Genomic DNA, 55,861 nt, shown 5'->3' on the forward strand with positions numbered 1-55,861 from the left:
TGAAAATATCGACTTCGGGAAGCTCACGCATAAGCTCGTCTTTATAACGCTCCATCAAACAGCCAGTTACAACCAAAACGCCGTTTTTTTTCTTAAATTCTGCGAGTTCTAGGATTGTGCGGATACTTTCTTGCTTCGCCGAAGCGATAAATCCACAGGTATTTACTATCATGACATCGGCGTTTTGGGGCTCGGAGACGATTTCGTAGTTTTGCAACCTACCTAGCATAATCTCGCTATCGACGAGATTTTTATTGCACCCAAGTGAGACTAAATAAAGTTTTGGCATCTTTACAACCAAATATTATCGATTAGGCGAGTTTTGCCGACCTTTGCGGCGACAAGGATAATGGTGTTTTTAGGCTCGATTTGGTCTAAAATTTCGAAATTTCTATTTACAAACGCGATATAATCGACCTCTAATGGCTCTAAAATCGAAAGCATTTTATCCTTTAAAATGCTCGTGCTAATCTCGCCTTTGGCGATTAGATTGCTAGCGTTTAAGAGAGAGCGCGAAATTTTAAGCGCTAGCATTTTTTCCTCTTCGTCCAAATACGCATTGCGCGAGCTCAGAGCCAGCCCGTCGCTCTCTCTGACGATTTCGCACGGCACGATATTAATATCCATTAAAAAGCTTTTTACCATATTTTGCACGATAAAGAGCTGTTGGGCGTCCTTTTTGCCCATATAGACATTGTTTGGGCGAACGATATTGAAAAATTTATTCAGCACCATACACACGCCGTCGAAGTGCCCTGGGCGGGTTTTGCCCTCCAAAATTTCAGATGTCGGGCGCACCGCTATGATTGTTGGTTCATTATCTGTGTAAATTTCGCTAACTTCTGGGATAAACATAGCGTTGATATCTAAATTTTCGCAAATTTTAATATCTGCTTCTTCGTTTTTTGGATATTTTTCGTAATCCTCGCCCGGTAAAAACTGCGTAGGATTTACGAAGGTCGATACGATTACGATGTCGTTTTCGTTTCTGGCTTGTTTGATTAGGCTTATGTGTCCAGCGTGTAAAGCCCCCATTGTAGGGACAAATCCCACATTACCACAGGCATTGGCACGAAATGCTCGTAACTCTTCTACTGTTCTTATGATTTGCATATTTACTTCCAAATTTTGAAATTTAAAGGGCGATTATAACTCAAAAAAATTAAAATTTAACTCTGGGTTAAAAGGGTTAAAAGCTTTAAGCTGTTATAATCTCGCAAAAAATTTAAAGGCAAAACTTGGATAATTACGAATATAGCGAACTTTTGAAAAACCTTGACATAAAAATCAATAATATTAGCTCGATTATCAAACCAGATGAAATTAGCGCGCGCTTAGAGGAAATTTCAAAAATCGAAGCGGACGAGAAATTTTGGAGCGATGTGAAGCTAGCAACTCAAATCGGACGCGAAAAGACCAAAATCAGCTCGGTTTTGGCGAAATTTAAAAAGGCAAATTCTGCGCTTGATGATGCGCGTGAAATTTACGAATTAGCCCTTAGCGAAAATGATGATGATACGATAAACGACCTTTTCGAGGGCGCAAGCGAGCTGGAAGAGGAAATTTCAAATTTAGAGTTAGCGATGATGCTCGGTGGCGATGACGATGACAAAAACGCGATTATCACTATCCACCCAGGAGCTGGTGGGACAGAGAGTTGCGACTGGGCGGGCATGCTGTATCGTATGTATAGCAGGTTTTGCGAGAGAGAGGGCTTTAAGGTAGAGGTTTTGGACTTCCAAGAGGGCGATGAAGCGGGGATTAAAGATGTAAGCTTTATCGTGCGTGGCGAAAACGCCTATGGGTATTTAAAGGCCGAAAACGGAATCCACCGCCTAGTGCGAACCAGTCCATTTGATAGTGCAGGGCGTAGGCACACGAGCTTTTCAAGCGTCATGGTAAGCCCTGAGCTAAACGATGATATTGAGATAAATATCGAGGATAAGGACATTAAAATCGATGTTTTTCGCGCTAGTGGGGCAGGTGGGCAGCACATCAACAAAACAGAAAGTGCTGTTCGCATAACTCACTTAGCCACTGGGATTGTGGTGAATTGTCAAAACGATAGAAGCCAACACAAAAATAAAGAAACGGCAATGAAGGTGCTAAAATCGCGACTTTACGAGCTTGAACTTATGAAAAAACGAGAAGCAAGCGATAGTATCGAAAAAAGCGATATTGGCTGGGGACATCAGATTCGCTCTTATGTGCTTTTCCCGTATCAGCAGGTCAAGGACAACCGCTCAGGCGAGGCGTTTAGCCAAACCGATGCGATACTTGACGGCGATATAAAAAAGCTAATCGAGGGCGTTTTAATTTCGCAAGCAAACAAACAATAAATTTCATTAGAAAGGATTAATATGAGTGAAGAGGGAATTCTTCTAGCATTAGGTTATACTTCAAGCGAGGCGGTGATAGCGCAACTTCGCGGTATTTTGTCAAAATGTGATTTCACAGACACAGAGTTGGAGCACATCGTTACACTAAACGATAAGCTTAAAATTTATGATGCTTACATCGCTATGTCAAATACAAATCCGTATTTTAAAATCAAAAATGAGGCCGCTACAAAAGAGCGCAAAGAGGCTGTTGTAGATATGATCAAGGCTTGGTCGGATAAATTTAATATAGCCTTAGAAAAAGTGCCGAACAAAGACACTTACTATATCTTAGGCAGATAAGGATAGCTTATGAAAAATTTAATCGCTGTGATGATTGCAGGATTATTTTTAGCAGGTTGTGTCAGCAATGCACCAAAAAGCGCAGTAAGCGCGCCAAAGGCTGGAAAATACAGCTATAATGAGGTGCAAGATGGAATCCGTCAGGTAAAAATCGAGGGTAATATTGTCCAAAGTGACGCTTGCAAAAATGGCAATGAACAATTATGTTTTAGTTTTGCCGAGCAAATGTATGCCAAGGGTGATTATGCATCTTCTGCGTTCGCTTACAACGCATTGTGCGCATACGCCCAAAACTATCCAGCTTGCATGAAATTAGCTGAGATGTTTGAAAAAGGTCAAGGTGTGCAACAAAACACATTTAATGCGATTGACATTTATACAAAAACTTGCTACCACGGATACAAAAACGCTTGCGCAAATATGAGACGCTTGGGTTATAACGGCTAAATTTAGCCAAATTTTGGGCGAAATTTTAAAATTTATCAAATTTCGCCCTAGCTTTCAAATTTAAATTTCATAAACAAAAAATTTAATCACGCAAATGTAAAATTCGCTCCGATTTCATAAAGGAGATACAAAATGAAAATTTTAAAATTTGCAATTCTTGGCGCGATTGTCGGTTTGTTTTTCACAGGCTGTGCGCACACGAGAGCCTCAGGTAGCGTGGTGTATGATAGCGGAAGTCCGTATTATAGGGGGTATTACGAGAGCGATTATTACTATGACAGAGGATATCGCCGTCGCCCTGTGATTTATGATAGACGCCCAGTGATCGTGGATAGGCGTCCTGTCGTGGTAGATAGACGCCCAGTCGTGGTTCGGGACAATCGCCACAGCCATATAAATACTCGCCCGCACACTCGCCCAGCCATCTCTTCACGCCCGCATAATCACCGCCTAGGCGATAAATCAATCCGCCACGAGCGCGAAATCCGCAAAATTCATGCTAACAACGGCGAGCGCGAAATGAATTTGCGCCGTGCTAAAAGAGAGACGCAGTTTAGCAGAGCAAATTCGAGTGGCAGAGAAATCAAAAGGCGCGAACGCGAGGCTAGAGGGTTTGATAATGACAACGGCGAACGCCACAGAAGCGCACACAGAGATATAAAACGCAGAACAAGATAGATGAAATTTGGCTAAATTCATTGAAATTTAGCCAAATTTGGCTGTTAAATTTAGCCAAATTCTTACGAAATTTTAAATTTTAAAATTCCCTATTTGCATTTGAAAGCATTAATTTTATGCGGTTTTCTTGATTTACCGCACTTGCGCCCGGGTCGTAGTCGATTGCGGCGATGTTGGCGTCTGGGTAGTTTTGCTTGATTTTGCGTATCATACCGCGCGCGATGATATGATTTGGCAGACAGCCAAATGGCTGGGCGCAGACGACATTTTGCACGCCTTGCTTCATAAATTCGACCATTTCAGCTGTGAGTAGCCACCCTTCGCCCATTTTCACGCCGTGGCTGATATATCCCTCAGCGGCTGCACGCACCTCTTTAAATGGCGTTGGCGGACGAAATCCGTGTTTTTTCATAGCGCGAATTAATTTTTTTTGGCAAAATTCTAAAATTTTAGCAACCCCAAGACTACCCCAATACGCCGCACCGCCCTTGCCATAGAGCTTTTTGTCATACACAGCATCATAAATGCAAGTCAGCACGAAATCCATTAGCCCGGTATTTACGGGTTCTGCGTTTTCTTTGATGAGGTAGGCGTTTAGGCCGTTGTTGCCGATAGGGGAGTATTTCAGATAGATTTCGCCCACGATACCAACCCTGATTTTTGGCTCGCCCAAACGCTCTATTTTGGCGAAATTTTGCAGGATATGGCCAAAATTTTTATTTAGTTTGAAAAATGATTTTTGATTTGTCAAATTTGCGATAAATTCGACCATTTTTTCGTAAATTTCGTTTGTTTGGTTAGGAATTTTTTCGTATGGTTTGCACTGATTGTATAAATTCATCATCAAATCGCCGTAAAAAATCGCCACAAACAGCTTGATTAGCGCCATTTTGCTCAGCGCAAATCCATTTTCATCTAGCGAGCCAAAATTTAGCGAGATCACCGGCACATAGCCAAAACCGCTCTCATTTAGGGCTTTGCGAAGCAAATTTATATAGTTGCTCGCCCTGCATCCGCCACCCGTTTGGCTTATCAGAAGTGCGACCTTGTGCGTGTCAAATTCGCCACTTTTTAGCGCGTCGATAAACTGCCCGATTACGAGCAGGGCAGGGTAGCACATATCGTTATGGACATTTCGCAAGCCCTCCTCGACGATGTTTGCGCGATTGTCCCGTAAAAGCACGCTTTTATACCCCTCATCAGCCAAAACGCTTTTCATAAAGCGAAAATGCGGATCGATCATCGTAGGGATTAAAATCGTGTGAGTGCTTTTCATATCTTTTGTAAATTTCGCAAACATCATTAGCCTTTTTGTATAAATTGAGCTTTTTCGCGCTCTAACATTGTCGCTTTTAGCGAGCGTAGGCGGATTTTGACTGCGCCCAGATTTGTAACTTCGTCGATTTTAAGCTGAGTGTAAATTTTGCCATTTGCGCGTAGCAGATCGCGCACTTCATCGCCTGTAATCGCGTCTATCCCGCACCCAAAGCTTACGAGTTGCACGAGTTGCATTTTAGGGTATTTGCAGATAAATCTAGCCGCGCTATACAGCCTGGCGTGGTATGTCCATTGATTTAGTGATTTGGTTTGAACCTGCATTAGTGGCAGGCTATCCTCGCTTAGCACGATAAATCCGAGAGAATTTAAGTAGCGATCAATCCCGTGATTTACGCTTTTGTCGATATGATATGGTCTGCCAGCAAGCACGATTGCGCTCAAATTTTGCTCGCGGATTAAATTTAGGGTTTCTTCGCCTTTGATTAGAATAGTGTTTTTGTAGTTTTCTAGCTCTTTTTTGCCCTGAAATACGGCATTTTTGATGACATCAAGCTTAAATTTAAACCCTAAATTTGCTAACTCTTTTCGCATAGTTTTGGCAAAAAAATCAGGCGAATTTAAATCTAGGTGAGGATATGAAAACGCTACTTCATCTAGCGCGCTGACATTTGCCTTGATTAGTTCTGGATAATACGCTACCACAGGGCAGTTGTAGCAGTTTTCGCTGATATTTTCGTCTAGGTTGTAGCTCATGCACGGATAAAATATAAAATCGACATTTTGCGCTAGCAAGTCGTAGATATGCCCATGCACGCTTTTGGCTGGGTAGCAGACTGTGTCGCTTGGTATGCTTTGATTGGCTAAAAACAGCGTCTCTTTGCGCGGTTTGCGAGATAGAGCGACGCTCATACCTAAATTTTCAAAAAACGCACTCCAAAACGGAATCATCTCATACATATTCAAAACAAGCGGAATTCCGACCTTTGGCGCGCCCTCTTTTGGGAGCTTTTTGTATTTTTTCAAAAGCTCGTTTTTAAACTCGAACAAATTCGTAATATCGTTTCTGATAGCCTTACCTGCGCCTCTTTCGCATTTATTTCCGGTGATAAATTTCGAATTTTCAAAATGCGTGATTGTAAGCGGGCATTTGTTCGTGCAAAGCTTGCAGGTATCAAATTCGCTTTTGTGCGTAAATATTGCTAGTTTTTCGCTCGTGATTAAATTTGAGCTAATTGGCGCGTTATCTCGCGCAAAAAGCGCAGCCCCATACGCGCCCATAAGCTCGCTAATATCGAGCCTGATGACATTTTTGCCAAGCTCTTTTTCAAAGGCTCTTAGCACGGCATTGTTTAAAAATGTCCCGCCCTGAACCACGATATTTTGCCCCAAATCGTCAGAATTTCGCACACGAATTACCTTGTAAATCGCGTTTTTAATCACGCTAATTGCAAGTCCTGCGCTGATATCTTCCACGCTCGCGCCGTCTTTTTGGGCCTGTTTGACAGATGAGTTCATAAAGACCGTGCAACGACTGCCAAGCTTGGCTGGGTGCGAGGCGAAAAGCCCCATTTTGGCGAAATTTTTGATTTCATGGCCTAGCGAATTCGAAAATGTTTGCAAAAACGACCCGCACCCTGAACTGCACGCCTCATTTAGCACGATAGAATCGATATTACCGTCTTTTATCGAAAAGCATTTGATATCTTGTCCGCCGATATCGATGATAAAATCGACCTTTGGGTTGAAGTGGCGCGCCGCGCTGTAATGCGCGATAGTCTCGACTATGCCGTAATCAAAGCCAAATGCGGTTTTGATTAGCTCCTCGCCATATCCTGTAACGCCTGAGCTTTTGATTTTTATGCGCGAGCCACAAAGGGCGTAAATTTCGGCTAGTTTTTCTTGCAAGATATTTATCGGATCGCCCTTGTTTGATGAGTAAAATTTGTATAAAAGCTCGTAATTTTCGCCGATTAAAACGACCTTAATCGTCGTGCTGCCGCAATCCACGCCCAAATACGCGCTCCCAGAGTATGAGGCGATGTCGGCTTTGGGGACACTCGCTTTTTCGTGGCGAGCGATAAATTCGTCAAATTCAGCCTGCGAGCTAAACAGAGGCTCCTCTGATTCTAAAAGCTCTTTGTTTGGGCTTTTTTGCAAAAGTTCTATGATTTTGTCCAAATTTAGCGCGGTGCCTGTTTTTTTGGCATAAATCGCTGAACCATACGCCACGAAAAATGGCCCGATATCAGGGAAGGTGGCGTTTTCGTCGCTTAAATTTAGCGCCTCTTTGAAGCGTTTTTGCAAACCTTTTAAGAAAAATAGCGGTCCGCCTAGAAACAAAATATTGCCCTTAACCTCGCGTCCTTGCGCAAGTCCGGCGATTGTCTGCTCGACTACGGCTGCGTAAATGCTCGCACTTATGTCTTCTTTGCGCACGCCTTGATTTAGAAGTGGCTGAATATCGCTTTTGGCAAAAACCCCGCACCGAGAGGCGATAGGGTAAATTTTGCTCGCGTTAAAGCTTAGTTTGTCAAGTTCAGCGATATCTAAATTTAGCAAATTTGTCATTTGATCGATAAACGCGCCAGTTCCGCCCGCGCACGAGCCGTTCATACGCTCCTCGACCCCGCCTGTGAGAAATATAATTTTCGCGTCCTCGCCACCTAGTTCGATGACGATATCGGTTTTAGGAAACATCTGCCTAACTCCTAGCGAAGTGGCATAAACCTCTTGGACAAAGGGAATTTCGCAGTTTTTGGCGATACCCATACCGGCTGAACCTGCTATGGAGAGGCTGAAATTTTCGTTTGGATATCTTTTTTGGATTTCTAAAATTCTCTGTAAAACTAGCTCTTTTGGTTTGGCTAAGTGTCTTTGGTAGGTTTTTTCTAAAATTTCATTATTTTCATTTAAAATTACTGTTTTTACAGTCGTGGAACCAACATCAATGCCTAGATATATCATAATTCATCACTTTTGAAAATTTTATTGAAATTTTACAAAATTTATTAAAAAAATAAGCTATGTAAAATTTAAATTTCGTGATTTTATACATTGTTTTTAAACGAAAATAAAATAATGATAGATTTTATCTCATTAGCGAGATAAAATCCTATTTTGCGCAAATTTGCGCTGAATTTTGGGCTAAAATTATTTTCTAAGCTCTTTAATTTTAGCAGCTTTACCTTGTCTGTTGCGTAGATAAAATAGTTTTGATCTGCGGACACGACCACGGCGTAATACTTCGATATTTTCGATACTTTCGCTGTAAATTGGGAAAATTCTCTCTACGCCAACGCTGTTAGCACCGATTTTGCGGATGATAAATGTCTCGCTTACGCCTTCGCCGCGTCTAGCGATACATACGCCCTCGAAATTTTGAACACGGCTTTTGTCGCCTTCTTTGATTCTGATAGCGACTTTTAGTGTATCGCCAGCACGAAAATCAGGCACAACTTTGTTTGCAATTTGAGCATCTTCAAATGCTTGAATATACTTGTTTTTCATAAAATGTCCTTTATTTTTTGGCGATTTTTCGGTACATATCCACCCGAAAGTACCTAGTTTTCATTAGCGCCATTTGATTTTTTAAACTGTGCATTTTAGCGTGATTACCCTTTAAAAACTCTGAAATTATAGATAAATTTTTAAAAATATCAGGTTTTGTGAAAGAGGGTGCCTCTAAAAGCCCATCTTCGAAGCTCTCTTCATCAAGCGAGGCAGTATTTCCCAAAACACCGGCTAAATTTCGGCTTATAGCGTCGCTCATGCACAGCGCGCCAAGCTCGCCACCAGTTAAGACAAAATCCCCTATGCAAAAAACTTCGCTGACATACTCTTCGATTATGCGCTCGTCGATTCCTTCGTATCTGCCACAAATAAAGCAAATTTCGCTCTGCCTGGCTAGGCGTTTTGCGTCGTTTTGGGTAAATTTTTTGCCAACTGGGGTTAGGTAGATGATTTTTGCGTTTGGGGAAGTTTTTTTAAACTCATCAAGCGTCCTAGCTAGGGGTTCGGTGCCGATTAAAAGACCTGCGCCTCCGCCTATCATATAATCATCGACCTTTTTGTATTTGTTGGCAGTAAATTCTCTGGGATTTAAAAAATTTAGCTCGATAATGCCCTTATCAACGGCTCGTTTTAAAATCGAGTCCTCAAAATATGGTTGGATTAAATTTGGAAAAAGGCTTACGAAGGTAAATTTCATGAATTTTCTAAAATCGCCTTAGCGTTTTTGGTTAAAATTTTGCGCTCATCAAGCGAAATTTGAACTACAAAATTATCTAGGTATGGCACAAAAAATGTGCTAGCAAGCCCCAAATTTACAAGCTCGCTCGCTGTTTTTACCTCAAAAAGATACGCACTGCCACTCTCCATTATGTTGCTTACCTCGCCCAAAATTTCGCCATCTTCGCAAACGCTAAGCCCCAAAATATCAAAATAGAAAAATTCGCTTTTTTTTAGCGGGCAGTTTTTTCTAGTGTTTTCGATAGTTTGATAAAGGGTTTTATTTACTAAATTTTGGGCTAGTTCAATGCTCTCAAAACCTACGAATTTCACAGTGGAATTTGATTGTAAAAATGCAGAAATTTCCAAAACGGTGCCATCTTGTAAGTAAAATTTGGCACCTTTTTTAAATTGTTTTGGGAAATCGCTTTTATCGTGAAGTCGCAATGCGCCTTTTAGGCCGACTGTTTTGCCGAGCTTAGCGACTTCGAGCAGGTTTTCAGGCATCTTTGGCTTTAACCGTGATTTTGTAGTTACTCGGATCCTTGGCCTTATAGCCCATGATGACCGTTTTTATGGCGTTAATCATTTTGCCGTCTTTGCCGATAAGTTTGCCAGTATCGGCCTTATCAGCGTAGATGATAATCTCTGTGAAATTATCGCCAGATTTTAGCTCGGTAGAAATCGAGTCTGGGTGATCTACGATGAGTTTTGCGTATTCTTTTATAAAGTTTTCAACCATGATTATTTGCTTGTGATTTGAGCAACTCTATCGCTTAGTTTAGCGCCTACGCTTTTCCAGTAAGCTAGTCTTTCGCTATCTACTTTGACATTGTTTTCGTCTTTTAGAGGGTTATAATAACCGATAGTCTCGATAAAACCGCCGTCGCGTCTTTTTCTGCTATCTGTTACAACTATACGATAAAAAGGTTTTTTCTTTCTACCTAATCTTGTTAGTCTAACAACTGTTGCCATTTTTTCTCCTTGAAATTTTTAAAGTTTTAGAACTTGTAAATACCCAAAATTTGGGCATTGATAAGCTCTAAAACCGAGAATTATCTCGGTTTTTGCACAATCGAGGCTAGCCCTTGCATACCGCCTTTTGACGAGAATTTTTTAGCAAGTTTTGCTGCGTTTGTGAATTGTTTCAAAAATCTATTGACCTCGACTTGCGATAAACCTGCGCCTTGGGCAAGTCTGCGTTTGCGAGAATTGTTCAATAAATCTGGATTTTCGCGCTCTTTTGGCGTCATAGAATCAATCATTGCTTTAATATGTCTAATCTCTTTTGAATTTTCCAAGTCGATATCTTGGATTTTGTTTGCCATGCCAGAAAGTCCAGGAATCATGCCGATTAAATTTTTCATATTTCCTAGCTTTTTGACGCTTTCAAGTTGAGAAATAAAGTCGTTGAAATTAAATTCGCCTTTTTTGATTTTTTTGTTTAATTTTTTTGCCTCTTTTTCATCGAAAACAGCCGCTGTTTTCTCGACCAATGTCGCTAAATCGCCCTCTCCCATGATACGGCTAGTGATACGATCTGGTATGAAGCCCTCTAAATCAGCGACCTTCTCGCCTGTTCCGATAAATCTAAGTGGAATTCCTAACTGATGTGCGATTCCAAGGGCGATTCCGCCTTTTGTATCGGCGTCAAATTTGCTCAAAATCACACCGCTGATTTCAAGCACTTCGTTAAATTTAGCCGCTGTTTTCACGCCGTCTTGACCGCTCATCGCATCAGCGACATAGAAAATTTCATGCGGGTTAATCTCTTTTTTGATATTTGAAATTTGCTCCATTAGCGCTTCGTCGATTGCGAGGCGTCCAGCAGTATCGACTAAAAGCACATCATATAATCCAGCTTTTGCCTTTGCAAGGGCCTCTTTTGCGACTTTGATAGGGTTTGTTTCGTTATCTAGGGCAAATAAATCAATTTCGTTTGCTTCGCAAAGTTGTTTTAGTTGCTCGACGGCTGCGAGGCGTTGCAAGTCGCAAGCCGCGATTAGCACTTTCTTTTTTCTAAGTTTTAAGAAATTTGCGAGTTTTACTGTCGTGGTTGATTTACCACTACCTTGAAGACCTGCCATAAGCACGATTGTAGGGTTTGTATCAGCAAAAACAAAGCCTTGATTGCTACCTTTTGGCGCTGTTAAAATCATGGTTAGGTTGTTTTTGATTGAATCTAAAAATTGCTTTTGACCGATTCCGTTGATTTTGACATCGGCTTCTACTAATGCTATGAAATCTTTGGTTACTTTGTGATGAACATCTGCCTTCAAAAGTGCCTTTTTGAGGGTGTCAAGCGCGTTTTTGAGCGCTTTTTCATCATCGATTGTTTTTAGCTTATTAACTGCGTTTTTAAATGATTCACTGATTATCTCAAACACTATCGTTCCCTTATAAAATTATTAAACTTACGATATTACCAAAATTTAACTTAAATAGCTGTTAATATTGCATATTTTTTGGTATATCAAAGCCAAATTCGTTAAATTCGCCCTTTAATGGGGCACTAAATTTAAGCCCTAAAATTTCGGTTTGGTATGAGTGCAAAAACATACGCTTTGATTTGCTTTTGGCGTATTTTTCATCGCCGATTATGCCGTGAGCGAGGCTAGCTAAATGCACCCTGATTTGGTGCGTGCGACCAGTTTCGATTGTGATTTTGACAAAGGATTTTTTACCGCTTACCATGAGCGGAAAAACATTTGTAATAGCCTCTTTGCCGTTTGGCGAAATTTTCGAAATCGCGCCGGATTTACCCTTGATTGTGAGGATTGGGTCGGTGATTTTGATCTCTTCGCTGACTATGCCATTTACGAGCGCGAGATATGTTTTTTTTACGCGCATGGCTTTGAATTCGTTTATCGCTTTTTGGCGGAATTCTTCGTTCTTCGCTAGCATTATCACGCCACTTGTGCCCTTATCTAGGCGATTTAAGAGAGTTGCGCGATAAATTTTTTCTAAATTTTCGCACTCCAAAAACGCTGGTTTATCCACGGCGATGATGTTTTCGTCCTCGTAAATCAGCTTTGGTTTTTCCATTTTTGCGACGCTAAAAATGGTTTTTTCGCTCATCATTTCGCGCGCGACGCTAAGCTTTTTGCCGTGCGCGCTCACAAGCCCAGCGTCTATTAGCGCCTTGGCTTCGTTGTTTGAAATTTTTTCTTGGATTGCTAGAAGTTTATAGGCTTTTTCTTGCATTGATTTCGTCCTTTATGATTTTTATAATGCGCCCTAAATCGCAAATTTGCAAAATTTCGCTCTTTTGGGGCGGGTTTTTTAGCGCGTCACCAAGCTCGCTAGCTTCGCAAATTTTGATATTTTTTACTAGATTATACAGCGCGTTTTGGTTGTGAAAATACCTGCCGCTGATGATTTTAGCGCCAAAGCTTGCAGGCTCGATTGGATTGTGTCCGCCGATATTTGGCACGAAACTGCCACCAAGGATTACAATATCGCTAATGGCGTAGAAATTTATCAATTCGCCGATTGTATCAAGCAAAATAAAATCGCTTTTGAAATTTTTGTTTTCGCTAAATTTCTCAAAACTCAAATTTAGCTCATCTGCCCAAATTTTCGCGATTTTGGCGCAGTGTTCGAAGCGCGCTGGGTGGCGTGGGGCAAGGATAAATTTGAAATTTTTGTTATTTTGCGCGAAATTTTTTAACCCAGCTAAAATCAGCTCTTCTTCGCCCTCGTGCGTGCTAGCAATCGTGATAGTGGTGCGGTTTTGAAATTTTGGCAAAATTTTGCTTGGAGAGCTAGAATTTGCGCTTTTGATATTTCCAGCTACGATTATGTTTTTTGCGCCAAGCTCGCTAAGACGGGCTTTGTCACGCTCGCTTTGGGCTAAGACCAAATCAATATTTTCAAAAATTTTATTGTAGTAAAATTTAAATCGCAGATAGTTTTTGTAGCTTTTATCTGAAATTCTGGCGTTTAAAAGCACGACAAAAGAGCCGTTTTTTTTCGCGCTTCGCACCAAATTTAGCCACAGCTCCGCCTCGAAAATCACGGTAACCTTGGCCTTTTCTAACCAAAATGGAAGCAGGTTTTCAAATGGCAAAAAGCGCGAGTTTTGCGTGATTTGTTTCGCTGCTGCAAAGCCCGTGTCTGTGGTCGTGGTAAGGGCGATATTTTCAAAATTTGAGATTAGGTTTTTAAGCGCATTTACCTCGCCAAGACTGCAAGCGTGAAAATGCACATCGCAGGGGTTGAATTTCGGATTTTTAAATAGCAAAAACCTAGCAGGAAGGCTTTTGTGATATTTTTTTTTGAGGGCTAGCACCGCCAAAAATGGCAGTGCAAGTAGCCAGATAAGAAAAGAAAAAAGTGTATAAATCACTCTGCTTCTTTGTATAAAATTCTGCCACAATACGGGCAGGTTACGATATCGTCGCTTTTGATAACTGCGCTATAAACTCTGTCGTTTAATCGCATGAAACAGCCATAGCAGGCTTGTTTGCGCACTGGAACGACAGCTGTGTTACTAGCCCATTTGCGGATTTTTTCGTAGAAAGATACGGTTTTTGGATCCATTGATTTGATTAGTTTTTCGCGAACTGAATAAATTTTTGATCTGCTCTCTTCAACCTCGCCCATTTGGGTGCTAACCTCCGCTTTGATCTCTTCAAGCTCTGTCTCAAATGCGCTTTTTTGCGTCTCTAAATCAGCGATTAGGGCTTTTTTGGTTTCGACATGTTTTTCTAATCTATCAATTTGCTCGTTTGCAGCACTTAACTGCTCTTTTGTGATATCGACCTCGACGCTAAGGGCTTTGATCTCTTTTTCTGTTTTTAGCGAGGCTGATTTTTTCGCGCTACTTTTTGATTTAGCGTTTAGCTCTGCGATTTGAGCGTTTGTGAGTGAAATTTGCTCACTTAGCTCCTCGATTTCACCATTTAGCACATCGATTTCGTTTTTGGCTTTGTCGATTTGATTAACTTTCGAATTTAGTCTTGCTTGGGCTGCTTCGATTTTTGGTTTGAAGCTGTCTAGTTCTTTGTCGTGTTCGCACAGCTCGACTAACTGATTTAGGTATTTGTTCATGATTTTCCTTTTAGTAATATTTAAATGGATTTTTTTGTTCGTTTATTATAACTTTTATTTTATCTTTTGGCAAGTGTGGAGCGAGGCAAGCCCCAAAGTAGCGCTCACTTTCAAAGTGATTGATATCTATCAAACAGACCTTATTTTCTAAATTTTGTATCGCACTATGATATTTGATATCACCTGTGATGAAGCAATCCACGCCCAAATTTTCATTTAGCTCGCTTCCACTTCCTGTGCAAAGCGCGATAGTTTTGATATGCGCTTTGGCATTTACAGCTCTGATTATAGGCATGTTAAATTTGGCTTTTATGTCGCTTACAAGCTCGTAAAAGCTCATATCCACGCGCATGAATTCCAAAAATTCTCTGCTTTCATAAATTTCATAGCCCAAAATTTCACGCGCGACATATTTATTTAGCAGATGTTTGTCGAAATTCGTGTGCATGGCAATGACGCTGATGTTTTTTTGGATTAGTTGATAAATCAAATTTGAGGGATAAATTAGCGGATTTAGCGATTTTAATCCCTTAAAAATCAGCGGGTGATGAACGATGAGAAGCGAGCCTGGCCAGGCTTTTTCCACTAATTCGCTTGTAACATCTAGGCTTAGATAAACTTCGCCTATCTCGCTTCCCATCTCGCCTAGTAAAATTCCGCTATTATCCCAGCTCTCGGCGTCTTCGAAAGGCGCGAGAGTATTTAGAATTTCATAAATTTCGCCAAGTTTCACGAATTTTCCTTAGCCAAATTTTGCAAGTATTTCTCTGGATCTGCATAGCAAAGCGCGCAGTTTTTCGCCATATCACGGATTTTTAGGATATAGTCTTGTCTTTGGGTTACGCTGATTGCGCCTCTGGCATCAAGGACATTGAAGGTGTGCGCTGCTAGCATGCAGTAATCATACGCTGGTAGAGCTAGTCCTTGCGCTAGGATAGATTTGCACTCGGCTGAGGCGTTTTCAAACTGCGCAAACAGCCTATTTGCGTCTGCGACTTCGAAATTGTATTTAGAAAACTCAAATTCGCTTCTTTTATGCACATCGCCATAAGTTACATTTTCGTCCCATGCTATGTCATAGACATTGTCCTTGTTTTGTAGATACATGGCAAGTCTTTCGAGCCCATAAGTAATCTCGCCACTGATTAGCTCGCAAGGGATTCCGCCTACTTGTTGGAAATATGTGAATTGCGTAACTTCCATGCCATCTAGCCAAACTTCCCAGCCTAGCCCCCAAGCGCCAAGGGTTGGGCTCTCCCAGTTATCTTCGATGAAGCGAATATCGTGTTTTTTGAGATTTAGCCCCAAACGCTCCAAGCTTTTTAAATATAGCTCTTGGATATTATCTGGGCTTGGTTTTAAAATCACTTGAAACTGATAATATGCGCCAAGGCGGTTTGGGTTTTCGCCATAACGCCCGTCAGTTGGGCGGCGGCTCGGTGCTACATAGGCTACATTCCACGGATTATTTCCGATAGCGCGCAAAAATGTAGCTTGGTGGTATGTGCCAGCTCCACTTGGCATGTCATAAGGCTGGACAAGTAAGCAGCCTTGCTCGTGCCAGTAGTTTTGAAGTGTTAAGATGATTTGTGAAAATGTCATAGCTTTCCTTTATAAAATTATTTCGATATTTTGTGAATCTTTTTGCAATGCTTCTGCCTGTTGCGCTCTGTTTGCAAGCAGTTTTGTAGCCAAGCTCTCATCGCTTAGGGCTAGGATTTGCACAGCTAAAAATGCTGCGTTTTTCGCCCCTGCCTTGCCGATAGCTAGGGTTGCCACTGGGATACCGCCTGGCATTTGCACTGTGGCATATAGTGCGTCCATGCCCCCTAGCGCGCTTCCAGCAAGAGGAATTCCAAGCACAGGTTTGGTTGTGTTTGCTGCCACAGCTCCTGCTAAATGAGCTGCCATGCCAGCAGCGCAGATAAAGACCTGTGCGCCCTTTTTTTCTGCGTTTGCGACATACTCTGCGGTGCGTTTTGGACTGCGGTGAGCGGAGCTGATTATCATTTCATAAGCCACGCCAAATTCTTTTAGGATTTTCGCGCACTCATTTACGATTTCGTAATCGCTTTTCGAACCCATTATTATCGATACAAATTTCACTTTATTTCCTTTCTTAAAAAGCTAAATTTTGGCAAATTTACAGGAAGTTTGATTTCGTTTAAATTCCCGCTGTGAATTTCGCTAAATTCTCTGTTATTTTTGGCAATCAAACGGCTAAATTTGATAAATTTTTTGCCCCCGTTTTCAAAAATTTCTCCAAATTCGTTTTGACAAGGCTTAATTTGCGCCCCGTGCGGTGCGAAAATTTCATAAATTTCGCCTAGCGCGATTTTATCTTTGACGCTGATAAACTCGCCGTCATTTGAAATAGCGCAGACTTGGTGCGTGCCTTCCTCGATACTTGTGTTTAAATTTTGCGTATCGTCGCGCTCGTAAGGGCGTTTGATGAGGTATCCGTCGCTAAAACCGCGATTTTTCAGCGTCGCTAGCTCGCTTTCGTAAATTTCAGGCTCAAATTTACCGCTGGCTGCGTCATCAATCGCGCGTCTGTAAGCGTTCGTGGCGCATGCGACATAATATTCGCTTTTGGTGCGACCCTCGATTTTAAAGCTATCAATCGCGCCTGTTTGGAGGATTTTTTCGGCGTGGCTAGCTAGTTTGAGATCTTTGGCGTTCATTATGTAAGTGCCCTCTCCCTCGCACTCTTGTAGGCGAAATAGGGCGTTACCTTCGCTATTTTTGGCGTAAATTTCGTATTTGAAACGGCAATCGTTCGCGCAACTGCCTCTGTTGCTAAATCGCCCGCTTTGAACCGCGCTGATTAGGCAACGCCCACTGTAAGCAAAGCACATCGAGCCATGCACGAAAATTTCGATTTCTAAATTTGGCAAATGCTCTTTGATTAGCACAGCGTCTTTTAGCGTCATTTCGCGCGCCGCTACTATGCGCGTAGCCCCTAGCTCGCTCCAAACCTGCGCGTCAAGCCAGTTTAGGACATTTGCTTGGGTCGAGATATGTAGCGGAATATCTGGGGCGAATTTTTTTGCCAAACGCGCTACGCCAAGGGTCGCGACCAAAATCCCATCTACGCGCAAATCTTGCAAGTATTCAAGGTGGCGCGAGAGAGTGTCGATTTGGACATTTGTGGGAAATCCATTTACCGTGGCGTAGATTTTTTTGCCCATTTTATGGGTAAAACAGACGCCCTCTTCAAAGCTAGTTTTATCAAATTCCTTTGCGCTTCTTTGGCGAAGCGAAAATGCCCCCGTGCTCGCATACACGGCGTCTGCGCCATAAGCGATTGCGATTTTTAGTTTAGTTAAATTTCCTGCTGGACTTAGAAGTTCTGGTTTTTTCAAAAATAATCCTATAAAATTTTTTAAAGCGTGATTTTACTACAATTTAGCAAAAAAATATTTTAAGGAAGCAAAATGAAGGTCGATTTACACAACCACACAACCCTTTGCAACCACGCTAGCGGGAGCGTTTGCGAGTATGTGCAAAGAGCGTGCGAGCTAGGGTTTGATATCTATGGATTTGCCGATCATGCGCCGATGAATTTCGATGAAAAGTATCGTATGAGCTTTTCGCAGATGAGCGAATATGAGCGCATGATAAATGAAGCAAGGTCGAAATTTGGGGATAAAATCGAAATTTTAACCGGCTATGAAGTGGATTTTATGCGAAATCGCGCGCTTATTGATGAGCGAGTTTTGACGCGCAAATGCGATTACTTAATCGGTTCGGTGCATTTTTTGGATAATTGGGGCTTTGATAATGAGGAATTTATCGCGCAGTGGAGCGAGCGCGATATAGACGATATTTACGCTGAGTATTTTGCGCTGATTTGTGCGCTGTGTGATAGCGGTAAATTTGACATTTTGGGACATTTTGATTTGATTAAAATTTTTAAATTTACCCCTAAAAAGGATATTAGAATTCTAGCGCGCGAAGCTGTGAAGGCTGTGAAAAAAAGCGGTATCACGCTAGAATTAAACGCCGCTGGACTTCGCAAAATGGTAGGTGAGATTTACCCAAGCGACGCGCTTTTGGCTGAGTTTGCGAGCGAGGGCGTGGATATTAGCTTTGGCTGCGATGCGCACGCTGTGGCACAAGTGGGCTTTGGATACGATGAGCTGACGCGCAAGGCTAGGGCGTTTGGCTGGGATACGGTGGCTCTGTATCGCGGGAGAGATAAAGAGCTAGTGAAATTTTAAATTTAAGGCAAGAATTTGGATATTTACGAACTAGAAAATTTAAGAAAAAATACTTTAAAAGAGATTGATGATTTAAAACCTTTTGTTATTTTGGGGACTTTTGTAATCCCGAGTTTGATTTTGATAATTTTGCATTATGGCGGTTACAATGTAAAAAGTGCAAGTATTTATATTGCTTTTATTTTATTTTTACCTATGATTATTTATGTAGCAGATATTTTTGAGCTTGATAAAACGCCACAAATAAAATATATGTTGTTTGCTAGAATTGCACCTATGATATTTTTTACAATAGCAACAAATTTGGCAGAAAAATATCCAAAATTTTTCTATATTGTAGTTATAATTTTTACTATTTTTTCAATGAATTTAATTTATAAAACATGTATGAAAAGTATAAAAAAATCAAAACAGAAAAAGTATCAAAAAGAATTTAAAATTCAATCTTTGAAGCCTTATTTGGCAGAGTTTGGTTATGATTATAATGAAAATGGTTTAATAGAAAATATGTATTTAAGACATAGTAAAATTTTTAGAGAAAGTATTCATTATATAGAAAGCGGTAATGATAAAATTTGTGGAAAAGTCGATGGAATAAAATTTACTTTTGTAGATATAGCGCTTGTTGATACTATAAAAAATTATGATATTTACGGCGTATTTTTTCATGCTAGTTTTAACAAAAAGGCAAATTCAAATTTATTTGTAATTTCAAACGACGCTACAAATGATAACGCCAAACAATTTAAAAAAATCACAATGGATAATAGCGAATTTAACTCTAAATTTAGCGTATATTCTAACGATATGCAAAATGCAATGTATATTCTAAGTCCTGCGTTTATGAAGCGACTTTTGGATTTAAAAAGACGGCTAAATTTCCCAATCAGCGTTAGTTTTGTGGGAGATAAAATTTACATTTTTTTAGATACTGGCAAGGATAATTTTGAGCCAGACATCGATAAAAGCGTTTTACGCGCAAATCCAGCTTTTACCATAAAACGCGAACTTTCGCACTTTTTATCAATCGTTAAGACTCTAAATTTAAATACAAGAATTTGGAAAGTGTGAAATTTGGCTAAATTTAGTGTGGAATTTCGTAAAATTTTGCCATTTTGGTGGTTGTGAATTTAAAATTTGTAGATTGCCACGCTCGTTTCACTCGCTCGCAATGACACTTAAAAGCGAAATTTCGGTGCAGTATCCTAAAATTTGCGAAGCGAAATTTAAAATTTCACTAAATTTTAGTGTTTTTTCAGCAAATCTCGCAGGCTCTCTTTGACATTTTTTCCGTCTAAAATTTTGCCTACTTCGCTTGAAATCGGCGTGTAAATCCCATGCTCTTTGGCGATTTTTTCGACTGCGCGTGCAGTATATACCCCCTCTGCGACCTCGCCAAGCTCGTCTAAAATTTGCTCCAAGCTTTTGTTTTTAGCTAGGCCTAGCCCCACGCGGTAGTTGCGTGAAAGCTCGCTAGAAGCGGTCAAAAACAGATCGCCAACCCCGCTAAGACCCAAAAATGTGTCGTCCTGCGCGCCAAAAAACTTGCCAAATCGTGCGATTTCGACGATTCCACGCGCGATGAGGCTGGCTCTGGCGTTGTTGCCGAGCCCCAGCCCGTCGCAAATCCCGCTGGCTATGGCGATGACATTTTTATACGCGCCACAGATTTCTGCGCCGATGACATCGGTGCTGGCGTAGGTTTTCATGTATGGCGGGAAAAGGTCTGCGATTGCTTCGGCGAGGGCGAGGTTTGCAGAGCTTACCACGAGGGCGCAAGGCAGTTTGCGCGTAACTTCGCTCGCAAATGAGGGGCCTGAGAGGTAGGCGAGGTTTTGCGCGCTCGTGTGGCGCTCGAAAATCTCGTTTAAAAACCTGCCGCTGCTGGCCTCGATGCCCTTTGAGGCGACTAGGATTTTTTGGTTTTTGTTTGTGAAATTATGGGCTAAAAACTCCGCCGTGTGCTGAGCGGCGATGACAAATACTAGCATTTCGCAATCCAAGGCTTCTTCGATACTGACGAAATTTGGCAAATCTCGCTTCGTGCGCGAGGTGATGACGCACTCGTTTTTTTCGCTTAACGCGCCACAAAGCGCACTTCCCCATTTACCTGCACCGATGATTGCTATTTTCATTTTGCCTCTTTTTTGAAAAATTTAGCTAGGATTTTAGCAAAATTTATTTTATTTTTTCATAATACGGCATAAGGTCGAATTCGCGGGATTTTTGCTCGAATTTTTCGTAGTAGGCGTCAAAATTTTGCGTGGTTAAAAGCCCTGTGCCATCGCGTAAATATTCAAGCATTTGTGAGTTAAATTTATGCGAATAATGCGTTAAATCTTTGTAATTTGCGATATTATCAGGGTAGTCGGTATCGCCCCAAGCGTAAATTTTAAGATTTTTGTAAATTTGGCTTTGCTCTACCAAATAACGCAAAACTTCTTTTGTAACCAAAAAATCTCGCTTTTTAGTATGAAATTCTATGGCATTATGTATGCGAGAATATGGTGGCAAGACGAGATAAAACTCGGCTTGTGGGTTTTGCGAAACAAATTTCAAAATATATTCATCGACATATTTTTTGGATTTTAAAATTTGCTCATCTAAATTTTCAAGGCTTTGAATTTTGTTATTATTTATTTTTTGTATTCCGTCTATTATTTTTTCTGTCTCTTCTCCAATTAACCAACTAGCTTTATATCTAAGCCAATTTTCAAAACCGCCAAAGCGAACTTTGTGTTCTTGCATTTCAAACCATGCATTAACTCTATCAGTATTTTGAGATGTGCATTTTAGAAGATTTTTCCCAACTCTTGTAAGCATATATTTGTCAAAATAAACTTTAAAATCATTAAATTTATTATCATCATACAAAAAATAAAATTTTAACGGCGAATATGTAGTATCGCCTTTTCTTTGTTTTAAAAATTTATCAGTATCAAGTGAATAGATAATTTTTTTCAAATTTTTCTTTTTATGAGCATAATTTAAAATCAAACTTCTTTCTAGAAAATCTCCACCTGCAATGGATAAATTCATAAACTTTCCACCTAGAATTTCACTAGCTTCTGCACTAGAAGTATTTTCTAACATAGAAGTTCCCAAAATAACACTATCAAATTCATAATGGTCTATAAGAGTTTTATCGCCAAGTCGTAAAACTATTTCAATATTATCTTTACAGATAATAGGTTTATGGAAAATTCGTAAAGGATCTACGAAAAATATCACAAGTGAAATTACGCCAAATATTAAACAAAAAAGTGTTAGAAATGTCAAAACTAATTTTTTACTTTTCAAAATTTTATCCTAAAAATTAAAATATATAAATTCACTATAAGTTCCTATAAGCATAGAAAAAATAGCTATAAAAAATATCATTGAAAAATATATCGTCCATTTTAAGGTAATTTTATATTTGCTAAATTCTAGTGAATTTTTAAAAAACACAATAAAAAATAGTGTGAAAATTAAGATATAAAATAAAAATATTTGATAATCATTGTAAAGAATTTTTAATGCGAAATCTAATAAAGTTTTATCTCTCCAAAAAGTTAGACTTGATAAATCAACGCCATTAATTCCCACCATACCTTTTAGCACTTTTATAGCATCATCAAACGAATTTGCTCTAAAAAATACCCATGCGAAATTTACAAAATTAAATGTGATTATCCAAGCTAAAATTTTTGGTAGTTTGATTTTTGTAAGCGACCAAAGGCGGTGGATTACCAGTGCTATGCCGTGCAAAAAGCCCCAAAATACAAATGTCCAACCAGCCCCGTGCCAAATTCCACCTATCAAAAATGTGGCAAATAAATTCGCACAAGTTCGTGGAAGCCCACCTCTATTTCCCCCAAGCGGGATATAGATATAATCACGCAAAAATCGCCCCAGCGTGATATGCCACCTACGCCAAAAGTCCTGTATATCGCATGCTTTATATGGTGAGTTGAAGTTTATAGGAAGTCGTATGTTAAATAAAAGTGCAGCACCTATCGCCATATCGCAGTATCCGCTAAAATCAAAATAAAGCTGAAAAGTATAAGATAGCGAAGTCTGCCACGCCGTAAAAAACTCTAAAACTTCCATTTTATCAAAACCCTGCGTGGCATAAACGGCAAATGTATCGGCGATGACAACCTTTTTAAAAAGCCCCATTGAAAAGATAAAAAGCCCTAGTAAAATGTTACCATAGTTTTTTACCTTATTTTTGAGTTTGGCAAACTGCGGCATCATCTCCTTGTGATGGACAATCGGACCTGCTATGAGTTGCGGGAAAAACGACACAAACAGAGCGTAAGATAAAAAATCATACTCTTTCGTTTCGCCTTTGTAGCTATCGACTAGGTAGGCGATTTGTTGAAATGTGAAAAATGAAATCGCCAGTGGCAAAGTAAGTTTTAAAAACTCAAATTTAGTGCCAAAGATAAAATTTGTATTTAATATGAAAAAATCGGCATATTTGAAATAACCTAAAAGTGCTACATTGCCACAAATTCCTATGATTAAAAGTGTTTTAGGGGAGATTTGCTTTTTTAAATTTGCACTACCAAAATTCCTTGATAGATATGAGCCGATTGTAAAGTTAAAAACCATAGAAACTAAAATGAGTGGCAAATAAGCGGGATTCCACCAGCTATAAAAAAATAGACTTGCCACGACCAAAAACGCTTTTGCAGCTTCGCTTAATCTTTTGTGATTAAGCCAAAAATATACAAAAAATGTTATAGGCAAAAAGGCAAAGATAAAAACTGGGCTATTAAAGAGCAAATTTGATCCTTTAAATTATTTTAAAAACGCTCAAATTTTGAAAAATGTTATTAAAGCTTTTGCTTCAAAAGCTCATTAACCTTGCTTGGATTAAACGCTCCCTTGCCTTCCTTCATAACCTGCCCTACAAAAAAGCCAAAAAGCTTGTCTTTTCCGCTTTTGTATTCTGCGACTTTATCTGCGTTTGCGCTTAAAACTGCGTCTATTATAGCGATTATCGCGCCGTCATCGCTAACTTGTTTTAAGCCAAGTTTTTCGATTACGCTATCGACGCTTTCATCATTTTCCATCAAGAAATCAAGCACCTCTTTTGCCGCTTTTTGGCTGATTGTGCCGTCTTCAATGCGGGTTAAAAGCTCGTTCATTTTCGCGCTATCAACAGGGCTATTTTCGATAGTTACGCCGTTTTTAAGGCGGCCATTTAGCTCGACATTTAGCCATGTTACGCATAGTTTCGGTTCGCGCCCTGCGTTAATCAAATCCTCGAAATACTTCGCATTTTCATAGGTTGAGATGATGACTTCTGCGTCCTTTGGTTTGATACCAAGCTTTTCGACATAGCGAACTTTTTTCTCATCAGGCAGTTCAGGGATATTTTGCCCCTCTTTCATCATCTCATCATCGACTATCACAGTTAGCAAATCAGGATCAGGGAAATAGCGATATTCTGCGCTATCTTCCTTGCTTCTCATTGATTTGGTTACAAATTTATTCGTATCAAAAAGTCTAGTTTCTTGATAAACTAGCTCGTCGTATTTGCCATCTTCCCAAGCTGAAATTTGGCGTCCAACTTCATATTCTATGGCTTTTTGGATAAATTTAAATGAATTTAGATTTTTGATTTCAACGCGTGTGTAGAGCTTGTCATCGCCCTTTGGTCGAATGCTGACATTGACATCGCAGCGGAAAGAGCCCTCTTGCATATTTGCGTCGCTGATATTTAAAAAGCGCAAAATCGAGTGCAGTTTTTTAAGATATGCCACAGCTTCATTGCTAGAACGCATATCTGGCTCACTTACGATTTCAAGTAGCGGTGTGCCAGTGCGGTTTAGATCGACTAGGCTTCTGCCGTTTTCGTGGCTGTTTTTACCCGCGTCCTCTTCTAGGTGCGCACGCGTGATACCTATGCGCTTTTCATTTCCGTCGATATTGATAAAAAGTTCGCCGTTTTCGACGATAGGGATTGTAAATTGTGAAATTTGATACGCTTTTGGCAAATCAGGGTAGAAATAGTTTTTTCTATCGAAAATCGACTTGCGATTTATGGTCGCATTGACCGCGGTGCCAAAGCTTATAGCCTTGATAACAGCTGCTTTATTTAGCACAGGAAGTGCGCCCGGCAGGGCTAGGCAAGTAGGGCAAACATGGGTGTTTGCCTTATCTCCGAAGCTAGTGGCGCATGAGCAAAAAATTTTGGTTTTTGTATTTAATTGACAATGAACTTCAAGTCCGATTATGGTTTCAAACATAAATTTTACCTTTAAAACAAAATTCTGTGATTTTACTACTAATTAAATTTGAAATCGGTTAAATTTTGAAATTTCAGCCCAAAATTTGGCAAAATTTGAGGCTAAATTTTACTTTTTGTTTTCTAATTGTTCTTTTAGATCGAGCAAATCGACTAAAAGGCAGGTGATGATGACACACACGACCCCGGGAGCTGTGCAGATTAGCAGAAATTTAAGACCTAAAAAATAAAATGCAGGATATGAAAAAAAGATAAACGCACCGACGAAAATCAGTCCGAACGATGCGCCTACCAAAAAGTATAAAAAATTGCGTTTAAAATTAATGCTCATCAACTACTACGGCGCCAGCTAGATAAACATAGCTAAGAACCATAAAAATGAAAGTTTGCAAAATCGCCATAAAGGTTAGTAACGCATAAGGCACCATAGGCACGAGCGCAGGGAATAGCGTGAGCATAACCAAAAGGAACATATCATCGCCCTTGATATTTCCGAAAAGACGGAAAGATAACGACACAACGCGCGCGAAGTGTGAGATAAGCTCGACGATAAACATAAATGGCGCAAGAGCCTTTACTGGACCCATGAAGTGTTTGAAATATCCCACGACACCGTGCTCTCTAATACCCTCGAAATGGTAATAAAACCACACACAAAGTGTCAAAGAAAGTGTCAAATTTAGGCTAGAAGTAGGGGATTCAAAACCGGGAATTAGACCGATAATATTGCTTAAAAATACAACCAAACCAAGAGTTGCTACAAGTGGGAGATATTTTTTGGCTCTTTCTTCGCTACCCATTGTGTCCTTGCCGATAGATAAAACACCGCCGACATAAGCCTCAGCGATATTTTGCATACCGTGTGGGACGAGTTGAAGTGAGCGAGTAGAAAAAATCGCAATAGCTATAATGATAGCAACTACTAAAAAGAAATAAAATAGATAAATAAAAGTGTGGTCGTAAGTAAATAAACTACCAGCGAACAAGAATATGTCTTTTAACATAAATTACCTTTTGGGATTAAAATTTTGCGCACATTTTACCTTTTTAATCGTTAAATTTGGTTTAAAATTTGAGCGAATTTAAGCAATTTGTTGCGCATTTTGCACTTCTTCTTCCATAATCGCAATATGCTTTGCGTGCTTGATTTTAGCGTCATCTTTGAAGGTCGCTCTGACCTTATCCATGCCGGTGTAGAACTCCTTCATCAAAATCACGCAAAGATATTTTCCAAACTGCGTCGTAATGATTTTGCCACCTTCCACTCTGATTGCGTTTGACAGCCTAAGTAGCGAGATTTCGCGCCCTAGCTCTTTGCGTAAATTTATGCCGTTTGCGCTCCGGAATTTTGCCATGTCAATCTCGCCGTTAAAAAGCTCGGTCAAAAATATATATTTTGCCCTCTCGCTCTCGCTAAAATCGCATGTGGCAATCACTGTGCTTTTGCCCTCTTTGATACGAGCTGAATAATCGCTTAGGTTGAAAGCGTTTATCAAAAGTCTGCCGTCCAAAAAGCTAAATGCACCACTTCCAATGCCCAAATATTCGTGGTTTGCGCCCACATACTCATCGGCGATATTTGAGCTTTTTCGCGCAAACGCCCATGAGTTGTTTTTGTGCCATGAGCTAAATTCATCGCAGATTATTTTGTAAAATTCCTCTTCGTTATCCACACTGCTTATGCCCAAATTTCGTGCGATTTGATCGCGCATTAGAGGCGATTTCATTAGCGGATACATGGTGATTTGCTCTGGATTTACGGATTTTGCCATAGCGATGTCGTGGAGTAAATTCTCTTTTGTTTGAAATGGGAAATTAAAAATCAAATCAAGGCTTAAAATCGGCAACACTCCAACCGCCTTGCTTAATTTTTCGCGCAAAACCTCGCCACTGCCGAATTTCTCATATCTCGCAGCCTTGCGCAAAATTTCATCATCGAAGCTTTGCACGCCCACGCTTAATCTATCGATTAGCCCACGAAACCTTGCAAGCGAGGCAGGGTCGATGTGGTTAGGGTCGCTTTCGCATGAAATTTCCTCGATATTAAAAAGCGATTTTGCAAGCTCCAATGTGCGCAAAAGCTCGTCCTCGTCGATTAAGGTTGTGCCACCTCCGACATAAAGTGTTTTGAAATCATACCCTGCCTCTTTTGTGCGACGCATTTCTGTTCTAAGTGCGCTAAAATAGGCTTTGCAGGCGTCTTTGTCATAGGCGTATTTGTGAAAAGAGCAATACGGACAAAATGTGTGGCAAAACGGCACATGCATGTAGAGCATGTAGTTTTTCGCTGGATCGGGGATTTTCTCTATATTTTGGTCAGAAATGTCGATTCTAAGGGAATTATAAAGTGAATTTTGCATTGTTTTACTAGCATATTTTTTGGCAAAATTTTGGATAAAATTTGTGATTATTTGCATAAAGCTTAAACCTTCTTTAAAATAAAAAATTAACTTTTAAATTTAGCGAAATTTATCTTAAAATTCATATAAATCGCAGAAAAATCGTGTATAAAAGCGTCGGAACTGCGATTGTAATCAGTGAATTTCTAAATTTAGCGTGCGCCAAAAACGAGAGAGCTAGACAAAACACAAGCCCGCAAATAGTGGCGAAAAATGCGGTATTTTCGCCATTTTCGCTAAATTTTGGAATCATAGTTTTTAGCGCATAAATCATAAGCGCTATCATAATCACAAGCCCAGAGTTTTTTTGCAGATACACGAGCGTGGGGTTTTTGCTCTTTTTTTTAAAGAGCCAAAACGGCAAAAATCTCGTAAGCACGGTAGCTATGCTAGCCATTGCGATATATGCGAAAATCTCCATTACTAGGGCCTTTCGAAAAATTTGCGAAATGCTAAAAGTGCAAAAATCGCGCAAAGCAGTGTGCCAAAAAGATAGTATTTCACGGGGAATACAAACAGCCCCGCAAATGCGCAAATAAGGCTAAAAATCAAAATTTTATGCTGTGGGTTTGATTTAAACATTTCGTAACTTAGCATAGCAAAAAGCGCCACAAGGCTAAATTCAACCCCGCTAAAATCGACATTTAAACTAGCTCCAAGGATTGATCCAATCGCCACACCGCTAATCCAATACGAGTGGTTAAAAACAGCCGTGAGATTATAAATCAGCCCTAGCTCGCGCGCTCTTTGCTCGCTAATGCCATTTTTGCGCTCATCATCGCTTAAAAAAACGCGAGTTTTAAGCAGAGCAAATGTCTCATCAGTAAGCGCATAAATGGGATAAATTTTGCGTGGAATTGCGCGCAGTTCGTCGATGAGCGACATTGTGTAGAAAAAATGGCGAAAATTTAGCAAAAACGAGATGATAAAGGTATCTATCAGCGAAGCGCCAGTTACGATAAACGCCACCAGCACGAACTCCACGCTCCCTGCATAGACTAGCACGCTAGTTATCATCATCACCCAAAACTCCAATCCCTGCGAAATGCCGTAAATTCCAAACGCGATTCCAAGCGGAATATAGCCTAACATAACCGGTATTGTGGATTTGAAAATTTCGAATTTGCTCATAAGACGGAGTAAAATTTCGCCCAAAATGGGCGAAATTTAAATTTTAAGATTCAATGTAGGTTTTGAGTTTGCGACCGATTTTTGGGTGTTTTAGCTTTTTGATCGCAGAACTTTCGATTTGGCGCACGCGCTCTCTGGTGATATTTAGCTCTTTGCCGATTTCCTCTAAGGTGCGGTCGCTCTCATCGTCTAATAACCCAAATCTCATGCGAATCACCGTGCGCTCGCGATCGTTTAACTGCTCTAAAATATCGTCGATTTGCTCTTTTAAATCTGATTTTAGGATTTGCTCGATTGGCGAGATTGAGTTTTTATCCTCGACAAAATCGCCGAATTTACCGTCGTCTTCGTTGCCGATTGGCGCTTCTAGGCTGATTGGCTCTTTTGTGATTTTGATGACTTGCTTGACCTTATCCACGCTAAGTCCCACTTCCTCGGCGATGACATTGATATCTGGTTCTTTGCCACCTTCTTGGATATATTTGCGTGTGATTTTGTTTATGCGATTGATAGTTTCAATCATGTGGATTGGGATACGGATTGTGCGGGCTTGATCGGCGATTGCGCGCGATATGGCTTGGCGTATCCACCATGTGGCGTATGTAGAAAATTTGTATCCTCTGCGATATTCGAATTTATCCACAGCCTTCATAAGTCCGATATTTCCCTCTTGGATTAGATCCAAAAACGGCAAACCGCGGTTTGTGTAGCGTTTGGCGATACTCACAACTAGGCGCAAATTTGACTTTGCCATGCGCGCTTTTGCGTTGTCGCTTATGCGTTTGCCACGCTTGATTTGCTCTAAAATTTCTTTTAGTCTCTCAGGCTCTAAGTTGAAGCTTTTTTTGCTTGCCTCTTTTGTCAAAAATAGCTTTTTGATATCCACATAAGTCGATACCATAGTCGCTTCTGGCACACGGGCGATGATATCTTCTTTGCTTAGTTTTGTTATGTCTTTTAGGATTTTTTCGTGGTTTTCACGAAGCTCTTGGCTAAACATTGGAAGCTTGTATTCTAGGCGTTTTAGCTCTTTGTCAAACCCTGCATCGCTTTTAAGGGCGGTTTCCATTGATTTTACGATTTCGGTAATTAGTTTGCTAGTTGGGCCCAAATCCATAAGTTTTTCTTTTAAAATTTTCTTTTTAAATGCCAAATTTAGCTTAGATAGTGTGTCGTTGCTATCTTTGATTTGTTCGGCGTTTTTTTCGGCAAATCTCATCCACTCTTTTTTGGCTTTGTCTAGGGCTTTGAAGCTTTCGATGACTTTTAGAGTGCGTTTGTCGTTTTTCTTAGGGGCTTTTTTGACCTCTTTTTCCTCGTCTTCGCCCTCGCTCTCATCATCGCTAAAATCATCGTCGATTTCCTCGTCCTCAGCTCCCTCTTCGTCGCTATCATCAAAGCTTTTGAAAAGCTCTTTTACGCGGCGTTCGCGGTTGATTAAAGGCTCTTTGTAATCCAAAATAAAGTCGATTAGGTATGGCACAGAGCAAAACGCATCGATGATGATATCCTCGCCAAGCTCGATTTTTTTGCTGATTTCTATTTCGCCGTCTTTGGTCAGAAGCGGGATTTGCCCCATTTCGCGCAGATACATACGCACTGGGCTATCAGAGCGCGACCACTCCAAAAGCTCGACATCATTTGAGATATCAAAATCATCGTCCCAGCCCTCGTCAAGTAGCCTTTTTTGGGTAGCTTCTTTTAATTTTGCGTCCTCGATATTTCGGATTTTTGAAATTTCAGCAGCCGAAATAAGCTCCACATCGTATTTTTTGATAAGAGTTTCGATTTTTTTTACGACAGCTGTCTTTGGAGCTGTATCGAAAAATTTAATCAATCTTTCAAAGGTTATATAGCTTTTTTGGTTTTCTTCAAAAAATTGTTCAAGCGTAGAGTTAAGTTCTTTTGCTGATACTGCCATCAAATCTCCTTGTCTGCAAAAATAACCTTTAATTATACCCAAATTTTATAAAGCAAAACTTAAATTTATAAAAAATTCCCAAATTTAGGGCAAAATTTCAAAATTTAAAATTTGGCTGAATTTTTGAAATTTTGCAAAATTCATACGCTGTTTTTTGGCTAAATTGATTTAAATTTAATCTAAGTTTTGCTAAAATCAAAAGTTTATTTTAAAACTGAAAAGGTGAAAATTATGGCAAAAGTATGGAAGTTTGCAGACAATATCGACACGGACATCATCATCGCGGCTAGATATTTGAATACATCTGATGCAGATGTGCTTGCAAAGCACATTATGGAGGACGCTGACAAGGATTTTTATAACAAAATTTCGCAAGGCGACATCATCGTAGCTGGTAAAAATTTTGGTTGCGGCAGCAGTAGAGAGCACGCTCCAATGGCGCTAAAAGCGGCAGGTATTTCGTGCGTAATCGCGAAAAATTTCGCTAGGATTTTTTATCGCAACAGCTTCAATATGGGGCTTTTGATTTTAGAGTGCGACCAAACTGATGAAATTGGCGAAGGCGATGAGCTAAAAATTGATTTAGATAAGGGAATAATCCAAAATTTGACCCAAAATACGCAGTATAAATTCGGCGCAATTCCACCATTTATGCAAAAACTGCTAAATGCAGGTGGCGCGATAAATTATGCGAAATCTCAAATGAAATAATTAAGGAAATTTATGAAAACTTATAATGTTTGCGTCATAAAAGGCGATGGAATCGGCCCTGAAATCGTGGAAGAAGCGGTTAAGGTTTTAGATAGTGTGAGCCATAAATTTGGCTTTGAGTTAAATTTCGACTACCATTTAATGGGTGGTTGCGCTGTCGATATTTTCGGCGTTCCGCTCCCTGATGAGACACTAAATGCCGCCAAAGCAAGCGACGCTGTGCTTTTTGGTGCGATTGGCGGGGCTAAATGGGACAATTTAGCGCGACATTTGCGCCCTGAAAGCGGACTTTTGAAACTTAGAAAAGAGCTTGGTGCGTTTGCAAACCTGCGCCCGGCAATCATTTTTGATGAATTAATCAACGCTTCCACTCTTAAAGCAGAGACCGTCAAAGGCGTGGATATCTTGGTCGTGCGCGAGCTAACGGGCGGAATTTACTTCGGACAACCACGCGAAAAACACGAAAAAAGCGCTTTTAACACTATGGTTTATAGCTACGAAGAGATCGAGCGAGTATCGAAAATCGCCTTTGAAGCAGCGATGAAACGGGGCAAAAAAATCACACTAGTCGATAAGGCAAATGTGCTAGAAACAAGCCAGCTTTGGCGCGAAGTAGTCGCAGAGGTGGCAAAATCATATCCAGAAGTTGCGGTCGAGCAAATGTATGTCGATAACGCTGCAATGCAACTCGTGCGCGATCCTAAGCAGTTCGATGTATTGCTAACCGAGAATTTATTCGGCGATATTTTAAGCGATGAGGCGAGTATGATTTGTGGCTCGATTGGGTTACTTCCGAGTGCTAGTATCGGTGGTAAGGTAGGAATCTACGAGCCGATCCACGGCTCTGCGCCTGATATCGCAGGTCAAGGAATCGCAAATCCGATCGCAACTATAATGAGTGCTGCGATGATGCTACGATACGCATTTAATGAGACCGAAGCGGCGCAGTGTATCGAAAACGCCGTGAAATCGGTCTTGCGCGATGGATACCGCACCAAAGATATAGCGAAATTTGATGCCAAAGAGATCTGCTCTACTAGCGAGATTGGCTCTATTATCAGCGATTATACGCATAAATTTTAATCTGGGCGCAAAATGGGCGAAGCGATAGAAGAAATCCTAAAAATGGAGCGTGAGGGCGATTTTTACGGCGCTTTGGCACTTGCGCGCACGCTCTTGCGCGTAGATCCAAACGACAGCGACGCTAGGGTGGCATTTGCCAGAGTGAGATTAAATCACAGGATAAAAAGCGGTGTAAATATGCAAATGAGCGAGATTTTCCTAAGTCCTGGTGGGCATAAAAATCGTGAGCTTAAAAGGTGGCTAATAAATGGATTATGAGAACGAATTTAACGATATCATTAACGCTGTAAAAAGCGAAATCAAAGCGCAAAAACAGGTGCAAAATTCGCAAAATTCACAAAATTCTACCAGCGCGGTGAGTTTTGCTGAGTTTATCGAGCACTCAAACGATGAATTGAGCGCTGATTTAAACAGCGACGAGATTGCGCAAAATTTGGGCGATGATGATAGCTTGAATTTTAGCGAGATGAATTTTAATGCGCCTAAAAGCAAGGCTAGCGCAAATAGCGATGAGGTGGCGTTTTTAAGCGCGGTTAGAGAGCGGATATTGGTGCTTTTTGAGGGGCTAAATTCCTTCGATAGCGCAGATATCGAGGCTAGGGTCGAGCTGAATTTGAAATTTATGGAATTTTTACTTGCGAGTATCGAAAACAGACTTGAAAATCTATCAAAATAGCGATTTTATCGCTATTTTTGACCTTCTTAAAAAATATACAAAAAGAGCGTATTTCGTCGGCGGTTTCGTGCGCGATTTTTTCTTGGGGCGCGAAAGCGGCGACATCGACATCGAAGTTTATGATATAAATCCGCAAAAATTTAGCGAAATTATGGGCGAGCTTGGCGCACTTGGGACTGGAAAGCAGTTTTTTGTCTATAAATTTCACAATTTCGACATTGCTCTGCCTCGCACCGAAAACAAGGTCGGAGTGGGGCACAAAGCCTTTGAAGTCGCCCTTGCAAATGACGAAAAAATCGGTGCTAGGCGCAGGGATTTTACGATAAATTCGATGATGATAAATATTTTTAGTGGCGAGGTGCTGGATTTTTACGGCGGGTTAAATGATTTAAGGGGTCGAATTTTGCGCGTTGTCGATGAAAAAAGCTTCGTCGAAGATAGCCTAAGAGTGTATCGTGGGGTGCAGTTTGCGGCGAGGTTTGGCTTCGATATCGAGCCAAAAAGTTTGGAATTAATGCGCCAAATCGATACTTCTGATTTGAGTGTGGAGCGGATTTGCGCTGAGCTAATCAAGCTTTTTAGGGCTAAATTTCAGGGTTTGGGGCTAGTAATCTTGCACGATTTGGGGCTGTTTGAGAAAATTTTTGGCGTGCAAATTTCGCGGGAGCGGTGCGTAAAAATCGCAAATTTTATTGATAATGGGCGAAAATTTGTAAGCGACGAGGCGTTTTTTTTATACGCTGTTTTAAATTTGTTAAGCTTAGACAAAAAGCAAATTTTAGAAAATTTAAAGCTAAATTCGCATTTTAGACGCATTATAAACGAGCCGTTTTATAAAAAAATTAACGATGAAAAACTAATGCAAATTTCACTGCAAATGCCGATAAATTTGTGGCTGGGTGTGTATAACCAAACTCGCATAAATCGCGCTAAAAAACTTGGAGTGTATGAGCAAAAATTTAAAACCAAAATTTGTGGCGATGAGCTTGTAAAGCAGGGATTTAGTGGCAAAAATTTGGGCTTGGAGCTTAAAAATCGCCAAAAAATAGAGATAAAAGAGTTTTTAAATTCACACCATAAAATCGCCCAAAAAAGCGTAAATTTAGAGAGTTTTTAGTAAAATCATCGGTTTGAATTAATAAGGAAGGCTTGATGTTTAATATCGTTTTAGTAAATCCCGAAATCCACACAAACACAGGCTCGATTGGGCGCATGTGCGTTAATTGCGGAGCTAGGTTGCACCTAATCAAACCGCTTGGCTTCGTGATTGATGATAAGCATTTGCGAAGAGCTGGCCTTGATTATTGGGCGAATTTGGATTTGAGAGTTTGGGAGAGCTGGGACGAATTTTACGCGGCAAACGAGGCGCACAAAGAGCGATTTTTCTTCGCTACGACCAAGACAAACAAGCTGTATTACGAGGCAAAATTTCAAAAAAATGATTTTATATTTTTTGGCGCAGAGGGGCATGGTCTGCCACTTGATATAATGAGAATAAACCGCGAAAACTGCATTACGATCCCCATGACCGCGCTTGGGCGAAGTCTAAATTTGGCCACGAGCGTGGGCATTATCACATACGAGGCGATTCGCCAAAATCTGGGCGAATTTGATTTTAGGAGCGAGATTTGCGAATTTTAGCCCTTCTTTTCGTCGCACTCGCACTCTTTGGCGCAGAGCTGAAAATCGCCACTTACAATGTCGAAAACCTCTTTGACGGCGAAAACAATGGCAACGAATACGAGGATTTTCGTTTGGAATCTGGCAAATGGAACAAGGCAAAATATAAAGAAAAATTAAATAAAATTGCGGGCGAAATTTTAGAGATAAACGCCGATATAATCGCACTTCAAGAGATTGAAAACGAAGGCGTTTTAAAAGCTTTGGCAAACAAAACGCAGTATAAATTTTATAAATTTTCAAACCCCAAATCAGCCCCAGCTGGCGTGGCGGTGCTATCAAAAATACCGATAATTTCGAGCGAGTATTACCGCATGAGTAGTGTCAAAACTCGTGATATATTAAGAGCGGATTTCGAGTTTGAGGGGGCGAGATTTAGCGTGTATGCCCTGCACATGCTTTCTGCACGCAATCCTATCGGGGATAGAAAAAAGAGTTTTGATTTTTTAGCAAAAATCATAAAAAACAAAAAAAATAGCGTGATTTTGGGCGATTTTAACACCGGCATTGGCAAAAATTCGCTTTTAAACGAAATTTTGGGCGAGGGCAAATTTGTCGATTTGTGGAGCGATAATGTCTGTTTCGCAAATAAACTAATCGCGTGCAAATCTCACGATAGCGGGGCTTTGCTAGATCATATTTTACTTAGCGATGATTTTTTTGGCAAGGCAAAATTTGGCTATAAAAAAGGCTCGTTTAAGGCCGAAAGCATAGCACAAAGCTCCGATCATATCGCGCTTAGCTTTGTTTTAAGCAGTGAAAAAATTTCGCCAAACAAACCCAAAAGCTTAGCTGTGCAAAACCCAAATTTAGAGTTAAAAGAGGCGCAAATTTCTGAAATTTACGGCGATGTAAATTCTGCCCCATTTATCCTAAAAAACGCAGTCGTAACCTACACTGACAAGCACGGAAGCGCGATTTCGCAAGGTAACAAGGGTGTGTTTGTGTATGGGCTAAGTGGCGTTAGCGTGGGCGATAGGCTAGATCTTGTCGTGCAAAAAGCTAAAATTTATAGGAAAAAATTCGAACTTAGCGAGGTAAAAATCCTCAAAAACCACGGAAATATCGGCAGTATCGAAAAATATACGCTAAAAGAGATTAACTATCACACCATCTCCCCTGGCGATGTCGTAGCGCAAATCTGGGGCGATGTGACGGACGGGCAAATCGTGGTAAATGGGCGAAAATATAAAATTTATTCCAAAAAAGGCAAAATCAAAAATCAAAAAAACGCAAAATTTAACAATGCGTATTTTACGATTTATGATGAGCAAAAGGAGTTTATAGTTCAATGATACATCTGCTTATGATGACCGCATTTGTGCTGTTTATGGCGTTTTTGGTCATCGGGTTTAACAAACAAATGATAGAAAAAAATAATAAACGAAATCAAGAAAAGGAAGAAAAAAATGAAATTACTTATTGAAATTGGAGTAGAAGAACTCCCAGCAATCCCGTTTTTGAAGGAATACAAAAACATTGCGCCAAAATGGAGTGCGGTTTTGGAAAAATACCGATTGCAAAGCGAATTTAGCTTCGAATTTACCCCTCGCAGATTTGTCATCTGCCACGAAAATTTCGCTAGCACACAAAGCGACAGCTTAATCGTGCAAACTGGTGCGCCAAAATCAGTTGCCCTAAAAGACGGCGCATGGAGCAAGGCTGCGCTAAGCTTTGCTAGCAAATGTGGAATTAGCGAGAGTGAATTGAAATTCAAAGAAATTGATGGCAAAGAGGTGCTGTATTTTGAGAGCGTGCAAAAAGGCGAGCCTAGCAAAAGCGTGCTAGGTGCGATGATTGAGGAGTTTTTGGGTAGTTTAAATTTCGGTAGAGCTATGCGCTGGGGCGAGGGCAAATTCGAGTTTATCCGCCCGCTTCGAAGTGTGGCTTGCTTGCTAGGAAATGATAGCGTGGAGTTTGAAATTTACGGCGTAAAAAGCGAGCTAGCGTTTTTCCCACACAGAAGCTTTGGGTATGAAAAGGTCAAATTTACTAGCGCAGAGGAATACTTTGCGCTTTTGGAAAAACACGGTGTGATTTTAAGCGCACAAAAACGCAAAGAAAAAATTCTAGCCGAATTTAAAGAAATCGAGAGCGCAAATGGCGTTACAATCGAAATCGACGAGGATTTGCTAAGCGAGGTTGTCGCCATTACCGAGCACCCAACCGCGCTACTTGGCAGTTTCGAGGCTGAATTTTTGGCAGTGCCAAAAGAGGTAATCATCACTTCGATGAAGGAAAATCAACGCTATTTCCCAGTTTTCAAAAATGGCAAGCTAAGCAATCATTTCGTCGTCGCAAGCAATGCAATCACCGATGATAACAGCCTAATCGTGCGCGGAAATGAGAAGGTTTTGCGCGCAAGATTAAGCGATGCTATGTTTTTTTGGCAAAGCGATCTAAAATCAGGGCTAAATCCAGAAAAACTAAAAAGCGTTTCGTATCTAAGCGGGCTTGGCTCGATTTATGATAAGCAAGTCCGTGAAATCTCTGTCGCAAAAGAGATTGCTAAATTTTGGGATAAAGAGCTAAGAGCCGAGTTTGGTGGGGATTATACTGGCGCGCTAGAAGAAGCGATAATGCTTAGCAAGGCGGATTTGGTTAGCACTATGGTGGGCGAATTCAGCGAGCTTCAAGGCATTATGGGAAGCTACTACGCCGCGCATGCGGGCAAAAACGAGCTAATTTCGCGCGCGATTTATGAGCAATACCTGCCAAATTCCGAGGACAGCGAGCTTCCTGTGGGCGTGTTTTCGTCGCTCGTGGGGGTTGCTACGAAATTTGAAAGCCTAGCAGGTCTATTTAGCATAAATAAAATTCCAAGCGGAAACAAAGACCCTTACGCACTGCGCCGCGCGGCCGCTGGAATTATCAAAATCGTGCAAAATTTGGGGCTAAATTTGGATTTGGGGGCGCTGGTTAAAAATGTAGCGGTGCAATATTCTGGGCTTGATAGCGATAAATTGTTGGATTTTATCAAAGATAGACTTTATGCTATTTACGATGTCAATCCATCTATTATAAAAGCGTGCCTAAACAGCGGCGAAGATGATATAAAGGCTCTTGGTAGCGCGATTATGGCGCTGGATAAAATTTCAAAAGATGAGAAATTTAAGGATAATTTCGACACCTTCAAACGCCTATCAAATATCATAAAAGATGAAAAAATCGGTGCTGTCGATGAAGCGCTTTTCCAAAACGAAGCTGAGGGCGAGCTAAATTCGGCGTTTAAGGCGATTAGCGTGAGCCAAAACGAGCCCGAGGCCTACCTAAATGCGCTTTTTGGATTGAAAGATAAAATCGATATGTTTTTTGAAAAAGTAATGATAAATGTAGATGACGAGGCTATCAGGGCAAATCGTATCGCAAATGTGGGTCAAATTTACAATGCGTTCAAAAAAATCGCCGATATCAAAGAAATCAGTTTTTAAGGAGAGAGTATGAAGAAGCTAATTTTAGCGTTTTTTGCTATGTTTTTTCTAATCGGTTGTGGTGGCGGTAGTGTCGATGATACGGTAAAGGGCTTTTTGGAAGCAGGGTATGCTGGCGATACAAAAACAGCCGCAAGCCTTATTTATCTTAGCAAAGAAGATATGCAAGATGAAAGTGTCAAGCCTGCATTAGAGGGCAAAGTGGGTATGTTGGTAGGTGAGGCTATGCAAGTAGCCAAAAAACACAACGGTCTAAAATCGATTGAAATCGTAGATAAAAATCTCGGCGAGGATGTCGGCACGGTGAAAGTGCGGATAGTTTTTAAAGATGGCAAAACGATAGATGATATGATGAAAGTGCGCAAAAATCACAAAGGCGAGTGGAAGGTGAATATTTTCTAAATTTTAAGGAGTAGCGATGAAAAGGTTATTTTCAGCGATTATAATGATAGTTTTTGTGGGTTGTGGCGAAGGTCCTGAGGAAGTGGTAAAAAGCTATGTCGATTCGGTAGGGTGCAAAGGAGATATCGAAAAAGGCGCGAGCCTAGTGTATCTAAGCGAAAGCCAAATGAAAGATGAGGCCACAAAGCGCAAGGTAGAGAGCAAGCTAGACTCGATGTCAGGCACCACCACAAGAGACGCTATGAGGCGTGGAGGGTGCAAAACAATCGAAATCACCGATAAAAATATCGGCAAAGACGCTGGCAGAATGAAGGTCAAAATTACCTTTGGCGACGGCACTACCGAAGAACTTGACGCCAGGGTGCGCAAAAATCATCAAGGCGATTGGAAGGTAGTATGGCGATAGTTTATGAAATTTAAAATTTCGCTTTTTATTTTTTTGGGATTTGCGCTTTTTTTGGCGGTGCAAATCCCGCAAATCTGCCAAAATTTACCCCAATTTTTTCAAGACAAAAATTTAAAATTTAAAACCCTAAATTTGCAAAATTTAACAAATTTGCCAAATTTAGCGCCCGGCGATCTGGTTTTTCGCCTAGGCGATGAGTTTGATAGCGCGCTAATCGCGCAAATGAGCGAGTGGAAGTATTCGCATGTAGGGGTAGTGATAGATACTGCGCCGACACAAATCCTGCACGCGATCAGCGACAAGCGATACGCTCAAAACGGTGTCGTGATAAGCTCGCTAGATGAGTTTGTCTCTCGTGCGCGTAAATTTGGCGTAGCAAGGATAAATTTTTTAAGCGCACAAGAGAAGCGAAATTTGATAAATTCGCTAAATTTGCGCGTGGGCGAGGAGTTTGTTTTGGCAAAATCGACTGAGCCAAATTTGTATTGCACCACGCTAATAGAGCGTGAAATTTTTAAAATTTATCCAAATTTTGCCCCCGCTTACACCTATATTGACGCGCCGTTTTTTCGTGGAGAGTATCTCTTTCCGCGCGCATTTGCCGAATTTAATGGCACCGAAATGATTTACGAGAGTGAGTGAAAATTCGCTATGAATTTCGCTGTGAAATTTCGCTGTGAAATTTAGTGGGAAAATTCGGGCATAAAAAAAGCTTGCCAAATTTGGCAAGCTTTGTGTGTCCGACGAGAATTTATAAAACCTTAGTAATCTAACTCTGGTTTTGGAGTAGCATCTGTTCTAGCTGGCAATACTGGGTATTTTAGAGCTGCATCAGGTAGTTTTCCGCTTAGAGCGTTGAAGAAAGTAACGATTTTGTTTGCTTCATCATCGCTGATTTCGATACCAAGTTGAACGCTACCCATAGCTTTAACAGCGTCTTTTAGTGACCAGATTGCGCCATTGTGGAAATATGGTGCAGTATCAACAATATTTCTTAAAACTGGTGCTTTAACCATACCGTTAGCATCGCCTTTGAAATCGCCAACATTAGCGAATTCGTATTTGCCTGCTACTTCGAACGGTTGCATTGTGCCGCCTAGGTTGATTCCGTTGTGGCAAGATACACAACCTTTATCGATAAATGTTTTTAGACCCTCTTTTTCGGCGTCAGTTAGGGCTTTTGAGTCGCCGTTTAAGAACTCATCATATCTTGATGGAGTTACAAGAGTTCTTTCGAAAATTCCTACTGTTGTAGCGAATAAATCGAAAGTGATTTTTGTATCTTTGCCATAAGCATCTTGGAATTCTTTAACATAGCCAGGGATTGAGTTAAGTAGTTTTTCTACGCTCTCAGGAGTTGCAGCCATTTCAGGAGCAGCTGTTGCTGGACCTGCTGCTTGCTCAGCTAGGTGAGCTGCACGACCATCCCAGAATTGCGCTGAGTTGAACACTGAGTTTAGTGTTGTAGGCGCATTGATATGGTGTGGGTTTGGAGTCCATTTGTGACCTGTTGAAGCTGGAACGCCGTCAGTTCCGCCGATTGCTAGGTTGTGGCAGGTATTACAGCTGATGATTCCACTTCTTGAAATTCTTGGGTCAAAATATAATTTTTTACCAAGTTCAACTCTTTTTTCAGTTGTTGGGAAATCTTTTGCATCTGGTGCTGCACTCTCTGCAAGTTTTGCGATTTCAGCAGCAGTTTTAGGTAGTGCTTGTAAGCCACTATCTTTTGCAAGTTTTGCCAAATCGTCAGCTGCGAATACTGAGCTAGCAACAACTACTGAACTAAGTAATAAAAACTTAACTTTCATTTTCCTCTCCTTTAAAAAAATGTAAATGGATTTTAAAATTTATTAAATAAAAAGTTACTTAAAAATTTAAGCGAAATAATAAAAATTCTTAAAAAAAAAAAAGATATAATTTATCGCAAAAAGGTGCTAGAACATAAAAAAATTACAAAATTTTATTAATTTAAGTTTTTTTTAAATTTAAAGCCGAATTTCCTCGATTTCTTGATAAATCACCCGAAATTTATCATCAATTTTAAAATCCTCGTGAAAATGCCCAAAATACCACTTTTTAAACTCTATTTTGTCGTAAAAATCCTGCAAAATTTTAGAATTTACATCATCGATTTTCGCTGCCATTGATAGTTTTATCACACGCGGTATGACAAATCTGGGGCAGGTGTGCGTGATGATGATATCGACATTAAAGCCGTGTTTTGCGAGGTTTGCGTTCGCTTCGCAGATATCGGCCTGGCTTATCATTTCGCCCTCCCACCACGAAATGCCAAGCTCTCGTCTATCTCGGTCGATACTAAGCGCGCCACCCATGGTGAAAATTTTGCGCCCTGCGATTTCATAGACTTGCCCCCTCATTAAATGATACACGCTTTGCGAAATTTTATGCACTTTGCCGCCAGCAAATTCGCTGATTTCATAGGCGTTTAATCGGTCGAAATTTTCATGGTTGCCGTCGATGAAAAGCGTGGTAAATTTACGCTCATTGAAGTATTTTAGCCACTGCTCCTCGCGCGCGTCGCTTTGAAACATATTCCAAACAAAGCCAAAATCCCCAGCGATGATTAAAAAATCATCTTTGCAAAGCGCGCTTTCGAATTTTTCGAACTTTTTAAATCGCGCCATTTCGCCACTAAACCCGCGCCAGCCGCCGTGTGTATCGCCTGTGATAAAAATTCTATTCATTGCCTGCCTTTTTAAATTTTTGTTTGATTTTTGCTTTTGCGATATTTATTTTATGTGCAAAATCCAAAATTTATGGAATTTTCATTATTTTTCAAATTTTGTATTTACCAAAATACTGACCCAAAAAACGATTACAACTATAAAATTGAAATTTTTGTATTTTATCGGAAACGAAATAAAGCTCAAAGGAAAATTTGGTGGTGTCCCGTGCAGGCTTCGAACCTGCGGCCCTCTGATTAAGAGTCAGATGCTCTACCAACTGAGCTAACGAGACACGAACTTGTATTTTATTCATATATATATAAAAAATAGGTTAAATTTGGCAGAATTTTCGAAAATTTGATTAAATTTAAACGATTTATTATTGAGAGTGAAATTCCATAGATAAATTTAATGAATTTTAGGCTCCCTTAACGAGAGCCTAAATTTGAGAAATTATTTTTTTGTTTGAGTTTTGCTTGCTTTTGCGCCTTTTTTGTAAGGGCGGTCAGAAACGATTGGTTTGCCATCAGCGTATTTTTTCTCAATTTTTGCAAACTCATAATTTGCGCCTACATTTTTAGCTGAGCGGACATTGCCCATTGTTAGGTATTTATAAAGAACAGCTTTTAGGTTTTTAGTGTGTTCTGTATTGCGTGGAGAGTCGTTTAAAATATCCTCGTAAGCGTAAATTCTCTCATAATAATCGTTTGTTAGTTGATCATCGATTGTGATACGACCGCTATCGATTGTTACGCCAGCATACAAGCCTGTTTGCTCGCCTGGGGTTGCAATCCATGCTGAAATATCAGGTAAATCAGTAGCGCGACCAGCTTTCGCACCGTGTCCGCCAAATGCTGCACCAGCGCTTACTTCTAGTGTATCAGCGCCTGTGAATACATCTTGGTAAGATTTAGTTGTGTGGAAAAGTAGCACAACATCGCTTGTCTCGTATCCTGCTTGGATACCTACGCCAAAGCCTTTGTATTTGATGAAAATCGGAGCACTCCATGTGCCATCAGCATTTTTTACGCTAAAAATTCCATCGCCGTATTGGATAGAAGCGCCAGCTGCTAGGCGTTTGACATCTGTTAGGATCGCTACTGCTTTTGCGCCTTGTAGATATTTTTGATCTACATGGAAACCGCTAGATGCGCCAAATGATCTCATAACATTAGTCGCTGCGATGACTTCTTGATTTGCTACGACATCAGCGTGCAAAAAACTAGAAACTACAAATGAAGCAATTAATAAAAATTTTTTCATATGTTTAATCCTTTTAAAATAGAAATTTAGTTATTATAACAGCAATTTCATTTTTTTTAGCTAATTTTTAACAAAAAATTGATGAAAAATAACAAATTTTTGGGAAAATAATGAAAATTTTGGCGATTTTAGCATTATGCGCGGTTAAAATTTTTGCTTTATCGATAGTAAATGGTGAAGCAATTGTTTTGAAATTTAACAAAAACACGAGTGAAATTTTAGCAAATGGTAAAAAAATTCCCCTCGTAAATTCACTGGGTAGTGATGAAAAAATTGCAATCATCGCTGCAAATTACAGAGCCAAAAACGATATCAAACTCAAAATCACCCAAGATGGCAAAACCACAACCGAGATTATAAATTTAATCAAAGGCGATTACAAAAGCGAGGCATTTTCTGTCGCTCCGTCTAAGGTAAAACCGCCAAAAGAGGCCAAAGCTCGCATAGAGCGCGAACTAGCCGAAGCAAACAAAATTTACGCTAAAACTACGCCAAAAATTTTATTACAAAAACCTTTTTTATTACCTTCAAATGCTAAAATTACATCCGCATTTGGCAATGCGCGCACCTTTAATGGCGAGTTGAAAAGCTACCACTCAGGCACGGATTACCGCGCTGCTATGGGCACAGATGTGCATAGTGTGGGCGAGGGCGTGGTCGTGATAGCAAAGGACAGATATTACGCTGGTGGTTCTGTGGTGATAGACCATGGTGCTGGCGTGTATTCGCAGTATTATCATTTAAGTAAAATTTTGGTAAAAGTAGGTGATAAAATAGGCGGTGGCGATAAGCTAGGGCTAAGCGGTGCTAGCGGGCGCGTGAGTGGGCCACATTTGCACTTTGGGATCGCTATAAATGGTGTGAGTGTGAATCCTTTGGATTTTATAAATAAATTTAATAAAGTGGTGTTTGAAAATGAGTGAAAACAAAAAATTAACCCCAAAAGAGTTGATAAAAGAGTTAATCGAAGGTAGCGAATATACGCTCAAAGACTCGGTAAAAGGGCGCGTGCGCATAGTAGGGCGAGATAAAAAAATCATAAATTTCCTCCCAAGACAATTTGGCGTAGAGAGCCTCAATGACAAAATGAGCCTAAGCCCAGAACAAATCGCAAAAATCAAGGCAAATTTCTTATCTATTTTGCGCGAGGGAGCAAAACCAGCCACGAGCGCTGGAATTACTGGCGAGGCTAGCATGGAGCAGGATTTGCAAAGTGCTACAAAAAAATCGGTCAAAAGCAAGCCGAAATTTAACCTAGCGTCTAAAAATAAAACCTTGCAAGAAATTTACGAGGGCTCGAAAACAGCTGTCGTTAAAACACAGAGCAAAAGCGCGCAGTATTTCACGCCAGTGGCCGTGCGCAAGAAAAACACAAAAATCCCATGCAAGGTGAGAATTTCGTTTTTGCGCAAAAGTTGCAGTGACGAAAAATTAGGAATCCTAGCTAGGGTGAAAATTCCGCTTTTAATGGAAAATTTCGGACTAAATGATGTCATAAACTCATCTGAACACGCGCAAATGGCGAAAAAAATGGTTCGCACAATCGCGAATTTGTATGTCGCCAAAGATTTGCGTGGCGTGCGCATAGAGGGCCCTGTGTGCCTATCTATGGGCTTTAAAAGCCAAATGGCAGATATCAGCAACCACGCCTTTGTCTTCAAACTCATCGAGGATACTTTGGTAAATAACCGCGTCATCACAGACGATAACGCTAGCGTCGTCAAAGAGATAAAAATGTATAAACAAGACGAATTTGACGGCGTTTTGGTCGATATTTTAAAGACAGATAGATAATCGCTTCAAAATTTAATCGCTTAAATTTAAGCGATTAAATTTTTCACAACTCCCCAAAGAAGTTTTGCAGCATAAAACACCAAAATCGCCGTAGAAATGTAAGCAAACGCCCTAGCTACGCTATCTGGCAGGCGCGCTCTGTTTTTATATATCACAAGCGGAAAAAGCGTAATCCACGATAAAATCGCTATAAAAAGCCCCAGTAGTGAGAGAGCGAAATTTTCGCTACTCACGCTGGCTGAGACACTGAGCCAAAACATAATCACATAAGGATTTAGTAAATTTAGAAAAAAGCCTTTTGAATAAATTTTGGCGCGAGAGCCAAGCTCGACGCTTTTGATTTCGGGTGTGTTGCGCGCACTTTTGTGAATTCCATACGCAATGTATAGCAAAAAACACGCCCCAAACACCGAAATAATCGCAAATACAAGCGGAATTTTGGCAAGTTGCGAAATCCCAAATGCGCTAAGGGCGAGATAAACCATATCCGCACTCATCGCGCCAAGCCCCAAGCAAAGGGCTTTTGTATAGCTTTGCAGGGCGTAAGACATAATCAAAACATTAATCGGACCGATTGGCACACTCACGCCAAAGCCCATTAAAATGCCGTTTATAAAGGCGTTCATCGATTTCCTTAAATTTTTAGTGTGAAATTAAAATTTAAAATTCAAAATCGCCAGTGCTACCCTTTGACATGCTCTCAAACACGGCTTTGACATACTTATCGCGCGTTTGACAGTCTAGGATTTTTTCACACTGGCTACAACTTTGCAAGCCATTTTGCGCTTGGCAATCTTGCAAAATGGCTAAATTTTTGTCTAAAATTTGCTCGAAAATATCGCGTTCTTGGTTATTTTCTGACATTATTTTTCGCTTTGATAAATTTCGTGCATTTTTGAAATTTCATATTTCGAGCCGAAAAAACACGGTGTGGTTTGGTGAATTTTTGAAATTTCAAGCTCTAAAAGCGAATTGTTTTTTCCGTCGCTAGTAGCACCGCCAGCACGCTCGTAGATATAGGCAAACGGCAACACTTCAAACGCCATGCGAAGCTTGCCTGCTGGGTGATCGCTCGTGGCTGGGTAGCTAAATAGCCCACCACCTTTTAGCAAAATTTGGTGCAGGTCGCTGACCATGGCACCTGAGTATCTGAGGCGATAACCCTCGTCAAATAGCGCTCTTACGAGCACTCTGTGCGTATCGCTCCAACCTTTTTGCGTCGCTCCTGTGGCGTTTAGTTTGCCTTTTTCGTTTAAAACTAACTCTTTTGCGAAGGCAAATTTGCCGTCCCTGCCAAGCCTGTATAGCTTCGGAGTATCGCCTAAACATACGCAAAGCTCGATTCTAGGGCCATACACGCTATATACTGCTCCGCGCAATGAGCTTGGTGAAATTTCGCCCTCATAAATCGCAAAAATCGAGCCCACGGCGAAATTTACATCTACTAGGCTAGATCCGTCGAGCGGATCGTAAGCTACTATAAATTTGCCGTTTTCATTAATGCTTAGCATTTCCTCTTTTTCTTCGCTAATTAGGGCCTTTACGCACTCTACGCCGCGAAATTCGCGCTCGATTATCATATCGCTTAGCACATCGAGTTTAAGCTGTGTGTCGCCGGTGGAATTTTGCGTGCTAGCGTAGCCGAAATCAGCATATTTTAGCTCTTCGCTGATTAAAACGGCGATTTTTTCTATTGTTTTTACGATTTCTTGCATACTCTCTCCTTTTTAAACTTTTTTAGCATTATCAAGTATCCATTTTGCGATACTTTGCGCGTCATTTATGTCGAAATTTACGGGGCAGAATTTATCCATTTGCGCTTTTGGCAAATTTGTCGCAATGGCCTGCGAAAACGGTAAATACGCCTCGTCGATTTTGTCCCTAAATAGGCTGATTCGTGGCAGGGGCAGTGTTTTTAGACCCTCCACAATCAAAATATCAAAATCACCAAATCCATCGATAATCTCGTCTAAATTTCGCATTTGTTTCAAAAAATATGTCGTGCGCGTAGGGCTTACGACCGCCACATCTGCGCCAACTGCGCTAAATTTCGCGCTATCCTTGCCCTCGGTGTCAAATTTGGCCTTGTCTTTGGGGTCGTGTTTGACGATAGCGACCTTTAAATTTTGCTCGATAAAAATTTGCGCTACCTTGCAAATTAGCGTTGTTTTGCCGGTGTTTGACGGACCTGAAAACGCAATGGCTAGTCTTTTCATATCTCTCCCTTAAAAAACCTTGATTGTATCAAATTTAGCCTTTTAAAAAGCAAAATTTGATAATATACGCCAAAATTTAAAGGAAGAAAAATGCAAAATTTAACTATTTCAAAATTTGCGCACACTCTGATTTTAGGGCTGTTTGCGCTAGGAATTTGCTCGTGCGCTAACAAAGAAAAAGTCCCTCACGACCCGGTCAAAAACGAGTTTATGGCATATACGCAAAAATTCGAAAGCGTCAAAGAGGGCGATAGATACCTGGGCGTGGCGACCTATCTAAACCCCACAATGCCTGAAATTCGCAACGAAAGAGAAGATGAGTTTTTCTTGCTAACCTCGTATCCAAAAGAGATCGAGATTAAAAATGTGCGCGTAAATGGAAGCGACGAAAATGTCAGCGTGGAGCTAATTGCCGATGCAAGCCCGCTAGCTAGCAAAGAAGTTTTTAAAATCGCGTGGTCTAATCGCTACAAAATCAGTGCGCCAAAAACGCAAAAAGATGATCTCGTGCTTAGCTTTACGACATCAAACGACCTAAATGCGAGCGTGAAATTTCGCAAGGTCTCAAAGTCGATGTATTGGCACCCTAAGCTCAAACTCGACGATTAGAGTGGGCGTAAATTTTGCTAGAAATAAAATTTGTGATAAAATTTCAGAAATTCAAATTTGAAGGATAAAAAATGAAATGGCGTGGCGGAAATAAAAGCTCAAATATCGACGATATGAGGGCTAGTAGCGGTGGTGGCGGAGGCGGAGTAAATCTCGCGCTTTTGATTCCTGTGGTGAAATTTTTGGTAAAAACGAAATTTGGCAGAATCGTCCTAGCCCTTGGCGTGGTAGCGGCGTTTATGGGTTATAATCCGCTAAATTTGCTAAATTTCACCTCTGCTGGCGGTGGAGCTGCGGCTAGTAAATTCGAAAACAACGAAGCAGCGCAGGAAGCCAAGGATTTCGTCTCTACCGTTTTGCGCCAAACCGAAGATGTTTGGGGCACGATTTTTGCGAAATACGGCGCGAAATACTCTGAGCCAAGACTGCTTTTATTCCACGGCGCGACAAGAAGCGGGTGCGGGTATGCTAGCTCGCAAGTTGGCCCGTTTTACTGCCCGGCTGATACTAGGATTTATTTGGATACGGATTTTTTCTCTGATTTGGCGAAAAAACACCACGCAGCGGGCGATTTCGCGCAAGGCTATGTCATCGCGCACGAAGTGGGACACCATGTGCAAAACCTGCTAGGAATTTTATCTAACGCCGATAAATTAAAGGCCAGAACAAACGAAGCTGGGGCAAACGCGATTCAGGTTAGAGTGGAGCTTCAAGCCGATTGTTTGGCGGGTATTTGGGGACATCATCAATACAAAATTTTAGAAGATGGCGACTTGGAAGAGGCGCTAAATGCCGCTACGATGATAGGCGATGATACCTTGCAAAAAAAGGCGCGTGGGTATGTGGTGCCGGATTCTTTCACGCACGGAAGTGGCGCACAAAGAAAAGAGTGGTTTTATAAAGGCTTTAAAAGCGGTTCGCTAGAAGCATGCAAAAGCGGATTGGAAAGTTAGTGAATTTGGCGAAATTTAAAATTTCGCCAAATTTTGAATTTTAATAAATTCGCTAAATTAGGTTAAATTTAGCGGATTTTATCACTCTTGCTTGGGATTAAGAGCTTATCTAGCTCCTCACGCACGCTTACTTTTGAATTTGGGTTTAAAATATGCGAATAAATCACATAATTTGCCAAAACCTTCTTGCCATAATCCCTACTTTCAGCAAATGTTACTAGCTCCATTGACAAAAATGGCTCGTATTTGCCCCTTTTAAACAAATCTGCGCGTTTTAGAAGTTTGCTCGTAAATCCTAGTCCGCCGTTGTATGCGTATGCGATAAAAACCGGGCTAAGTAGCTTGGTTTCGAGTGTATCGATGTGGATATTGGCGAATTTATAGGCGATTTTTGGATCAAACATCATATCTTGATCCCAGCCCTCGATACTAACCTGCTTTTTGGCGATATCGTTCGCTACAAATGGCATAAACTGCATCATACCAAGCGCATACGAGGTCGAAACCGCGCTTGGGATAAAGCGTGATTCTTGGCGGCCAAGGGCTAAAATCAGCGCTTGGCGGTGCAAATCAGTAGTGCCGATATGTTCCATAAATGGCGTTAGATAGTAGTTATCGCGCCCGCCACTAGCCTTATTCATTATATACGCCCACTCGCCAAGGCTCTCTTTGGTGTCGAATTTCTTCGCAAACTCCAAAAGCTCTGCTTTGCCCATTTTATCGGCTTTGGCCTTGGTGCGAACCCAGTTAAATGGGTTTTTGATATCATAGTTTGAAATTTTATCGCGCGCTGGGGTTGGATTTATGATATTTAGGCTTTTATCGCCCAAAATTTCCTTTGCGTAGAGCGAATAGAGGCTATAATAGTTGCTTTTGGCAAGCTCGCGCAAGATATTTTCATCTTTGCTTAGCAAATAGACCCAAAATTTCGCATTGTGCGAGTTATGCACGCTCTCTATCGTAGCTGCCGCACGCCCAAAATACGCCAAAGCCTGTGCCTCATCGCCATAAGTTAGAGCATTTACGCCGAGCAAAAACGCGATTTCTTTATCCACTTTTTGCGGATCAATTCCTAGCATAGATTGGCGCAAATTTGGATATTTGCGCTTGATTACGGCATCTTCAAGCACGCTTTTAAAGCCAGAGAGTTGCGCCATATCTGTGATAAAAGCTGGGCTTGCGTTTATGTTTAGCAAGCTCTCATCGCCTTTGAATTGATAATATGCGAAGTAGTTTTGCGCATGACCGCTCTCTTTAAAATACTGCGCCGGCGAGCCTGAATTGAAGCCTTTTAGCAAATTTATCGCACTCATCGCGCCCAAATTTCCGCTATTTTCAAATTTGCTAATTAATGCCGAGCGAGTTTTGGGGCTTAGCTTTGCCACAAATGCTGGATAGCTTCTAGCCTTTTGGCAGGTCAAATTCGCATCTAGTATATTCGCGCTACTTATCCCTGCGCACTTATCTGGCTTTGGCAGAGCTTTAAACGCGCCTAAAATTTTATCAAGTTCCTTTTTTATCTTGCCACGATAGCGGTAAATTCCAGCCTTTCTTAGGGCTTTTAACTCGTTTTTATCGTATTTGGTCTCGGTGGCTAGGCGGTAAATATAATAATCTTTCGCCAAAGATTTTGGCTCGTTTTTTATCTCTTCGTAGCTTTTGACATTTGCTGCGGCAAAACTCGCGCAAAGTGCCACCGCTAGGCTAAATTTAAATAAAATTTTCAAAAAACACTCCTTTGTAAGGCATAAATTATCGCATTATCAATCACGCTAAGGCCGATTAAAATCACAAGCGGGGCGAAATCAAACCCGCCAAGCGTGGTTGGGATATACCTGCGCACGAGCTTGAAAGCCGGGGTTGTAAGCTTGTAGATCGCTTGGACAAATTTATTAAACGGATTTGGGCGTATGAAGCTAAGCACGCAGGCAACAAACACAAGCAAAATGTAGGCTTGTATGGCGTAGTGCAGAGTGATCAAAACGCCGTAAATTAGGCTATTTGCTAGCATTTAGGATTTCCTTGATTGATGATTTTATGAGCGGGTAAAGTTCATTTAACTCTGGTCCGTGAGGCGCGCCTGTAAGAAGCAATCTAAGTGGCATAAAAAACGCCTTGCCTTTGAGAGCGGTTTTTTCCATAAGGATTGTTTTTAACTCGTTAAATTCGGCTGGAATTTGGGCTAAATTTAAAATTTCGTTTCGCAAAATTTCAGCGTTTTGGCTAAATTCGCTTGGAATTTCTTTTTGGCTAAAAATTGCGCTAATTTTTGCTTTGATTTCTGGGATTAGGCTGGATTCTTGGGTGTAAAATTTCACTAACTCTACCTTGCTTTCATCTACGCCAAAAAGCTCGCAAATGCGCTTAGTGCTTGCTCTTTTGATATGCTCGCGGTTGATAAATGCAAGTTTGTCGATGTCAAATTTCGCCGGAGCCTTTGAAATTTTAGCGATATCAAAAAACTCCACCGCTTCTTCGATACTAAAAACCTCGCACGGGGTTTTATTTCCTAGCAAAACCAAATAATTCGCAATCGCCTCAGGCAAAAATCCAGTATCTAGCATCCATTTTACGCTACTTGCGTCGTCGCGTTTGGACATTTTCTTGCCATCAGGCCCCAAAATAATCGGCAAATGCGCGTATGAAATCTCGTCTGTGTATCCCAAACACTCCCTAATCCAGTTTTGTTTCGGGGTGTTGCTGACATGATCCTCGCCCCTGATTACGAAGGTAACACCCTCTAACATATCATCAGTGGCGCAAGCGAAATTGTATGTTGGGGTCTTATCCGCGCGCATGATGACGAAACTATCGATATTTTCAGGCTCGAAGCTAATCTCGCCCTTGATAGCGTCTGTGAATTTCAAAACTCTGGTTGGTTTTTTAAGTCTAATTGTAAATGGCTTTGGATTGTCTATGACCTCAGCGTCACTTAAATGCTCGCAAGTCCCGTCGTAGCGATACGCTACGCCTTTTTCTTTGGCTTTTTCTTTTTTGGCACTAAGCTCTTCTTCGCTACAAAAGCAGCAAAACGCCTTGCCTTCTTGCAGAAGCTTTGCGGCGAATTCTTGGTGAAATTTTAAATTTTTGCTTTGATAATAAAGTGTTTGCCATTTGATACCAAAAAGGGATAAAATTTCCATTATATCTTTGTCTTTGCCCTCGATATTGCGGGCAGTATCGGTATCCTCGATACGCAAAATAAATCCACTTTTATCTTGAAGCGAGCGGATATAGTTAAAAATCGCGGCGCGTAAGTTTCCAATGTGCATATCGCCTGTGGGTGATGGCGCAAATCTATACATAAATTTTCCTTTTCTTTATTAAATTTCAAAATTTGCCATTATACTTTTTTCTACCTAATAAAAAGCAAAAAGTAAGCAAAATTAGGTTATTATCTATCCTTTTATTTCCCAAAGGAGGCTTTTAATGAGCTTTATTCAAGAATTCAAAGAATTCGCAATGAAAGGCAATGTCATCGATATGGCAGTGGGTGTGGTCATCGGTGGAGCCTTTGGCAAGATCGTAACTTCACTAGTTGGCGATGTCATTATGCCAATCGTCGGAGTTATCACAGGTGGTATGAATTTTACCGATTTAAAAATCGTTTTAAAAGAGGCTGTGGGCGAAACACCAGCCGTAACGATAAATTACGGCTCGTTTATCCAAACAGCGGTTGATTTTATCATTATCGCATTTTGTATTTTTTGCGCGATTAAGGCGATTAACAAGCTTAAAAAAGAAAAACCAGCCGAGCCAGAAGCTCCTGCCGAGCCAAGTGAAGATATCAAACTTCTAAGCGAAATCAGGGATTTGTTAAAAAAATAATATGGAAATTTTGAAATTTATCCCTTTTTTTAAGGGGCTTGATGAGGCCAAAATCGAGCGATTAGCTCAGATTAGTAGCAAAAAGGCTTTTAAAAAGGGAGAAATTTTATTTTATGAGGGCGATACAAGCTCTCATTTAATCATCTTGCTTAAAGGCACAATCGAGATTTACAAAACAGCCCCTAGTGGCAAGGAGATCTATATCCACGAAATCCGCCCGATGTCTTTCGTGGCTGAGGCTGTAAATTTTGAAAATATCCCCTATCCAGCCAGCGCGCGCTTTGCTAGCGGTGGCGAGGTTTTAAAAATAGATTATGAAAAATTTGTCGAAGAGTTTTTGAGCGAGCCTGAGATTTGCATTAGCATTATAAAATCAATTTCGGCGAAGTTAAGGGCGCTAGAATTTGCGCTTGAAAACAGCGTCGTGCTACCTAGCGAGGCAAAAATATCAAAGTTTATCATCGAAAATTTTGATATTTTTACCAGCTCAAAACACATTAAAATCGCCAAAATTTTAAATATCACCCCTGAGACATTTTCTCGCACGATTACGAAATTTAAAAAATCTGGCGCGCTTTTGGTCGATAAAGATGGCGAAATTTCGGGCTTTGATAGAGAAAAATTAGAAAAATTTATCTGATTTGGAGTAAGAGTGAAAATCCCATATATTTTTCCGATTGTAGCCACGACGCTCTTTGTTTTTTTGAATTTATACATTTACAAATCAATCTCAGCTAGGTTTGAAATTTATGATAAATTCAAAAAAATAAAGCCGTTTTTAATAGTTTTTTGCCTATTTTTGGTGATTTTCGAGGGTATGTTTTTTACTAGAAGTGTTTTTGCCGGCGCGCTAAAAGATGAAATTTTATACAAAATTTGCGTCGTTTGCGTGGCTAGTAGCTTTTCGCTTTTCTTTTTGTGCCTAGCCTATGATATTTTAAATGTGAGCGCAAAATTTGCTAAATTTAGCGAGAGCAGGCGCAAATTTATTAAAATTTGCGTAGATGTAACCTTTGTAATAATGGCGTTTAGCTACCTTTTTAAGGGCTTTTATAATGCTTTAAAAACTCCAAAAATAAATGAAGTGGATATAAAAATCAAAAATCTAAGCCAGGATCTGAATTTGGCTGTGGTGAGCGACATACACTTGGGCGAGTTTTTGAAAAAAGATTTTTTGCAAACTATCGTAGCACAGATAAACGCTACCAGCCATGATGCTGTGTGTATCGTGGGCGATATGTTTGATTTGCGTTCTCACGAGCTAGGCGATATTTTGGAGCCTTTGCGCGAACTAAAAAAGCCTGTGTTTTTCGTGACAGGAAATCACGAATATTACAGAGGCGCGAAGGGGTTAATCGAGGCCTTGGAGCGCGAGGGCGTGAGAGTTTTGCAAAACGAGAGCGTGGAGTTTATGGGGATAAATCTGCTTGGCACACACGATTTAAGCGGTGTGAGATTTAACGAATTAGAGCCAAATTTCAGGGCAGCCCTAAAAATGACAGATCCAAATAAACCCAAAATTTTACTCGCTCATCAGCCAAAATTTATAAATTTACATGTAAAAGATGAGGTGGATTTGTGTATTTGCGGACACACGCACGGCGGGCAAATTTTCCCATTTAGCCTGCTTGTAGCACTCGATCAAAAATATGTCCATGGGCTATATAATGACGGAGCGAAGCAAATTTATGTGAGCAGTGGGGCTGGATTTTGGGGGCCTCCGATGAGGATTTTTGCTGACGCAGAAATCGCGCTACTAAGACTAAGGAGAGAGTGATGAAAAAGCTAATTTCACGCTGTTTTGGGGCTGTGGCTGGGGTAAAATTTCCACGCCCTGTGCAGAAGTTTATAAATCAAAAATATATCGACGCTTTTGAGATTGATATGAGCGAATTTTTAGGCGCAGGTGATTACGATAGCCTAAATGCGCTATTTACGAGGCGTTTGGTGAGGGAGCGTGAAATTTGCGCCGAGCCTAGCGCATTTTTGAGCCCGAGTGATGGAGTGATTTTTGAGTGTGGGCGCACGAGTGATTTTAGCGCGTTTAGCATAAAGGGGCATAAATACGATATTTGGGAGCTTTTGGGGCTTAAATCTTGGGCTGGGGATTTGCAAAAGCAAAATTCCGAAATTTTTATTAGTTTGCTAAATTTAGATGATATGAAAACTTCCAGAGATTTTAAAATGTCGGCGGATTTGATATACGCAAACATCTACCTAAGCCCAAAAGACTATCATCACTATCACGCCCCATGCGATCTTAGCGTCATTGGTGCGCTATATATCCCGGGCGAGCTTCACAGCGTGGCAAAAAAATATCTGCTAAAAGTGCCAAATCTCTATGCTAAAAACGAGCGCGTGGTACTGCTGTGCAAAATGAGCAACGGCGGGCTTTTGTGGCTGGTTTTTGTAGGGGCGCTAAATGTAGGCAAGATGAAATTTGACTTTGATGAAAGGATTCAAACTAACGCTAAGGCTAACGATAAGGCTAGGGAAATTTTGAATTTTGATTATAATAAATTCGATTATGGCGAGGGCGTGAGCTTTAAAAAGGGCGAACATATCGGAAATTTCGAGCTTGGCTCTACGATAGTGATGATTGCCGAAAAGGAATTTTTAGAGTTTGAAATTTCGCAGGGGCAGAGAGTAAAATTTGCGCAAAAAATCGCTAGCTTAAAATAATTTAAAGCTAGCTTAATTTAATTTTAGCTATACTTAAATCTATTTTAAATCAAAGGATTTAATATGAAAAACGCATTTACTATGATTGAGTTGATTTTTGTTATCGTTGTGCTTGGCATTTTAGCAGGTGTTGCTGTGCCTAGACTAGCTATGACCAGAGATGACGCTACGGTCGCAAAAATGAGAGGCGATTTGGCTTCGATTAGAAGTGGAATTTCGCTAAAAAGAGGCGAAGAGCAATTAAAAGGCAAGAGCGCATGGCCTGATTTAAACAGTAGTGGCTCTGATATGTTTGGTAATGTTTTGCAAAATGACCTAACTGCAAGCACTGGCAAAAACGGCTGGAAAGTTGTAAAGCTAAATAAAACTTACCAAGCTTGTGTGGCTAACAATTGCACAACATTTACATATTATCAAACAGCAGACGCTACTCACAAGGCTGGCACATTTGATTGTGATCATACAGAAGCAACTTGCAAAGCATTAGCAGAATAAGCTTGTATTACTATGAAATCGCGGTTTTAGGGGCAAGACTAAAACCGCTTACCTATTTTTCGAATTCACAAATTTCACCATACCAAATAGTCCAAATTCCCGTAAAAAACGCCCAAAAACGCGGTGTAGTTTTGCGTGAAGTGCCAAAACCTGAGTTTTGCACGAAAGAAATCAGCGAAATTTTGCCCCTAAATTTCACGCCGTTTCAGGTGGAGTTGGCGCAGTTTATTTCGCATTTTTATATTTGCGAAATCGGCGTGGCGTTTGGGGTTTTTGAGCCAAATTCGAGCATAAATTGCGCGCCTTGCGAAAAGCTAAATTTCACAAAAACGCCAAATTTGACCCCAGAGCAGACAAAAGCTCTAAATTTTGCCAAACAAAACGCCGTTTCGCTGATTTTTGGCGATACGGGAAGCGGCAAAAGCGAGGTTTATATCTCGCTCATAGCAGAAATTTTAAACTCTGGCAAACAAGCGCTATTTTTAATGCCAGAAATCTCGCTCACACCGCAAATGACGAAGCGCTTGCAAGGGTATTTCGGCGAGGCTCTTGGCGTGTGGCACTCCAAAATCACCCCCACTAAAAAACGCCAAATTTTAGCCGATTTTTTCGCAGGCAAAATTCGCCTTATCGCAGGCGCGCGCTCGGCGCTGTTTTTGCCGTT

The 55,861-nt window shown here is 40.7% G+C and carries 65 protein-coding genes and 1 tRNA gene (2 of these 66 only partly in view); 28 read left to right on the forward strand and 38 right to left on the reverse strand.

Annotated features, from left to right (window positions below):
* On the reverse strand, positions 1-289 hold the 5' end (the start) of the coding sequence (gene rimO / locus OFO07_RS03610) for a 30S ribosomal protein S12 methylthiotransferase RimO (RefSeq protein ID WP_270870964.1). The gene continues 1,019 nt to the left of window position 1, outside the view; only the first 289 of its 1,308 coding nucleotides appear in the window; its start codon is at positions 287-289; the stop codon falls past the left edge of the window.
* A 2-nt stretch (positions 290-291) separates the two neighbouring features.
* Complete coding sequence (gene panC / locus OFO07_RS03615; RefSeq protein ID WP_270858263.1) at positions 292-1,113, reverse strand: pantoate--beta-alanine ligase; 822 nt, start codon at positions 1,111-1,113, stop codon at positions 292-294.
* A 125-nt stretch (positions 1,114-1,238) separates the two neighbouring features.
* Here panC and prfB point away from each other — a divergent pair, with 125 nt between their 5' ends.
* The 4 genes from prfB (at position 1,239) to OFO07_RS03635 (ending at position 3,806) form a co-directional block, all read left to right on the forward strand.
* Positions 1,239-2,339, forward strand: coding sequence for a peptide chain release factor 2 (gene prfB, locus OFO07_RS03620; protein ID WP_270858262.1), 1,101 nt, complete (start codon positions 1,239-1,241; stop codon positions 2,337-2,339).
* Between the two features lie 21 nt (positions 2,340-2,360).
* On the forward strand, positions 2,361-2,681 hold the full coding sequence (locus OFO07_RS03625) for a type II secretion system protein (RefSeq protein ID WP_270858261.1): 321 nt from the start codon (positions 2,361-2,363) through the stop codon (positions 2,679-2,681).
* A 9-nt stretch (positions 2,682-2,690) separates the two neighbouring features.
* Positions 2,691-3,128 carry a hypothetical protein gene (locus tag OFO07_RS03630; protein WP_270870965.1) on the forward strand — a complete coding sequence of 146 codons (438 nt, stop codon included), beginning with the start codon at positions 2,691-2,693 and terminating at the stop codon, positions 3,126-3,128.
* Positions 3,129-3,260: 132 nt separating this feature from the next.
* The gene (locus OFO07_RS03635) at positions 3,261-3,806 is read left to right on the forward strand and encodes a hypothetical protein (RefSeq protein WP_270870966.1); all 546 of its coding nucleotides are present in this window, start codon (positions 3,261-3,263) and stop codon (positions 3,804-3,806) included.
* Between the two features lie 79 nt (positions 3,807-3,885).
* On the opposite strand, the gene OFO07_RS03640 is transcribed toward OFO07_RS03635, so the two are convergent.
* The 15 genes from OFO07_RS03640 to OFO07_RS03710 form a co-directional block, all read right to left on the reverse strand.
* Complete coding sequence (locus OFO07_RS03640; protein ID WP_270870967.1) at positions 3,886-5,106, reverse strand: 2-hydroxyacyl-CoA dehydratase; 1,221 nt, start codon at positions 5,104-5,106, stop codon at positions 3,886-3,888.
* A gap of 2 nt (positions 5,107-5,108) precedes the next feature.
* Positions 5,109-8,048 (reverse strand): acyl-CoA dehydratase activase, encoded by a 2,940-nt coding sequence (locus OFO07_RS03645; RefSeq protein WP_270870968.1) that lies wholly within the window; start codon positions 8,046-8,048, stop codon positions 5,109-5,111.
* 186 nt (positions 8,049-8,234) lie between these two features.
* On the reverse strand, positions 8,235-8,591 hold the full coding sequence (gene rplS / locus OFO07_RS03650) for a 50S ribosomal protein L19 (protein ID WP_270858256.1): 357 nt from the start codon (positions 8,589-8,591) through the stop codon (positions 8,235-8,237).
* 10 nt (positions 8,592-8,601) lie between these two features.
* Complete coding sequence (gene trmD, locus OFO07_RS03655; RefSeq protein ID WP_270870969.1) at positions 8,602-9,291, reverse strand: tRNA (guanosine(37)-N1)-methyltransferase TrmD; 690 nt, start codon at positions 9,289-9,291, stop codon at positions 8,602-8,604.
* Complete coding sequence (gene rimM, locus OFO07_RS03660) at positions 9,288-9,818, reverse strand: ribosome maturation factor RimM (protein ID WP_270870970.1); 531 nt, start codon at positions 9,816-9,818, stop codon at positions 9,288-9,290. The genes trmD and rimM overlap by 4 nt, the downstream gene beginning before the upstream one ends.
* A complete protein-coding gene (locus OFO07_RS03665; RefSeq protein WP_270858253.1) occupies positions 9,811-10,053 on the reverse strand; it encodes a KH domain-containing protein in 243 nt (80 codons plus the stop codon). Before OFO07_RS03665 ends, rimM begins: the two co-directional genes overlap by 8 nt.
* 2 nt (positions 10,054-10,055) lie before the next feature.
* Positions 10,056-10,286, reverse strand: a complete 231-nt coding sequence (gene rpsP / locus OFO07_RS03670) for a 30S ribosomal protein S16 (protein ID WP_270858252.1) — start codon at positions 10,284-10,286, stop codon at positions 10,056-10,058.
* An 80-nt stretch (positions 10,287-10,366) separates the two neighbouring features.
* Positions 10,367-11,698 (reverse strand): signal recognition particle protein, encoded by a 1,332-nt coding sequence (ffh, locus tag OFO07_RS03675; protein ID WP_270865094.1) that lies wholly within the window; start codon positions 11,696-11,698, stop codon positions 10,367-10,369.
* Positions 11,699-11,759: 61 nt separating this feature from the next.
* Entirely contained in the window at positions 11,760-12,515 is a 756-nt protein-coding gene (locus OFO07_RS03680; RefSeq protein ID WP_270870971.1) for an RluA family pseudouridine synthase, read from the reverse strand.
* Positions 12,496-13,659 carry a lipid IV(A) 3-deoxy-D-manno-octulosonic acid transferase gene (gene waaA / locus OFO07_RS03685; protein ID WP_270870972.1) on the reverse strand — a complete coding sequence of 388 codons (1,164 nt, stop codon included), beginning with the start codon at positions 13,657-13,659 and terminating at the stop codon, positions 12,496-12,498. Before waaA ends, OFO07_RS03680 begins: the two co-directional genes overlap by 20 nt.
* Positions 13,656-14,363, reverse strand: coding sequence for a zinc ribbon domain-containing protein (locus OFO07_RS03690; RefSeq protein WP_270858248.1), 708 nt, complete (start codon positions 14,361-14,363; stop codon positions 13,656-13,658). Before OFO07_RS03690 ends, waaA begins: the two co-directional genes overlap by 4 nt.
* Positions 14,364-14,373: 10 nt before the next feature.
* Positions 14,374-15,096, reverse strand: coding sequence for a Nif3-like dinuclear metal center hexameric protein (locus tag OFO07_RS03695; RefSeq protein WP_270870973.1), 723 nt, complete (start codon positions 15,094-15,096; stop codon positions 14,374-14,376).
* Complete coding sequence (gene glyQ, locus OFO07_RS03700; RefSeq protein WP_270870974.1) at positions 15,093-15,965, reverse strand: glycine--tRNA ligase subunit alpha; 873 nt, start codon at positions 15,963-15,965, stop codon at positions 15,093-15,095. The genes OFO07_RS03695 and glyQ overlap by 4 nt, the downstream gene beginning before the upstream one ends.
* A 9-nt stretch (positions 15,966-15,974) precedes the next feature.
* Positions 15,975-16,469 carry a 5-(carboxyamino)imidazole ribonucleotide mutase gene (purE, locus tag OFO07_RS03705; protein WP_270870975.1) on the reverse strand — a complete coding sequence of 165 codons (495 nt, stop codon included), beginning with the start codon at positions 16,467-16,469 and terminating at the stop codon, positions 15,975-15,977.
* Positions 16,466-17,728: a peptidase U32 family protein gene (locus OFO07_RS03710; protein ID WP_270870976.1), complete on the reverse strand. Its 1,263-nt coding sequence runs from the start codon at positions 17,726-17,728 to the stop codon at positions 16,466-16,468. Before OFO07_RS03710 ends, purE begins: the two co-directional genes overlap by 4 nt.
* A 72-nt stretch (positions 17,729-17,800) precedes the next feature.
* On the opposite strand from OFO07_RS03710, the gene OFO07_RS03715 reads away from it, so the two are divergent.
* Positions 17,801-18,586, forward strand: coding sequence for a histidinol-phosphatase (locus OFO07_RS03715; RefSeq protein ID WP_270870977.1), 786 nt, complete (start codon positions 17,801-17,803; stop codon positions 18,584-18,586).
* A gap of 15 nt (positions 18,587-18,601) precedes the next feature.
* Positions 18,602-19,657 (forward strand): DUF3137 domain-containing protein, encoded by a 1,056-nt coding sequence (locus OFO07_RS03720; protein WP_270870978.1) that lies wholly within the window; start codon positions 18,602-18,604, stop codon positions 19,655-19,657.
* A 173-nt stretch (positions 19,658-19,830) separates the two neighbouring features.
* Here the strand turns inward: OFO07_RS03720 and OFO07_RS03725 are convergent, their stop codons facing one another.
* From OFO07_RS03725 to rpoD, 10 genes are all read right to left on the reverse strand, one after another.
* A complete protein-coding gene (locus tag OFO07_RS03725) occupies positions 19,831-20,721 on the reverse strand; it encodes an NAD(P)H-dependent glycerol-3-phosphate dehydrogenase (protein WP_270870979.1) in 891 nt (296 codons plus the stop codon).
* A gap of 43 nt (positions 20,722-20,764) precedes the next feature.
* Entirely contained in the window at positions 20,765-21,886 is a 1,122-nt protein-coding gene (locus OFO07_RS03730; protein ID WP_270870980.1) for a hypothetical protein, read from the reverse strand.
* Positions 21,887-21,895: 9 nt separating this feature from the next.
* Positions 21,896-23,359, reverse strand: coding sequence for an MBOAT family O-acyltransferase (locus OFO07_RS03735; RefSeq protein ID WP_270870981.1), 1,464 nt, complete (start codon positions 23,357-23,359; stop codon positions 21,896-21,898).
* A gap of 50 nt (positions 23,360-23,409) precedes the next feature.
* Positions 23,410-24,828 carry an Asp-tRNA(Asn)/Glu-tRNA(Gln) amidotransferase subunit GatB gene (gatB, locus tag OFO07_RS03740; RefSeq protein WP_270870982.1) on the reverse strand — a complete coding sequence of 473 codons (1,419 nt, stop codon included), beginning with the start codon at positions 24,826-24,828 and terminating at the stop codon, positions 23,410-23,412.
* Positions 24,829-24,936: 108 nt separating this feature from the next.
* The gene (locus OFO07_RS03745) at positions 24,937-25,122 is read right to left on the reverse strand and encodes a hypothetical protein (protein WP_270858237.1); all 186 of its coding nucleotides are present in this window, start codon (positions 25,120-25,122) and stop codon (positions 24,937-24,939) included.
* 25 nt (positions 25,123-25,147) lie between these two features.
* A complete protein-coding gene (locus OFO07_RS03750) occupies positions 25,148-25,831 on the reverse strand; it encodes a F0F1 ATP synthase subunit A (protein WP_270858236.1) in 684 nt (227 codons plus the stop codon).
* A gap of 78 nt (positions 25,832-25,909) precedes the next feature.
* On the reverse strand, positions 25,910-27,244 hold the full coding sequence (locus OFO07_RS03755) for a coproporphyrinogen III oxidase family protein (protein WP_270870983.1): 1,335 nt from the start codon (positions 27,242-27,244) through the stop codon (positions 25,910-25,912).
* Between the two features lie 64 nt (positions 27,245-27,308).
* Positions 27,309-27,647 carry an AzlD domain-containing protein gene (locus OFO07_RS03760; protein ID WP_270870984.1) on the reverse strand — a complete coding sequence of 113 codons (339 nt, stop codon included), beginning with the start codon at positions 27,645-27,647 and terminating at the stop codon, positions 27,309-27,311.
* A 2-nt stretch (positions 27,648-27,649) separates the two neighbouring features.
* Complete coding sequence (locus tag OFO07_RS03765; RefSeq protein ID WP_270858233.1) at positions 27,650-28,357, reverse strand: AzlC family ABC transporter permease; 708 nt, start codon at positions 28,355-28,357, stop codon at positions 27,650-27,652.
* 43 nt (positions 28,358-28,400) lie between these two features.
* Positions 28,401-30,278 carry an RNA polymerase sigma factor RpoD gene (gene rpoD, locus OFO07_RS03770; protein ID WP_270870985.1) on the reverse strand — a complete coding sequence of 626 codons (1,878 nt, stop codon included), beginning with the start codon at positions 30,276-30,278 and terminating at the stop codon, positions 28,401-28,403.
* A 231-nt stretch (positions 30,279-30,509) separates the two neighbouring features.
* Between rpoD and OFO07_RS03775 the strand changes: the two genes are divergently transcribed.
* Genes OFO07_RS03775 through OFO07_RS03830 form a run of 12 tightly spaced genes read left to right on the forward strand, consistent with a single transcriptional unit; the run spans position 30,510 to position 39,309 of the window.
* Positions 30,510-30,989 (forward strand): 3-isopropylmalate dehydratase small subunit, encoded by a 480-nt coding sequence (locus tag OFO07_RS03775; RefSeq protein ID WP_270868740.1) that lies wholly within the window; start codon positions 30,510-30,512, stop codon positions 30,987-30,989.
* 12 nt (positions 30,990-31,001) lie between these two features.
* Complete coding sequence (gene leuB / locus OFO07_RS03780; RefSeq protein ID WP_270870986.1) at positions 31,002-32,072, forward strand: 3-isopropylmalate dehydrogenase; 1,071 nt, start codon at positions 31,002-31,004, stop codon at positions 32,070-32,072.
* Positions 32,073-32,084: 12 nt separating this feature from the next.
* A complete protein-coding gene (locus OFO07_RS03785; RefSeq protein ID WP_270858229.1) occupies positions 32,085-32,330 on the forward strand; it encodes a hypothetical protein in 246 nt (81 codons plus the stop codon).
* Positions 32,320-32,748, forward strand: coding sequence for a CiaD-like domain-containing protein (locus tag OFO07_RS03790; RefSeq protein ID WP_270870987.1), 429 nt, complete (start codon positions 32,320-32,322; stop codon positions 32,746-32,748). The genes OFO07_RS03785 and OFO07_RS03790 overlap by 11 nt, the downstream gene beginning before the upstream one ends.
* Positions 32,708-33,865 (forward strand): CCA tRNA nucleotidyltransferase, encoded by a 1,158-nt coding sequence (locus tag OFO07_RS03795; RefSeq protein ID WP_270870988.1) that lies wholly within the window; start codon positions 32,708-32,710, stop codon positions 33,863-33,865. The genes OFO07_RS03790 and OFO07_RS03795 overlap by 41 nt, the downstream gene beginning before the upstream one ends.
* A gap of 35 nt (positions 33,866-33,900) precedes the next feature.
* Positions 33,901-34,389 carry a tRNA (cytidine(34)-2'-O)-methyltransferase gene (locus OFO07_RS03800; protein ID WP_270870989.1) on the forward strand — a complete coding sequence of 163 codons (489 nt, stop codon included), beginning with the start codon at positions 33,901-33,903 and terminating at the stop codon, positions 34,387-34,389.
* Positions 34,377-35,723: an endonuclease/exonuclease/phosphatase family protein gene (locus OFO07_RS03805; protein WP_270870990.1), complete on the forward strand. Its 1,347-nt coding sequence runs from the start codon at positions 34,377-34,379 to the stop codon at positions 35,721-35,723. The genes OFO07_RS03800 and OFO07_RS03805 overlap by 13 nt, the downstream gene beginning before the upstream one ends.
* Positions 35,720-35,854 (forward strand): hypothetical protein, encoded by a 135-nt coding sequence (locus OFO07_RS03810; RefSeq protein ID WP_270858223.1) that lies wholly within the window; start codon positions 35,720-35,722, stop codon positions 35,852-35,854. Before OFO07_RS03805 ends, OFO07_RS03810 begins: the two co-directional genes overlap by 4 nt.
* Complete coding sequence (glyS, locus tag OFO07_RS03815; RefSeq protein WP_270870991.1) at positions 35,838-37,859, forward strand: glycine--tRNA ligase subunit beta; 2,022 nt, start codon at positions 35,838-35,840, stop codon at positions 37,857-37,859. The genes OFO07_RS03810 and glyS overlap by 17 nt, the downstream gene beginning before the upstream one ends.
* 9 nt (positions 37,860-37,868) lie before the next feature.
* On the forward strand, positions 37,869-38,261 hold the full coding sequence (locus OFO07_RS03820) for a DUF4878 domain-containing protein (RefSeq protein ID WP_270858221.1): 393 nt from the start codon (positions 37,869-37,871) through the stop codon (positions 38,259-38,261).
* A 16-nt stretch (positions 38,262-38,277) separates the two neighbouring features.
* Positions 38,278-38,667: a DUF4878 domain-containing protein gene (locus OFO07_RS03825; protein ID WP_270870992.1), complete on the forward strand. Its 390-nt coding sequence runs from the start codon at positions 38,278-38,280 to the stop codon at positions 38,665-38,667.
* 3 nt (positions 38,668-38,670) lie between these two features.
* Positions 38,671-39,309, forward strand: coding sequence for a YiiX/YebB-like N1pC/P60 family cysteine hydrolase (locus OFO07_RS03830; protein WP_270870993.1), 639 nt, complete (start codon positions 38,671-38,673; stop codon positions 39,307-39,309).
* 119 nt (positions 39,310-39,428) lie between these two features.
* Here the strand turns inward: OFO07_RS03830 and OFO07_RS03835 are convergent, their stop codons facing one another.
* From OFO07_RS03835 to OFO07_RS03850, 4 genes are all read right to left on the reverse strand, one after another.
* Positions 39,429-40,478: a cytochrome-c peroxidase gene (locus tag OFO07_RS03835; RefSeq protein WP_270870994.1), complete on the reverse strand. Its 1,050-nt coding sequence runs from the start codon at positions 40,476-40,478 to the stop codon at positions 39,429-39,431.
* A 177-nt stretch (positions 40,479-40,655) separates the two neighbouring features.
* Positions 40,656-41,375 (reverse strand): metallophosphoesterase family protein, encoded by a 720-nt coding sequence (locus OFO07_RS03840; protein ID WP_270870995.1) that lies wholly within the window; start codon positions 41,373-41,375, stop codon positions 40,656-40,658.
* A 198-nt stretch (positions 41,376-41,573) separates the two neighbouring features.
* Positions 41,574-41,649, reverse strand: a tRNA-Lys gene (locus tag OFO07_RS03845).
* Positions 41,650-41,810: 161 nt separating this feature from the next.
* Positions 41,811-42,620 carry a lipid-binding SYLF domain-containing protein gene (locus OFO07_RS03850; RefSeq protein WP_270870996.1) on the reverse strand — a complete coding sequence of 270 codons (810 nt, stop codon included), beginning with the start codon at positions 42,618-42,620 and terminating at the stop codon, positions 41,811-41,813.
* A gap of 110 nt (positions 42,621-42,730) precedes the next feature.
* Between OFO07_RS03850 and OFO07_RS03855 the strand changes: the two genes are divergently transcribed.
* Positions 42,731-43,543, forward strand: coding sequence for a M23 family metallopeptidase (locus OFO07_RS03855; RefSeq protein WP_270865123.1), 813 nt, complete (start codon positions 42,731-42,733; stop codon positions 43,541-43,543).
* Complete coding sequence (locus OFO07_RS03860) at positions 43,536-44,414, forward strand: hypothetical protein (RefSeq protein WP_270870997.1); 879 nt, start codon at positions 43,536-43,538, stop codon at positions 44,412-44,414. Before OFO07_RS03855 ends, OFO07_RS03860 begins: the two co-directional genes overlap by 8 nt.
* A 26-nt stretch (positions 44,415-44,440) precedes the next feature.
* On the opposite strand, the gene OFO07_RS03865 is transcribed toward OFO07_RS03860, so the two are convergent.
* Genes OFO07_RS03865 through mobB form a run of 4 tightly spaced genes read right to left on the reverse strand, consistent with a single transcriptional unit; the run spans position 44,441 to position 46,630 of the window.
* Complete coding sequence (locus OFO07_RS03865) at positions 44,441-45,040, reverse strand: LysE family translocator (RefSeq protein WP_270870998.1); 600 nt, start codon at positions 45,038-45,040, stop codon at positions 44,441-44,443.
* 34 nt (positions 45,041-45,074) lie between these two features.
* Complete coding sequence (locus OFO07_RS03870) at positions 45,075-45,278, reverse strand: hypothetical protein (protein WP_270858212.1); 204 nt, start codon at positions 45,276-45,278, stop codon at positions 45,075-45,077.
* Positions 45,278-46,129, reverse strand: a complete 852-nt coding sequence (locus tag OFO07_RS03875; protein ID WP_270870999.1) for a class 1 fructose-bisphosphatase — start codon at positions 46,127-46,129, stop codon at positions 45,278-45,280. Before OFO07_RS03875 ends, OFO07_RS03870 begins: the two co-directional genes overlap by 1 nt.
* A gap of 12 nt (positions 46,130-46,141) precedes the next feature.
* Positions 46,142-46,630 (reverse strand): molybdopterin-guanine dinucleotide biosynthesis protein B, encoded by a 489-nt coding sequence (gene mobB, locus OFO07_RS03880; protein ID WP_270871000.1) that lies wholly within the window; start codon positions 46,628-46,630, stop codon positions 46,142-46,144.
* A 90-nt stretch (positions 46,631-46,720) separates the two neighbouring features.
* On the opposite strand from mobB, the gene OFO07_RS03885 reads away from it, so the two are divergent.
* Complete coding sequence (locus OFO07_RS03885) at positions 46,721-47,239, forward strand: hypothetical protein (RefSeq protein ID WP_270871001.1); 519 nt, start codon at positions 46,721-46,723, stop codon at positions 47,237-47,239.
* A gap of 71 nt (positions 47,240-47,310) precedes the next feature.
* Entirely contained in the window at positions 47,311-48,192 is an 882-nt protein-coding gene (ypfJ, locus tag OFO07_RS03890) for a KPN_02809 family neutral zinc metallopeptidase (protein ID WP_270858208.1), read from the forward strand.
* A gap of 68 nt (positions 48,193-48,260) precedes the next feature.
* Here the strand turns inward: ypfJ and OFO07_RS03895 are convergent, their stop codons facing one another.
* The 3 genes from OFO07_RS03895 to gltX are packed head-to-tail and all read right to left on the reverse strand — an operon-like array spanning position 48,261 to position 51,497.
* Entirely contained in the window at positions 48,261-49,919 is a 1,659-nt protein-coding gene (locus OFO07_RS03895) for a transglycosylase SLT domain-containing protein (protein WP_270871002.1), read from the reverse strand.
* Positions 49,916-50,203: a YggT family protein gene (locus OFO07_RS03900; protein ID WP_270858206.1), complete on the reverse strand. Its 288-nt coding sequence runs from the start codon at positions 50,201-50,203 to the stop codon at positions 49,916-49,918. Before OFO07_RS03900 ends, OFO07_RS03895 begins: the two co-directional genes overlap by 4 nt.
* Positions 50,190-51,497, reverse strand: a complete 1,308-nt coding sequence (gltX, locus tag OFO07_RS03905; RefSeq protein WP_270871003.1) for a glutamate--tRNA ligase — start codon at positions 51,495-51,497, stop codon at positions 50,190-50,192. The genes OFO07_RS03900 and gltX overlap by 14 nt, the downstream gene beginning before the upstream one ends.
* A gap of 124 nt (positions 51,498-51,621) precedes the next feature.
* On the opposite strand from gltX, the gene mscL reads away from it, so the two are divergent.
* From mscL to OFO07_RS03935, 6 genes are all read left to right on the forward strand, one after another.
* On the forward strand, positions 51,622-52,020 hold the full coding sequence (mscL, locus tag OFO07_RS03910; RefSeq protein WP_270858204.1) for a large-conductance mechanosensitive channel protein MscL: 399 nt from the start codon (positions 51,622-51,624) through the stop codon (positions 52,018-52,020).
* Between the two features lies 1 nt (position 52,021).
* Complete coding sequence (locus OFO07_RS03915) at positions 52,022-52,660, forward strand: Crp/Fnr family transcriptional regulator (protein ID WP_270871004.1); 639 nt, start codon at positions 52,022-52,024, stop codon at positions 52,658-52,660.
* 12 nt (positions 52,661-52,672) lie between these two features.
* Positions 52,673-53,797, forward strand: coding sequence for a metallophosphoesterase (locus tag OFO07_RS03920; RefSeq protein WP_270858202.1), 1,125 nt, complete (start codon positions 52,673-52,675; stop codon positions 53,795-53,797).
* On the forward strand, positions 53,797-54,702 hold the full coding sequence (gene asd, locus OFO07_RS03925; protein WP_270871005.1) for an archaetidylserine decarboxylase: 906 nt from the start codon (positions 53,797-53,799) through the stop codon (positions 54,700-54,702). The genes OFO07_RS03920 and asd overlap by 1 nt, the downstream gene beginning before the upstream one ends.
* Before the next feature lie 63 nt (positions 54,703-54,765).
* On the forward strand, positions 54,766-55,197 hold the full coding sequence (locus OFO07_RS03930) for a type II secretion system protein (RefSeq protein WP_270858200.1): 432 nt from the start codon (positions 54,766-54,768) through the stop codon (positions 55,195-55,197).
* On the forward strand, positions 55,185-55,861 hold the start of the coding sequence (locus tag OFO07_RS03935) for a primosomal protein N' (protein ID WP_442868066.1). The gene runs 1,198 nt beyond the window's last position; 677 of the gene's 1,875 nt are visible here — the first part of the coding sequence; the start codon lies at positions 55,185-55,187; its stop codon lies beyond the right edge, outside the window. The genes OFO07_RS03930 and OFO07_RS03935 overlap by 13 nt, the downstream gene beginning before the upstream one ends.

Source organism: Campylobacter sp. JMF_06 NA1, from assembly GCF_027737785.1.
Lineage (GTDB): Bacteria > Campylobacterota > Campylobacteria > Campylobacterales > Campylobacteraceae > Campylobacter_B.

Excerpts from the sequence above, each read along its gene's own strand:
- panC (WP_270858263.1), bottom strand. The coding sequence starts at position 1,113 with ATGCAAATCATAAGAACAGTAGAAGAGTTACGAGCATTTCGTGCCAAT.
- OFO07_RS03625 (WP_270858261.1), top strand. The coding sequence starts at position 2,361 with ATGAGTGAAGAGGGAATTCTTCTAGCATTAGGTTATACTTCAAGCGAG.
- OFO07_RS03630 (WP_270870965.1), top strand. The coding sequence starts at position 2,691 with ATGAAAAATTTAATCGCTGTGATGATTGCAGGATTATTTTTAGCAGGT.
- OFO07_RS03635 (WP_270870966.1), top strand. The coding sequence starts at position 3,261 with ATGAAAATTTTAAAATTTGCAATTCTTGGCGCGATTGTCGGTTTGTTT.
- OFO07_RS03640 (WP_270870967.1), bottom strand. The coding sequence starts at position 5,106 with ATGTTTGCGAAATTTACAAAAGATATGAAAAGCACTCACACGATTTTA.
- OFO07_RS03645 (WP_270870968.1), bottom strand. The coding sequence starts at position 8,048 with ATGATATATCTAGGCATTGATGTTGGTTCCACGACTGTAAAAACAGTA.
- rplS (WP_270858256.1), bottom strand. The coding sequence starts at position 8,591 with ATGAAAAACAAGTATATTCAAGCATTTGAAGATGCTCAAATTGCAAAC.
- trmD (WP_270870969.1), bottom strand. The coding sequence starts at position 9,291 with ATGAAATTTACCTTCGTAAGCCTTTTTCCAAATTTAATCCAACCATAT.
- rimM (WP_270870970.1), bottom strand. The coding sequence starts at position 9,818 with ATGCCTGAAAACCTGCTCGAAGTCGCTAAGCTCGGCAAAACAGTCGGC.
- OFO07_RS03665 (WP_270858253.1), bottom strand. The coding sequence starts at position 10,053 with ATGGTTGAAAACTTTATAAAAGAATACGCAAAACTCATCGTAGATCAC.
- rpsP (WP_270858252.1), bottom strand. The coding sequence starts at position 10,286 with ATGGCAACAGTTGTTAGACTAACAAGATTAGGTAGAAAGAAAAAACCT.
- OFO07_RS03680 (WP_270870971.1), bottom strand. The coding sequence starts at position 12,515 with ATGCAAGAAAAAGCCTATAAACTTCTAGCAATCCAAGAAAAAATTTCA.
- OFO07_RS03690 (WP_270858248.1), bottom strand. The coding sequence starts at position 14,363 with ATGAACAAATACCTAAATCAGTTAGTCGAGCTGTGCGAACACGACAAA.
- glyQ (WP_270870974.1), bottom strand. The coding sequence starts at position 15,965 with ATGACATTTTCACAAATCATCTTAACACTTCAAAACTACTGGCACGAG.
- OFO07_RS03715 (WP_270870977.1), top strand. The coding sequence starts at position 17,801 with ATGAAGGTCGATTTACACAACCACACAACCCTTTGCAACCACGCTAGC.
- OFO07_RS03725 (WP_270870979.1), bottom strand. The coding sequence starts at position 20,721 with ATGAAAATAGCAATCATCGGTGCAGGTAAATGGGGAAGTGCGCTTTGT.
- gatB (WP_270870982.1), bottom strand. The coding sequence starts at position 24,828 with ATGTTTGAAACCATAATCGGACTTGAAGTTCATTGTCAATTAAATACA.
- OFO07_RS03750 (WP_270858236.1), bottom strand. The coding sequence starts at position 25,831 with ATGTTAAAAGACATATTCTTGTTCGCTGGTAGTTTATTTACTTACGAC.
- OFO07_RS03755 (WP_270870983.1), bottom strand. The coding sequence starts at position 27,244 with ATGCAAATAATCACAAATTTTATCCAAAATTTTGCCAAAAAATATGCT.
- OFO07_RS03760 (WP_270870984.1), bottom strand. The coding sequence starts at position 27,647 with ATGGAGATTTTCGCATATATCGCAATGGCTAGCATAGCTACCGTGCTT.
- OFO07_RS03765 (WP_270858233.1), bottom strand. The coding sequence starts at position 28,357 with ATGAGCAAATTCGAAATTTTCAAATCCACAATACCGGTTATGTTAGGC.
- rpoD (WP_270870985.1), bottom strand. The coding sequence starts at position 30,278 with ATGGCAGTATCAGCAAAAGAACTTAACTCTACGCTTGAACAATTTTTT.
- OFO07_RS03775 (WP_270868740.1), top strand. The coding sequence starts at position 30,510 with ATGGCAAAAGTATGGAAGTTTGCAGACAATATCGACACGGACATCATC.
- leuB (WP_270870986.1), top strand. The coding sequence starts at position 31,002 with ATGAAAACTTATAATGTTTGCGTCATAAAAGGCGATGGAATCGGCCCT.
- OFO07_RS03785 (WP_270858229.1), top strand. The coding sequence starts at position 32,085 with ATGGGCGAAGCGATAGAAGAAATCCTAAAAATGGAGCGTGAGGGCGAT.
- OFO07_RS03790 (WP_270870987.1), top strand. The coding sequence starts at position 32,320 with ATGGATTATGAGAACGAATTTAACGATATCATTAACGCTGTAAAAAGC.
- OFO07_RS03800 (WP_270870989.1), top strand. The coding sequence starts at position 33,901 with ATGTTTAATATCGTTTTAGTAAATCCCGAAATCCACACAAACACAGGC.
- OFO07_RS03810 (WP_270858223.1), top strand. The coding sequence starts at position 35,720 with ATGATACATCTGCTTATGATGACCGCATTTGTGCTGTTTATGGCGTTT.
- glyS (WP_270870991.1), top strand. The coding sequence starts at position 35,838 with ATGAAATTACTTATTGAAATTGGAGTAGAAGAACTCCCAGCAATCCCG.
- OFO07_RS03820 (WP_270858221.1), top strand. The coding sequence starts at position 37,869 with ATGAAGAAGCTAATTTTAGCGTTTTTTGCTATGTTTTTTCTAATCGGT.
- OFO07_RS03825 (WP_270870992.1), top strand. The coding sequence starts at position 38,278 with ATGAAAAGGTTATTTTCAGCGATTATAATGATAGTTTTTGTGGGTTGT.
- OFO07_RS03830 (WP_270870993.1), top strand. The coding sequence starts at position 38,671 with ATGAAATTTAAAATTTCGCTTTTTATTTTTTTGGGATTTGCGCTTTTT.
- OFO07_RS03835 (WP_270870994.1), bottom strand. The coding sequence starts at position 40,478 with ATGAAAGTTAAGTTTTTATTACTTAGTTCAGTAGTTGTTGCTAGCTCA.
- OFO07_RS03840 (WP_270870995.1), bottom strand. The coding sequence starts at position 41,375 with ATGAATAGAATTTTTATCACAGGCGATACACACGGCGGCTGGCGCGGG.
- OFO07_RS03850 (WP_270870996.1), bottom strand. The coding sequence starts at position 42,620 with ATGAAAAAATTTTTATTAATTGCTTCATTTGTAGTTTCTAGTTTTTTG.
- OFO07_RS03855 (WP_270865123.1), top strand. The coding sequence starts at position 42,731 with ATGAAAATTTTGGCGATTTTAGCATTATGCGCGGTTAAAATTTTTGCT.
- OFO07_RS03860 (WP_270870997.1), top strand. The coding sequence starts at position 43,536 with ATGAGTGAAAACAAAAAATTAACCCCAAAAGAGTTGATAAAAGAGTTA.
- OFO07_RS03865 (WP_270870998.1), bottom strand. The coding sequence starts at position 45,040 with ATGAACGCCTTTATAAACGGCATTTTAATGGGCTTTGGCGTGAGTGTG.
- OFO07_RS03870 (WP_270858212.1), bottom strand. The coding sequence starts at position 45,278 with ATGTCAGAAAATAACCAAGAACGCGATATTTTCGAGCAAATTTTAGAC.
- OFO07_RS03875 (WP_270870999.1), bottom strand. The coding sequence starts at position 46,129 with ATGCAAGAAATCGTAAAAACAATAGAAAAAATCGCCGTTTTAATCAGC.
- mobB (WP_270871000.1), bottom strand. The coding sequence starts at position 46,630 with ATGAAAAGACTAGCCATTGCGTTTTCAGGTCCGTCAAACACCGGCAAA.
- OFO07_RS03885 (WP_270871001.1), top strand. The coding sequence starts at position 46,721 with ATGCAAAATTTAACTATTTCAAAATTTGCGCACACTCTGATTTTAGGG.
- ypfJ (WP_270858208.1), top strand. The coding sequence starts at position 47,311 with ATGAAATGGCGTGGCGGAAATAAAAGCTCAAATATCGACGATATGAGG.
- OFO07_RS03900 (WP_270858206.1), bottom strand. The coding sequence starts at position 50,203 with ATGCTAGCAAATAGCCTAATTTACGGCGTTTTGATCACTCTGCACTAC.
- gltX (WP_270871003.1), bottom strand. The coding sequence starts at position 51,497 with ATGTATAGATTTGCGCCATCACCCACAGGCGATATGCACATTGGAAAC.
- mscL (WP_270858204.1), top strand. The coding sequence starts at position 51,622 with ATGAGCTTTATTCAAGAATTCAAAGAATTCGCAATGAAAGGCAATGTC.
- OFO07_RS03915 (WP_270871004.1), top strand. The coding sequence starts at position 52,022 with ATGGAAATTTTGAAATTTATCCCTTTTTTTAAGGGGCTTGATGAGGCC.
- asd (WP_270871005.1), top strand. The coding sequence starts at position 53,797 with ATGAAAAAGCTAATTTCACGCTGTTTTGGGGCTGTGGCTGGGGTAAAA.
- OFO07_RS03930 (WP_270858200.1), top strand. The coding sequence starts at position 54,766 with ATGAAAAACGCATTTACTATGATTGAGTTGATTTTTGTTATCGTTGTG.